General features: G+C 64.3%; 68 protein-coding genes and 1 riboswitch (1 of these 69 only partly in view). Of the genes, 41 read left to right on the top strand and 27 right to left on the bottom strand.

The features are described 5' to 3' along the window. The 4 genes in view from ASD76_RS17715 to crtY are tightly spaced (at most 4 nt apart) and all read right to left on the bottom strand, a layout consistent with a single transcriptional unit that may run on beyond the window. Positions 1 to 1040 carry the 5' portion of a phytoene/squalene synthase family protein gene (locus ASD76_RS17715; RefSeq protein ID WP_055926476.1) on the bottom strand. 43 nt of this gene lie to the left of the window's left edge, so only the first 1040 of its 1083 coding nucleotides appear in the window; the start codon lies at positions 1038 to 1040; its stop codon lies off the left edge, out of view. A gap of 4 nt (positions 1041 to 1044) precedes the next feature. After that, the gene (locus ASD76_RS17710; protein WP_055926473.1) at positions 1045 to 1626 is read right to left on the bottom strand and encodes a TIGR00730 family Rossman fold protein; all 582 of its coding nucleotides are present in this window, start codon (positions 1624 to 1626) and stop codon (positions 1045 to 1047) included. Beyond that, the gene (locus ASD76_RS17705; RefSeq protein ID WP_055926470.1) at positions 1623 to 3119 is read right to left on the bottom strand and encodes a phytoene desaturase; all 1497 of its coding nucleotides are present in this window, start codon (positions 3117 to 3119) and stop codon (positions 1623 to 1625) included. Before ASD76_RS17705 ends, ASD76_RS17710 begins: the two co-directional genes overlap by 4 nt. After that, positions 3116 to 4276, bottom strand: coding sequence for a lycopene beta-cyclase CrtY (gene crtY, locus ASD76_RS17700; RefSeq protein WP_055926467.1), 1161 nt, complete (start codon positions 4274 to 4276; stop codon positions 3116 to 3118). The genes ASD76_RS17705 and crtY overlap by 4 nt, the downstream gene beginning before the upstream one ends. 106 nt (positions 4277 to 4382) lie before the next feature. Between crtY and ASD76_RS17695 the strand changes: the two genes are divergently transcribed. Beyond that, positions 4383 to 4943: a hypothetical protein gene (locus tag ASD76_RS17695; RefSeq protein WP_055926464.1), complete on the top strand. Its 561-nt coding sequence runs from the start codon at positions 4383 to 4385 to the stop codon at positions 4941 to 4943. Between the two features lie 42 nt (positions 4944 to 4985). Next, positions 4986 to 5570 (top strand): DUF2585 family protein, encoded by a 585-nt coding sequence (locus ASD76_RS17690; protein ID WP_055926461.1) that lies wholly within the window; start codon positions 4986 to 4988, stop codon positions 5568 to 5570. A gap of 35 nt (positions 5571 to 5605) precedes the next feature. On the opposite strand, the gene ASD76_RS17685 is transcribed toward ASD76_RS17690, so the two are convergent. Together ASD76_RS17685 and ASD76_RS17680 are read right to left on the bottom strand one after the other, a co-directional pair. Further along, on the bottom strand, positions 5606 to 6625 hold the full coding sequence (locus tag ASD76_RS17685) for a tetratricopeptide repeat protein (protein WP_055926458.1): 1020 nt from the start codon (positions 6623 to 6625) through the stop codon (positions 5606 to 5608). Positions 6626 to 6718: 93 nt separating this feature from the next. Next, the gene (locus ASD76_RS17680; protein ID WP_055926514.1) at positions 6719 to 7111 is read right to left on the bottom strand and encodes a DUF6152 family protein; all 393 of its coding nucleotides are present in this window, start codon (positions 7109 to 7111) and stop codon (positions 6719 to 6721) included. Between the two features lie 149 nt (positions 7112 to 7260). Here ASD76_RS17680 and ASD76_RS17670 point away from each other — a divergent pair, with 149 nt between their 5' ends. From ASD76_RS17670 to ASD76_RS17655, 4 genes are all read left to right on the top strand, one after another. Continuing rightward, positions 7261 to 8379 (top strand): glycoside hydrolase family 5 protein, encoded by a 1119-nt coding sequence (locus tag ASD76_RS17670; RefSeq protein ID WP_235506900.1) that lies wholly within the window; start codon positions 7261 to 7263, stop codon positions 8377 to 8379. Positions 8380 to 8451: 72 nt separating this feature from the next. Continuing rightward, positions 8452 to 8859, top strand: a complete 408-nt coding sequence (locus ASD76_RS17665) for a hypothetical protein (RefSeq protein WP_055926449.1) — start codon at positions 8452 to 8454, stop codon at positions 8857 to 8859. 42 nt (positions 8860 to 8901) lie between these two features. Next, positions 8902 to 9156, top strand: a complete 255-nt coding sequence (locus ASD76_RS17660; RefSeq protein ID WP_055926446.1) for a type II toxin-antitoxin system Phd/YefM family antitoxin — start codon at positions 8902 to 8904, stop codon at positions 9154 to 9156. Beyond that, complete coding sequence (locus ASD76_RS17655) at positions 9153 to 9419, top strand: Txe/YoeB family addiction module toxin (protein WP_055926443.1); 267 nt, start codon at positions 9153 to 9155, stop codon at positions 9417 to 9419. Before ASD76_RS17660 ends, ASD76_RS17655 begins: the two co-directional genes overlap by 4 nt. Here ASD76_RS17655 and ASD76_RS17650 read toward each other — a convergent pair. After that, positions 9416 to 9997 (bottom strand): SOS response-associated peptidase family protein, encoded by a 582-nt coding sequence (locus ASD76_RS17650; protein ID WP_055926440.1) that lies wholly within the window; start codon positions 9995 to 9997, stop codon positions 9416 to 9418. The genes ASD76_RS17655 and ASD76_RS17650 overlap by 4 nt on opposite strands. Positions 9998 to 10058: 61 nt before the next feature. Continuing rightward, a riboswitch (TPP riboswitch) is annotated at positions 10059 to 10167 on the top strand. A gap of 33 nt (positions 10168 to 10200) precedes the next feature. Between ASD76_RS17650 and thiC the strand changes: the two genes are divergently transcribed. From thiC to ASD76_RS17640, 4 genes are all read left to right on the top strand, one after another. Further along, the gene (thiC, locus tag ASD76_RS17645; RefSeq protein WP_055926437.1) at positions 10201 to 12060 is read left to right on the top strand and encodes a phosphomethylpyrimidine synthase ThiC; all 1860 of its coding nucleotides are present in this window, start codon (positions 10201 to 10203) and stop codon (positions 12058 to 12060) included. Next, positions 12060 to 12215, top strand: a complete 156-nt coding sequence (locus tag ASD76_RS18570; RefSeq protein ID WP_200943142.1) for a hypothetical protein — start codon at positions 12060 to 12062, stop codon at positions 12213 to 12215. The genes thiC and ASD76_RS18570 overlap by 1 nt, the downstream gene beginning before the upstream one ends. Before the next feature lie 189 nt (positions 12216 to 12404). Then, positions 12405 to 13064, top strand: a complete 660-nt coding sequence (locus ASD76_RS18435; protein ID WP_156457810.1) for a DUF5343 domain-containing protein — start codon at positions 12405 to 12407, stop codon at positions 13062 to 13064. Then, positions 13051 to 13635 (top strand): Swt1 family HEPN domain-containing protein, encoded by a 585-nt coding sequence (locus ASD76_RS17640; RefSeq protein ID WP_055926434.1) that lies wholly within the window; start codon positions 13051 to 13053, stop codon positions 13633 to 13635. Before ASD76_RS18435 ends, ASD76_RS17640 begins: the two co-directional genes overlap by 14 nt. Before the next feature lie 149 nt (positions 13636 to 13784). Here the strand turns inward: ASD76_RS17640 and ASD76_RS17635 are convergent, their stop codons facing one another. Then, entirely contained in the window at positions 13785 to 14093 is a 309-nt protein-coding gene (locus ASD76_RS17635) for an alkylphosphonate utilization protein (RefSeq protein WP_055926431.1), read from the bottom strand. Between the two features lie 94 nt (positions 14094 to 14187). Here ASD76_RS17635 and ASD76_RS17630 point away from each other — a divergent pair, with 94 nt between their 5' ends. The 3 genes from ASD76_RS17630 (at position 14188) to ASD76_RS17620 (ending at position 15932) form a co-directional block, all read left to right on the top strand. Further along, positions 14188 to 14697: a nuclear transport factor 2 family protein gene (locus ASD76_RS17630; protein WP_162249698.1), complete on the top strand. Its 510-nt coding sequence runs from the start codon at positions 14188 to 14190 to the stop codon at positions 14695 to 14697. A gap of 8 nt (positions 14698 to 14705) precedes the next feature. Further along, positions 14706 to 14999 carry a YciI-like protein gene (locus ASD76_RS17625; protein WP_055926425.1) on the top strand — a complete coding sequence of 98 codons (294 nt, stop codon included), beginning with the start codon at positions 14706 to 14708 and terminating at the stop codon, positions 14997 to 14999. Between the two features lie 87 nt (positions 15000 to 15086). Beyond that, positions 15087 to 15932 carry an alpha/beta hydrolase gene (locus ASD76_RS17620; protein WP_055926422.1) on the top strand — a complete coding sequence of 282 codons (846 nt, stop codon included), beginning with the start codon at positions 15087 to 15089 and terminating at the stop codon, positions 15930 to 15932. A gap of 10 nt (positions 15933 to 15942) precedes the next feature. On the opposite strand, the gene ASD76_RS17615 is transcribed toward ASD76_RS17620, so the two are convergent. The 3 genes from ASD76_RS17615 to ASD76_RS17605 form a co-directional block, all read right to left on the bottom strand. Beyond that, entirely contained in the window at positions 15943 to 16368 is a 426-nt protein-coding gene (locus ASD76_RS17615) for an ion channel (RefSeq protein WP_055926419.1), read from the bottom strand. A 45-nt stretch (positions 16369 to 16413) separates the two neighbouring features. Next, positions 16414 to 17121 carry a hypothetical protein gene (locus tag ASD76_RS17610; protein WP_055926415.1) on the bottom strand — a complete coding sequence of 236 codons (708 nt, stop codon included), beginning with the start codon at positions 17119 to 17121 and terminating at the stop codon, positions 16414 to 16416. A gap of 75 nt (positions 17122 to 17196) precedes the next feature. Then, positions 17197 to 17646 carry a hypothetical protein gene (locus tag ASD76_RS17605; protein ID WP_156457809.1) on the bottom strand — a complete coding sequence of 150 codons (450 nt, stop codon included), beginning with the start codon at positions 17644 to 17646 and terminating at the stop codon, positions 17197 to 17199. 119 nt (positions 17647 to 17765) lie between these two features. Here ASD76_RS17605 and ASD76_RS17600 point away from each other — a divergent pair, with 119 nt between their 5' ends. From ASD76_RS17600 to ASD76_RS17590, 3 genes are read left to right on the top strand one after another with little or no spacing between them, the layout of a single operon-like run. Then, complete coding sequence (locus ASD76_RS17600; RefSeq protein ID WP_055926408.1) at positions 17766 to 19319, top strand: hypothetical protein; 1554 nt, start codon at positions 17766 to 17768, stop codon at positions 19317 to 19319. 47 nt (positions 19320 to 19366) lie between these two features. Then, the gene (locus ASD76_RS17595; RefSeq protein ID WP_235506899.1) at positions 19367 to 19822 is read left to right on the top strand and encodes a COG3650 family protein; all 456 of its coding nucleotides are present in this window, start codon (positions 19367 to 19369) and stop codon (positions 19820 to 19822) included. Between the two features lie 37 nt (positions 19823 to 19859). Continuing rightward, complete coding sequence (locus ASD76_RS17590) at positions 19860 to 20651, top strand: DODA-type extradiol aromatic ring-opening family dioxygenase (RefSeq protein WP_055926401.1); 792 nt, start codon at positions 19860 to 19862, stop codon at positions 20649 to 20651. 5 nt (positions 20652 to 20656) lie between these two features. On the opposite strand, the gene ASD76_RS17585 is transcribed toward ASD76_RS17590, so the two are convergent. Further along, on the bottom strand, positions 20657 to 21172 hold the full coding sequence (locus ASD76_RS17585) for a cupin domain-containing protein (RefSeq protein WP_082553950.1): 516 nt from the start codon (positions 21170 to 21172) through the stop codon (positions 20657 to 20659). A gap of 72 nt (positions 21173 to 21244) precedes the next feature. Further along, positions 21245 to 22687 (bottom strand): S41 family peptidase, encoded by a 1443-nt coding sequence (locus ASD76_RS17580; RefSeq protein WP_235506898.1) that lies wholly within the window; start codon positions 22685 to 22687, stop codon positions 21245 to 21247. A 236-nt stretch (positions 22688 to 22923) separates the two neighbouring features. Between ASD76_RS17580 and ASD76_RS17575 the strand changes: the two genes are divergently transcribed. The 3 genes from ASD76_RS17575 to ASD76_RS17565 all read left to right on the top strand — a co-directional run bounded on the left by ASD76_RS17575 (position 22924) and on the right by ASD76_RS17565 (position 25214). Continuing rightward, positions 22924 to 23523, top strand: a complete 600-nt coding sequence (locus ASD76_RS17575) for a YbhB/YbcL family Raf kinase inhibitor-like protein (RefSeq protein WP_055926396.1) — start codon at positions 22924 to 22926, stop codon at positions 23521 to 23523. A gap of 35 nt (positions 23524 to 23558) precedes the next feature. Continuing rightward, a complete protein-coding gene (locus tag ASD76_RS17570) occupies positions 23559 to 23810 on the top strand; it encodes an SWIB/MDM2 domain-containing protein (RefSeq protein WP_055926393.1) in 252 nt (83 codons plus the stop codon). A gap of 144 nt (positions 23811 to 23954) precedes the next feature. Continuing rightward, positions 23955 to 25214, top strand: coding sequence for a gallate dioxygenase (locus tag ASD76_RS17565; RefSeq protein WP_055926390.1), 1260 nt, complete (start codon positions 23955 to 23957; stop codon positions 25212 to 25214). A 160-nt stretch (positions 25215 to 25374) separates the two neighbouring features. Here ASD76_RS17565 and ASD76_RS17560 read toward each other — a convergent pair whose 3' ends face one another. Further along, positions 25375 to 25788, bottom strand: coding sequence for a response regulator (locus ASD76_RS17560; RefSeq protein WP_055926388.1), 414 nt, complete (start codon positions 25786 to 25788; stop codon positions 25375 to 25377). 225 nt (positions 25789 to 26013) lie between these two features. Here ASD76_RS17560 and ASD76_RS17555 point away from each other — a divergent pair, with 225 nt between their 5' ends. Then, a complete protein-coding gene (locus tag ASD76_RS17555) occupies positions 26014 to 26454 on the top strand; it encodes a universal stress protein (protein WP_055926385.1) in 441 nt (146 codons plus the stop codon). Between the two features lie 9 nt (positions 26455 to 26463). On the opposite strand, the gene ASD76_RS17550 is transcribed toward ASD76_RS17555, so the two are convergent. Further along, on the bottom strand, positions 26464 to 26901 hold the full coding sequence (locus ASD76_RS17550) for a cupin domain-containing protein (RefSeq protein WP_055926383.1): 438 nt from the start codon (positions 26899 to 26901) through the stop codon (positions 26464 to 26466). Then, complete coding sequence (locus ASD76_RS17545; RefSeq protein WP_055926380.1) at positions 26898 to 27188, bottom strand: DUF427 domain-containing protein; 291 nt, start codon at positions 27186 to 27188, stop codon at positions 26898 to 26900. Before ASD76_RS17545 ends, ASD76_RS17550 begins: the two co-directional genes overlap by 4 nt. An 81-nt stretch (positions 27189 to 27269) precedes the next feature. Here ASD76_RS17545 and ASD76_RS17540 point away from each other — a divergent pair, with 81 nt between their 5' ends. Beyond that, positions 27270 to 28064 (top strand): DUF72 domain-containing protein, encoded by a 795-nt coding sequence (locus ASD76_RS17540; protein ID WP_055926376.1) that lies wholly within the window; start codon positions 27270 to 27272, stop codon positions 28062 to 28064. Positions 28065 to 28114: 50 nt separating this feature from the next. Next, complete coding sequence (locus tag ASD76_RS17535; protein ID WP_055926373.1) at positions 28115 to 29275, top strand: cupin domain-containing protein; 1161 nt, start codon at positions 28115 to 28117, stop codon at positions 29273 to 29275. On the opposite strand, the gene ASD76_RS17530 is transcribed toward ASD76_RS17535, so the two are convergent. Continuing rightward, positions 29272 to 29823 carry an rRNA large subunit pseudouridine synthase E gene (locus ASD76_RS17530; RefSeq protein WP_055926509.1) on the bottom strand — a complete coding sequence of 184 codons (552 nt, stop codon included), beginning with the start codon at positions 29821 to 29823 and terminating at the stop codon, positions 29272 to 29274. The genes ASD76_RS17535 and ASD76_RS17530 overlap by 4 nt on opposite strands. A gap of 240 nt (positions 29824 to 30063) precedes the next feature. Between ASD76_RS17530 and ASD76_RS17525 the strand changes: the two genes are divergently transcribed. Then, positions 30064 to 31170, top strand: coding sequence for a glycoside hydrolase family 105 protein (locus ASD76_RS17525; protein WP_156457808.1), 1107 nt, complete (start codon positions 30064 to 30066; stop codon positions 31168 to 31170). A 24-nt stretch (positions 31171 to 31194) separates the two neighbouring features. Here ASD76_RS17525 and ASD76_RS17520 read toward each other — a convergent pair whose 3' ends face one another. Then, on the bottom strand, positions 31195 to 31704 hold the full coding sequence (locus tag ASD76_RS17520; protein ID WP_055926366.1) for a hypothetical protein: 510 nt from the start codon (positions 31702 to 31704) through the stop codon (positions 31195 to 31197). Between the two features lie 17 nt (positions 31705 to 31721). Further along, positions 31722 to 32909, bottom strand: coding sequence for a hypothetical protein (locus tag ASD76_RS17515; protein ID WP_055926363.1), 1188 nt, complete (start codon positions 32907 to 32909; stop codon positions 31722 to 31724). Between the two features lie 244 nt (positions 32910 to 33153). Here ASD76_RS17515 and ASD76_RS17510 point away from each other — a divergent pair, with 244 nt between their 5' ends. Then, positions 33154 to 33717, top strand: a complete 564-nt coding sequence (locus ASD76_RS17510; RefSeq protein WP_055926360.1) for a PilZ domain-containing protein — start codon at positions 33154 to 33156, stop codon at positions 33715 to 33717. Between the two features lie 19 nt (positions 33718 to 33736). On the opposite strand, the gene ASD76_RS17505 is transcribed toward ASD76_RS17510, so the two are convergent. Then, positions 33737 to 33976 carry a hypothetical protein gene (locus ASD76_RS17505; protein WP_055926357.1) on the bottom strand — a complete coding sequence of 80 codons (240 nt, stop codon included), beginning with the start codon at positions 33974 to 33976 and terminating at the stop codon, positions 33737 to 33739. A 128-nt stretch (positions 33977 to 34104) separates the two neighbouring features. Further along, positions 34105 to 34944 carry a 2,3,4,5-tetrahydropyridine-2,6-dicarboxylate N-succinyltransferase gene (gene dapD / locus ASD76_RS17500; RefSeq protein WP_055926354.1) on the bottom strand — a complete coding sequence of 280 codons (840 nt, stop codon included), beginning with the start codon at positions 34942 to 34944 and terminating at the stop codon, positions 34105 to 34107. 387 nt (positions 34945 to 35331) lie between these two features. Between dapD and ASD76_RS17495 the strand changes: the two genes are divergently transcribed. Next, complete coding sequence (locus tag ASD76_RS17495) at positions 35332 to 37482, top strand: S8 family peptidase (protein ID WP_055926351.1); 2151 nt, start codon at positions 35332 to 35334, stop codon at positions 37480 to 37482. A 686-nt stretch (positions 37483 to 38168) separates the two neighbouring features. On the opposite strand, the gene gmk is transcribed toward ASD76_RS17495, so the two are convergent. The 3 genes from gmk to ASD76_RS17480 are packed head-to-tail and all read right to left on the bottom strand — an operon-like array spanning position 38169 to position 39808. After that, the gene (gmk, locus tag ASD76_RS17490) at positions 38169 to 38816 is read right to left on the bottom strand and encodes a guanylate kinase (protein WP_055926349.1); all 648 of its coding nucleotides are present in this window, start codon (positions 38814 to 38816) and stop codon (positions 38169 to 38171) included. Between the two features lie 43 nt (positions 38817 to 38859). After that, a complete protein-coding gene (locus ASD76_RS17485; protein ID WP_055926346.1) occupies positions 38860 to 39264 on the bottom strand; it encodes a hypothetical protein in 405 nt (134 codons plus the stop codon). 40 nt (positions 39265 to 39304) lie between these two features. Then, entirely contained in the window at positions 39305 to 39808 is a 504-nt protein-coding gene (locus tag ASD76_RS17480; RefSeq protein ID WP_055926342.1) for an SspB family protein, read from the bottom strand. Positions 39809 to 39890: 82 nt separating this feature from the next. Here ASD76_RS17480 and hisB point away from each other — a divergent pair, with 82 nt between their 5' ends. From hisB to pal, 15 genes are all read left to right on the top strand, one after another. Further along, positions 39891 to 40484, top strand: a complete 594-nt coding sequence (hisB, locus tag ASD76_RS17475) for an imidazoleglycerol-phosphate dehydratase HisB (RefSeq protein ID WP_055926340.1) — start codon at positions 39891 to 39893, stop codon at positions 40482 to 40484. An 11-nt stretch (positions 40485 to 40495) separates the two neighbouring features. Continuing rightward, positions 40496 to 41125 carry an imidazole glycerol phosphate synthase subunit HisH gene (hisH, locus tag ASD76_RS17470; RefSeq protein WP_055926337.1) on the top strand — a complete coding sequence of 210 codons (630 nt, stop codon included), beginning with the start codon at positions 40496 to 40498 and terminating at the stop codon, positions 41123 to 41125. A gap of 49 nt (positions 41126 to 41174) precedes the next feature. Beyond that, positions 41175 to 42338, top strand: coding sequence for a glycosidase (locus ASD76_RS17465; protein ID WP_055926333.1), 1164 nt, complete (start codon positions 41175 to 41177; stop codon positions 42336 to 42338). A gap of 50 nt (positions 42339 to 42388) precedes the next feature. Next, a complete protein-coding gene (gene hisA, locus ASD76_RS17460; protein ID WP_055926330.1) occupies positions 42389 to 43120 on the top strand; it encodes a 1-(5-phosphoribosyl)-5-[(5-phosphoribosylamino)methylideneamino]imidazole-4-carboxamide isomerase in 732 nt (243 codons plus the stop codon). Beyond that, complete coding sequence (locus ASD76_RS17455; protein WP_055926327.1) at positions 43117 to 43329, top strand: hypothetical protein; 213 nt, start codon at positions 43117 to 43119, stop codon at positions 43327 to 43329. The genes hisA and ASD76_RS17455 overlap by 4 nt, the downstream gene beginning before the upstream one ends. Next, entirely contained in the window at positions 43326 to 44084 is a 759-nt protein-coding gene (gene hisF, locus ASD76_RS17450; RefSeq protein ID WP_055926324.1) for an imidazole glycerol phosphate synthase subunit HisF, read from the top strand. Before ASD76_RS17455 ends, hisF begins: the two co-directional genes overlap by 4 nt. An 83-nt stretch (positions 44085 to 44167) precedes the next feature. Continuing rightward, positions 44168 to 44338 carry a hypothetical protein gene (locus ASD76_RS18430; protein ID WP_156457806.1) on the top strand — a complete coding sequence of 57 codons (171 nt, stop codon included), beginning with the start codon at positions 44168 to 44170 and terminating at the stop codon, positions 44336 to 44338. A gap of 51 nt (positions 44339 to 44389) precedes the next feature. Beyond that, entirely contained in the window at positions 44390 to 44704 is a 315-nt protein-coding gene (locus ASD76_RS17445) for a phosphoribosyl-ATP diphosphatase (RefSeq protein WP_055926321.1), read from the top strand. Beyond that, positions 44704 to 45081, top strand: coding sequence for a histidine triad nucleotide-binding protein (locus ASD76_RS17440; protein WP_055926318.1), 378 nt, complete (start codon positions 44704 to 44706; stop codon positions 45079 to 45081). The genes ASD76_RS17445 and ASD76_RS17440 overlap by 1 nt, the downstream gene beginning before the upstream one ends. A gap of 93 nt (positions 45082 to 45174) precedes the next feature. Further along, entirely contained in the window at positions 45175 to 45636 is a 462-nt protein-coding gene (locus tag ASD76_RS17435) for a YbgC/FadM family acyl-CoA thioesterase (protein WP_055926315.1), read from the top strand. Beyond that, on the top strand, positions 45636 to 46340 hold the full coding sequence (gene tolQ, locus ASD76_RS17430; protein WP_055926506.1) for a protein TolQ: 705 nt from the start codon (positions 45636 to 45638) through the stop codon (positions 46338 to 46340). The genes ASD76_RS17435 and tolQ overlap by 1 nt, the downstream gene beginning before the upstream one ends. Next, positions 46340 to 46786, top strand: coding sequence for an ExbD/TolR family protein (locus ASD76_RS17425; RefSeq protein WP_055926312.1), 447 nt, complete (start codon positions 46340 to 46342; stop codon positions 46784 to 46786). Before tolQ ends, ASD76_RS17425 begins: the two co-directional genes overlap by 1 nt. An 11-nt stretch (positions 46787 to 46797) precedes the next feature. Next, positions 46798 to 47673 (top strand): hypothetical protein, encoded by an 876-nt coding sequence (locus ASD76_RS17420; RefSeq protein ID WP_055926309.1) that lies wholly within the window; start codon positions 46798 to 46800, stop codon positions 47671 to 47673. Continuing rightward, a complete protein-coding gene (gene tolB / locus ASD76_RS17415; protein WP_055926306.1) occupies positions 47670 to 49064 on the top strand; it encodes a Tol-Pal system beta propeller repeat protein TolB in 1395 nt (464 codons plus the stop codon). The genes ASD76_RS17420 and tolB overlap by 4 nt, the downstream gene beginning before the upstream one ends. 66 nt (positions 49065 to 49130) lie before the next feature. Next, a complete protein-coding gene (gene pal / locus ASD76_RS17410) occupies positions 49131 to 49640 on the top strand; it encodes a peptidoglycan-associated lipoprotein Pal (protein ID WP_055926303.1) in 510 nt (169 codons plus the stop codon). A 98-nt stretch (positions 49641 to 49738) separates the two neighbouring features. On the opposite strand, the gene ASD76_RS18425 is transcribed toward pal, so the two are convergent. Next, entirely contained in the window at positions 49739 to 49906 is a 168-nt protein-coding gene (locus ASD76_RS18425; RefSeq protein WP_156457804.1) for a hypothetical protein, read from the bottom strand. Positions 49907 to 50068: 162 nt separating this feature from the next. Between ASD76_RS18425 and ASD76_RS17405 the strand changes: the two genes are divergently transcribed. After that, positions 50069 to 50602, top strand: a complete 534-nt coding sequence (locus ASD76_RS17405) for a J domain-containing protein (RefSeq protein WP_055926300.1) — start codon at positions 50069 to 50071, stop codon at positions 50600 to 50602. A gap of 14 nt (positions 50603 to 50616) precedes the next feature. On the opposite strand, the gene ASD76_RS17400 is transcribed toward ASD76_RS17405, so the two are convergent. Together ASD76_RS17400 and ASD76_RS18505 are read right to left on the bottom strand one after the other, a co-directional pair. Further along, entirely contained in the window at positions 50617 to 50871 is a 255-nt protein-coding gene (locus ASD76_RS17400; protein ID WP_156457803.1) for a hypothetical protein, read from the bottom strand. A 152-nt stretch (positions 50872 to 51023) separates the two neighbouring features. Further along, on the bottom strand, positions 51024 to 52803 hold a 1780-nt coding region (locus tag ASD76_RS18505), incomplete at its 5' end, for a hypothetical protein (RefSeq protein WP_055926294.1).

Genomic DNA, 52803 nt, shown 5'->3' with positions numbered 1-52803 from the left:
ATCGGACCTTCCATTCGCACTGCAACGAGGATCTCGCCGCGAGTCCAGCGCGGCCATTCGTCAGGTTCGCGCGGCCGGCTGAACGCCTGCGAAAGTGCCCGGAACACCGCGCCGAGCTTCTCCAGCAAGGATACCGTCACCCGGTGATCCCAGGCCTTTACGCCACGGGCGCGGACCTTGCGCGCGATGGCGAGGTAGATGTTCGCCGCCGACAGCACCGCCCAGCGCTGGCGGAACGGCAGCTGCGCGGCGCCGAACCGTGCGGCGGTTTCGTGCTGTTCGGCCAGGTCGACAAGGCGGCTGACCAGCACGACGAGCTCTTCGCGATGTTTCGGCTTCATGTGCTCGCCGGGCGGGATGTCGGCCTCGACCAGCCACTCGACCGGTAGGTAACAGCGGCCTGCCGCATCGTCCTCCGACATGTCGCGCGCGATGTTGGCGAGCTGGAACGCCAGGCCGAGGTCGCACGCCCGGTCGAGCATGCTCTCGTCATCGTCGGGCACGCCCATGACGTTGGCCATCATCACTCCGACAGCCCCCGCCACGTGATAGCAGTAACGCATCAGGTCGCCCTCGGTGCGCGGACGCCAGCCTTCGGCGTCGAGTTCGAAGCCGGCGATCACGTCATTGGCCATCTGCTCAGTCAGTCGGGCCTCGAGCGCAACCTGGCCGAAGGCATCGAACGCGGGGTCTGCGGTGGGCTGTCCATCGAGCGCGCGGCGAGTGAGGATGCGCAGCGCCTGGATGTAGTGTTCGGCGAGTTCCTCGTCGTTTGTCCGCCAGCCGAACTCCTGTCCGTCGGCAATGTCGTCGCAGCGGCGGCACCAGGCATAGAGCAGCCAGGCCTTTTCGCGCGTCGGACGATCGAACAGGCGGCTGGCGAGGGCGAAGCTCTTGCTGCCCTTGGCAATAGACGCGCGCGCTTCATCGACCAACTCCTCGCGCTCGCGCCCTCCGCCGACTTGCCGCACCGGGGGGCGGAGGATGCGCGACGGCGCGAGAAGGCGCGGGCGGCGGTCCTTGAAACTGCGGATCACCATGGCGCTAGAGCTCCTCCGCGGTCATCCGGAAGATAGGCCGGTGCGGCACATAGCTCTCCATGCTCGCCAGCAGCGGATCGAGCTCGGTGTTCTGGATCAGCACGCTGCGGTGCTCGGCCCGGATGAAGCCGCTTTCGCCCATGCGGTGGTAGAATTCGATCAGGCCGTCGTAGAAGCCATAGGCGTTGAGCAGCCCGACCGGCTTCGCGTGGTAGCCAAGCTGGGCCCAGCTAAGAGCCTCCCACAGCTCGTCCATCGTACCGACGCCGCCCGGCAGGGTAAGGAACCCGTCGGAGAGGTCGGTGAAGGCTTCCTTGCGTTCGTGCATGGTCGAAACGACGTGCAGCTCTGTGCAGGCTTTGTTGGCCACCTCGGCTTTGACCAGCGCATCGGGGATGACGCCCACGACCTCGCCACCTTCAAGCAAGGCCCCGGCCGCGACCGCACCCATCAAGCCCAATTTGCCACCGCCATAGACCACGCCGATGCCGCGCAGGGCGAGCGCCTTGCCGACATCCATCGCCAGTTCCTCGTAGCGAGGATCGGCTGGCGAGGCAGAGCCGCAATAGACCGCAAGGCGTTTCATCGCGCCAGGTCCTCCAGCATCAGTCCCGCGGTCGCCTTGGCGCTGCCGACGACGCCGGGGATGCCCGCACCCGGGTGCGTGCCGGCGCCGACGAGGTAGAAGTTGTGCAGCACGTCATCGCGGTTGTGGCCGCGGAAATAGGCGCTCTGCGTCAAGATCGGCTCCAGGCTGAAGGCGCTGCCGACATGGGCGTTGAGGTCGAGCGCGAAGTCGCGCGGGGCGTAGTGGAACTTGGTCAGGATGCGGTCGTGGATGTCGGGGATCAGCCGCCGGCCGACTTCGTCGAGAATGCGCTTTTCGAGCAGCGGGCCGTACTGTTCCCAGTCGATCGCCAGCTTGCCCATGTGGGCGACGGGCACCAGGGCATAGAACGTGCTCATCCCCTCGGGCGCCATCGTCGGGTCGGTCACCGAGGGGTGATGGAGGTAGATCGAGAAGTCAGCCGGCAGCACGCCGTTGACGTAGATATCGTCGAGCAAGCCTTCGTAACGCGGTCCGAACAGGATCATATGATGGGGAATGCCCGGCCAGTGCCCTTCGATCCCGAAATGCACCACGAACAGCGAAGGGCTGAAGCGCTTCTTCGCCAGCCGCTTGCCCATGACTTGCCCTCGCTGGCTGCTGCCGAGCAGGTCGCGGTAGGAATGCACGATGTCGGCGTTGCTGGCGACGGCATGGAACCGGCCTTGCCAGCCGCTTTGCGTTTCGACCTGCTCCACGCGGTTGCCGGTGCTGTCGATCCGGACCACTGGATCATGCAGGCGGACCTCGCCGCCGAGCCGCTCGAAATGGCGCAGCATCCCTGCAACCAGGCGGTTGGTACCGCCACGCGCCCACCAGACGCCGCCGTCCTTCTCGAGCTTGTGGATCAGCGCGTAAATGCTGCTGGTGGTGAAAGGATTGCCGCCGACCAACAGGGTGTGGAAGCTCAGCGCCTGGCGCAGCTTTTCGCTCCGCACATGCTTGCTGACCACATTGTAGACCGACCGCCAGGCCTGGTGTTTCGCCAGGGCGGGCGCGGCTTTGATCATGCTCTGAAAGTCGAGGAACGGCACTGCGCCGAGCTTGACGTAGCCTTCCTCGTAGACCGCCGCCGAGTACTGGAGAAAGGCGTCGTATCCGGCGATGTCGCCCGGATCGATCCGGGCGATCTCACGGCGCAGTTCGTTCTCGTCGTTCGAGTAGTCGAACACCGTCCCATCGGGCCAGCTCAGGCGGTAAAACGGCATGACCGGGAGCAGCTCGACATCGGCAGCCATGTCATGGCCGGTGAGCGCCCAGAGCTCGCGCAGGCAATCGGGGTCGGTAATCACAGTAGGCCCGGCGTCGAAGGTGAACCCGTCGCGCTGCCAATAGTAGGCGCGGCCACCAGGCTTGTCGCGCGCCTCGATCAGCGTGGTCGCCACACCCGCAGCTTGCAGCCGGATGGCGAGCGCGAGCCCGCCGAAGCCGGCGCCGATCACACAGGCGCGTCTGCCTGCGACGCTGCTCACGCGGCCTCCAGCATGGCTCGCACCGCGCGGTGTACCGGTACTGGCGGACGGCCGCAGAGGATGCGGGCCTTGTCGGCTCGGGTCGAACGGGCGGCGTAGAAGCGTTCGATCAGACTGCGGTGCAGGCGATAGAACCGGGCGAAGATCTGCCAGCGGTCTTCGGGTCGGGCGGCGCGGAACAGCATGGCGCCGAGTTTGCGGTAGAACCTCGTCGAACGCCAGTGGCGGCTGGCGCGTTGTTCGAGCAGCGTTGCGATTTCTTCGCCCGAGACGGTGTTCGCCCCAGCGATCGCAAGCGCCGTCTCCACCGCGAAGGGCAGGGTGTAACTCGTCAAAGGATGCGCGTACCCGCCGCGCGCGCCGGCCACGCCGACGCCCTCGATCCGTTGCGCTTGCTGGAAGGCCGCGAAGCTGCCGCCGGTGATTACCGGCAGGACTCCCGTTTCGGTTCCCAAGATCTCGCCAGTCCAGCCGTTGTCCCGGCAATAACCGTCGATCCGCGCCGAGAGCTCCTCTCGGTCGAGCACGGGTTCGTCCAGGTAGTAGGTATCCTCGACGAAGATCTCGTTCGGCCCGAGCGGAAGGACATAGACGAAGCGGTAGCCGCCGATCTGCTCGACGTCCGCGTCCATGATCACCGGGTGCTCGATCCCGTGCGGGGCAGTGGTTCGCAAGTGCCGGCCCATGAAGACCTGCCAGCCACCGTTGAGCGGCGACGGCAGTTCGAAGCCGCGGCAGTCGATGACTGCTTTGGCCGAGACCCGCTCTCCTCCGGCCAGCGTTACCCCGTCCCGGTCGAGTGACTGCACATCGGTGGCGCAGCGGATGGTCCCGTTGGGAAGGAGGCGCTCCAACCCGTCGGCAAAGTCAGTTGAAGTGAGCGAGCGGTAGCGGGTGCCAAGATGGCGCGAGAAGCCGGGGAAGCATACGTCGTAGCCCCGGTCCCAGCGTGTGATCCGGAAGCTGTCGAGCAGCTCGGCGCCCTCAGGCGTCAGGTCGCTCTCAAACCAGCTCCAGCGGTGATTGCCGCCCAGGCGGTCGCCGGCTTCAAGCAACGCGACCGTGAGGTCCGGCCTGTGCCGCGCCAGGGCAAGCGCGATCAGACCGCCGGACAATCCGCCGCCGACGAGGGCGATATCGCAGTCCCGATCAGCCATGCCCAACCACTTAGCCGATGAAACAGGCGGTGCAACGCCTGCCCCTGCGTTGACCACGGCCGCATCTGTGATAGCTTCCTCTCCCGGACCTTTTGGGAGAGAGGTCATGAAACTGATCTTGCTTACTGCCGGCTGCACAATCGCAGCGGCTTCTGTACCCGCCTCAGCGCAAGAAGGCGCGGGATCGTCCTGTTACATCCAGGTGCCCAAACTCGTGGCCGCTCCGCCGGGCGGGATCGATGAACTCGGCAGCGCAATCCGTAAGCTCGACGAGGCACTGCGCCCACAAGTCGAGGAAGTGAACCGCCTCAAGGCCGCGCTCGACCGCCTGCAAGCCACGAACCGGCCGCAGCAGCAAGAGGTGGACGAAAACGGCGCGCCGGTCGAACGCAACGAAACGGGACCCTCGGAAGAGGAACAGCACTTGCGGTCGCAACTCAGTGCCAAGCAGGACCAGCTCAAATCCGACTACGCCGCTCGCCAGGCTGAACTCGTGGGTCCGGTCCAGGCTCGCATCAGCCAAGGGGCACAAACTTACGGCAACGGGCGCGGCTGCAGCCAGATCAAGATGGCCCGGTCTACGGACCTTCCCGGGTTGCAAAGCGCCGGCGCGCAGGACATCACTGCCGAATTCGTCACCTGGTACGGGCAGAACGGGGCAACCTAGGCTCTAGCGCCAGCGGCGGGGTTCGTTTCCGGGGGGCAATCGATGACTTTGAAGCCGCACCGCGCCGCCTGGCTGGCGACGCTGGCCCTATTCCTGCTGACGATCGCGATTCTGTTCGCGATGGACCGGCCGCCGATCTGCACCTGCGGCGAGATCAAGCTGTGGCACGGCGTGGTCGAATCCAACGGCAACAGCCAGCACATTACCGACTGGTATTCGCCCAGCCACTTCACCCACGGCCTGATCATGTACTTCTTCGCCTGGCTGCTGTGGATCAAGTTCGGGCTGTTTGGTGGCAAGCCGGCGCGCTGGGCGCTGCCGATCGCCGTCTTCGTTGAGGCGGCATGGGAGATCTCCGAGAACACGCCGATGGTGATCGACCGCTACCGCTCGGTCACTGTCAGTTTCGGCTACAGCGGCGATTCCATCATCAATTCTGCGGCCGATATCGGCTGGATGATCGTCGGCTTCATGGTCGCCTCGCGCCTGCCGACATGGGCGAGCGTGGCTCTGGCGCTGTTCCTTGAGCTGCTGACGCTATGGGTGATCCGCGACAACCTGACGCTCAATGTCATCATGCTGTTCTGGCCGATCGAGGCGATCCGGCAGTGGCAGGCGGCGGGGTAAGCTAGCCCTCTCCCAGGGAGAGGGGTCCGGTGGGATTACCGCCGCTTGACGCCCCACGCTTCGTACTTCTCCGCGATCTTCGGATCGAGCGCGAGGGCTTTCTTGAAATCCGCTTCGGCCTCGTCGTCGCGGTCGAGCCTTTGCAGCGCGATCGCATGGCCAAAATAGGCTGACGCCGTCGCAGCGTCGAGCGTGCGCGCGGTCTCGTAGTCCTCCACCGCCGCTTCCCACTCCTTCTGCTTGAGATGGACCAGGCCGCGGCTGTCGTGGGCGTCGGGGTTGTTGCCGTCGAGGCTCAGCGACTTTTCGCAATCGTCGAGCGCCCTATCCAGATTGCGCCCCTGCGCCGCGCGGGCCCAACAGCGCGCGTTCCAGGTGTGGGCGTCCTGAGGAGCTAGTTCGACGGCTTCCGAATATTCCTCGACCGCGTCGCGGTACTTCCGCTGGTCGACGAAGACATCGCCCCGGCTGAGCGACAGCGACGCGTCGGGTCCGCCCTTCGCAAGCGACCGGTCGTAGTCCTGCAGGGCACCCTTGAAGTCGCCGAGACGGGCGCGCGCCATTCCGCGGTTCTGGAACCACCCGGCAGCATCCGGTGAATCGGGCTGGAGGTTGAGCGCCTTCGAATAGTCGTCGACCGCCTGCTCGTTCTCACCCTGCTCAAGGTAGACATCGCCGCGCCAGCCATAGCCATCGGCCACTTCCGGCTGCAGGCGGATCTTCTCGGAGAACTTCTCGAGCGCCTCGTCGTATTGCCGGAGCTCGTGGTGCGTGTACCCGAGCATGGCGATTACGTAAGGCCGATCCTCGGCGGCGAGGGTGCGGGATCGGAGCAGGCCGTTGCAGCCGGCGATCCGCTGGGCGGGTGAGAATTGCTCGCCCGCATCCCAGCACCACGTTTCGTCCTCTTTGGCTCTCTGTGCTGCTGCGTTTGCCGCCCGCTGCGCCGCGGTGGTCCGCTGTGCTGAAGTGCTTCTTTGGGCGTCCGCTGGGCTGGGGATCGAACCCAACGTGGCAATGACCAGAGCCGCGCCGGCAAGCGACAGGCACCGCATGAGTCGAAATCCTCTGTCCAAGACAGCCGGCGGTATGCGGTCGGGCCTGCCACCCGACAAGGGGAGTGCGCGCCAGACCGGGCTAGGCATGCGTCAGGCGGTCGGCCGCAACGATTTTTCGCGCTGCGGATAGACGTCGTAGGTCTTGCCGCCGACGGTGATGGTCTCGCCCTTGAAGGCGAGCAGGTCCCGATCGCGCGCTCGATGTCCCGTCAGCACGACCTTGTCGCCGGCCTTCGCTGCGCCAGGCCCGAAGCCCGAACCCTGCGCCACGATCGGCGGCGAGAGGTCGACTTCCCACACCCCGCCCTGCTCGGTGCGGACCTGCAAGTGCATGTGCGGATTGCCGTAGCTGATCGACACGATCGTGCCGGTGAGGCGGGTTTCCTGGTCTTCGGTCCAGGCCCACCCATGATGCGCGGCGGCGCTGGCTGACAGGCCGAGCACAACGACGAGGCCAAATACGTATCTTGAGGCAGTCTTCATGGCGACACTCCTCTCGGGCGGCCGCCGGCGCACGCCGTCGCGGCTGCACATCCCTGGGCGGCCGAGCATATCACACGGGCTGGCGATTGACACCGTATGCGGGGTCGCGGCATGGTAGCGCTAACAAGAATAAGGGGGAGGCCTGGATCATGCGTGCGCGCTCAGCTCGTTGGAAGAAGGCTTGCGCAATCGGCGCGGTGCTGACGTGTGGCGTCGTGGCACTATCGTCCTGCGGTGGCGGCTCGGGTCCCTCGGCCGGGGCAGGAGCGCCCACTCCCACACCCACGGTCACGCCTTCTCCCTCGCCAACGCCGACATCATCCGCGACGCCGGTGCTGACCAACGCCAACACCCGCATCGGGCCCTGCGTGAACATGGGCAACCACCTCGAAGCTCCAAACGAGGGCGACTGGGGCAGGGCAATCGTCGACAGCGACTTTGCCGAGATCAAGGCGCAAGGGTTCGAGACGGTGCGCTTGCCGGTGCGGTTCTCCAACCACGCCGCCACGACCGCGCCCTACACGATCGATGCGGCCTTCATGAACCGGGTCGAGCACGTGGTCGACACCGCGCGGGCGGCGGGGCTGCGGGTGATCCTAGACCTGCATCACTACGAGGATCCGCAGGGGAACCTATTCGCCAATCCGGCCGCGCAAACGCCGCGCTTTGCCGGGCTGTGGAAGCAGATCGCGGAACGCTTCCGCAACAAGGACGGCATGGTGTGGTTCGAGCTGCTCAACGAGCCGCACGACCAGATCACCCATGCGAACTTGCGCTCGGTACTGGAGCCCGCCTTGCGCGAGGTTCGCGCGACCAATCCCACGCGTCCGGTGGTGATCGGGGGCGAGTTCTGGAGCGGGATCAATTCGCTCTCGACCTTGCCGCTACCCAACGACGCCTATCTGGTCGCGACCTTCCACTACTACGATCCGTTCAACTTCACTCACCAGGGCGCCTCGTGGGTGACGCCGACGCCTCCATTCGGAGTGGCTTTCCCAATCGGCACCGACACCGCCGATCTTGCGGCCAATGTGCAGAAGGCGAAGGACTTCATTGCCCGCACCAACCGCCCGCTGTTCATGGGTGAGTACGGCGCGATCGAGACCATCCCGCTGGCTCAGCGGGCGACTTGGTACGGCACCGTCCACGATGCCTTCGCCGCTGGGGAGGTCGACGGTTGCGTCTGGGCCTACACCAACACCATGCCGGTGCGCGATCCGGCGACGGGCGCCTGGATTACCCAGTTGCTCGATGCGATCGGGCTCTAGCAATTAAGTAGCCGCCACAGTGGACCTGCGGCCCGCGAAGGCCTAACCTCTCGCCCGAGAGGAGACCGGCATATGGCCGCAAATACAGACGTTTCCGCCTGGATACTGCTGTTCATCGGGTTCTATGCGCTGGCTGCCGCGGTGGGCGAGCTGCGCGCGCCGAACACCTGGTGGGCGATGCTCAAGGACTTCGAGCGCAGCCCGGCCCTTCGTTTCCTCACCGGCCTGGTCACGCTGGCGCTCGGCGCGGCGATCTATCTCGTGAACCCCTGGCGGCCGGGCGACTGGCTCTCGATCACGGTCAGCGTGATCGGCGGCATCGCGGTCGCAGAGGGCGCGCTGATCCTCGCCTCGGGCGACCGCTTCCTCCACTTTGCTAGGGCGCTGGTAGGCCGCGCGGGGAGGGCATGGGCGAGCTTCAGCGCGCTTTTCGGGGTGGCGGCGGTGCTGGCAGCGCTTGCGCGGTTGCAGATGTTCTGAGCTCGCCTTGCAATTGGACAATACGTTGTACATATCGAGGGCATGCAGGCCATTAGCTATTCTGAGGCGCGCGAGAACCTGAAGTCGGTGATCGACAGGGTCGTCGCCGATCACACACCTATCGCAATCACTCGCCAGCGCGGCGAGGGTGCGGTGCTAGTGTCCGAAAGCGATTGGGCATCGATCGAAGAGACGATGTACTTGCTGCGCTCCCCTGCGAACGCGCGTGAATTGCTGGCGAGCATTGCGGAACTCGATGCGGGCAAGAGTGTCGAGCGCGAGCTGATCGATCCGTGAAGCTGGTCTTCTCGGATCGCGCTTGGGGGCATTATCTTTACTGGCAGACCGAAGATCCGAAGGTGCTCAAACGCTTGAACGGACTTCTCAAGGAATGTCTGCGTGAGCCGTTCCGAGGCACCGGCAAGCCGGAACCCCTCGGTGGCAGTCTGGCAGGCTGGTGGTCGCGGAGGATCAACCAGGAGCATCGCTTGGTCTATCGAGTCAGTGGGAAGGAAGAGGCGCAAGCGCTCGAAGTGGCGCAGTGCCGTTACCATTACTAAGCCCGCGCGACCATTAGGGATCCACTCGGCAGAGGCTGGATAAAGGCCCCCTCAGCCTCTGCCGCATCGAGCCAGCCAAAGCAGGCCGCCGGGCTAAGCAGCACGACCTGCCGGTTGTGATAGGGCTCGATATCAGGTCCCGGCTCGCAGGTGAGCAGCGTGAACGCCTCGCCCACCTTGGGATCGTGGCGCACGATACCCGCGATCCCAAACCAGTCGTGCTCCGGCCAGGTGAACAGCCAGCGGTCCTTGCGCTTGGCCTTGGGGTCTTCCGGCGTGGTGAATTCGTAGAAGCCGTCAGTCAGGACCACGCAGCGTTCGGCTGGTGCGAAGCGGCGGCCTTCGCCGCGGAAGTTGAAGACCGGCTTTCCTGTCGGCGCCGGCCAACTCCAGCGGCGTTCGACCAGTTCCAGCGCTCCCGAAGCCGCGGTCCGCACGATCGGCGCGCGCTCGGTGATCCGTACATCGCGCGGCTCGAAGTTGGGCACGCCCTCGGGGAACGCGATCTCGCGCCCCAGCTCGCGGGCGAGGCCGACGATCGCGTCGGGGGCCTTCTCCATGCGGTAGAGATTGCACATCGCCCCCTTCTAGCGGCTCGAATTGAACTCTTTAAGTCCTGCGCCAACACGCCTAGGGTCACCGGCATCCCCGGGGGACCGCTCAGCGCGGTTGAGAGGGAGCGAGCACGCTCCGACCCGCCGAACCTGATCCGGCTCACACCGGCGTAGGGAGGGAGACGCGGTCATCGCCGCCCTCCTTCCGATTTATTTGGAGAGCATCGATGGCCGACATCAATTCCCACCTCGAAATAGGCGTGACCACGGGCCCGATCCGCGGCAGCCGCAAGGTCCACGTCGGGCCGCTCAAGGTGGCGATGCGCGAGATCGATCTCGAACCCTCGAGCGGCGAGCCCCCGGTGCGCGTCTACGACACCTCCGGTCCCTACAGCGATCCCTCGGTCACCATCGACATCGCCTCTGGCCTCGCGCAGCTCCGCCGCGAATGGCAACTCGCCCGCGGTGACGTCGAGGAATACACCGCCCGCGACGTGCGCCCCGAGGACAATGGCCAGCTCGGCCCCGACCGGTCGGGCGGCGTTCCGGCGTTCCCCAATGTCGCCAAGACCGTGCTCAAGGCGAAGCCCGGCGCCAACCTCAGCCAGATGCACTACGCCCGCCGCGGCATCATCACGCCCGAGATGGAATATGTCGCCATCCGCGAGAACCTCGGCCGCGCGCAGCTGCGCGAATATATCCGCGACGGTCAGGACTGGGGCGCCGAGATCCCCGACTATGTGACTCCCGAGTTCGTGCGCGACGAAGTGGCGCGCGGGCGGGCGATCATCCCGTCCAACGTCAACCACCCCGAAGCCGAGCCGATGGCGATCGGGCGCAACTTCCTGGTCAAGATCAACGCCAACATCGGCAACTCCGCCGTTGCCAGCGACGTGGCGAGCGAAGTTGACAAGATGGTCTGGTCGATCCGCTGGGGCGCCGACACCGTGATGGACCTCTCGACGGGCCGCAACATCCACGACACCCGCGAATGGATCATCCGCAACAGCCCCGTGCCGATCGGCACCGTGCCGATCTACCAGGCGCTGGAAAAGGTCGGCGGCGTGGCCGAGGACCTCACCTGGGAGATCTTCCGCGACACGCTGATCGAGCAGGCCGAACAGGGCGTCGACTACTTCACCATCCACGCCGGCGTGCGCCTGCCCTACATCCCGATGACCGCCAAGCGCGTCACCGGCATCGTCAGCCGCGGTGGTTCGATCATGGCCAAGTGGTGCCTGGCGCATCACAAGGAATCGTTCCTCTACGAACGCTTCGACGAGATCACCGAGATCATGAAGGCCTACGACATTGCCTATTCGCTCGGCGACGGGTTGCGCCCCGGCTCGATCGCCGACGCCAATGACGAAGCGCAGTTCGCCGAACTCTACACCCTGGGCGAACTGACCAAGCGCGCCTGGGCGCAGGACGTGCAGGTCATGATCGAAGGCCCCGGCCACGTGCCGATGCACAAGATCAAGGAGAACATGGACAAGCAGCTCGCCAGCTGCGGCGAGGCTCCGTTCTACACCCTCGGGCCCTTGGTCACCGACATTGCGCCGGGCTACGACCACATCACCAGCGGCATCGGCGCGGCGATGATTGGTTGGTACGGCACGGCGATGCTTTGCTACGTCACCCCCAAGGAACACCTTGGCCTGCCCGACCGTGACGACGTGAAGGTCGGCGTGGTCACCTACAAGCTCGCCGCCCACGCCGCCGACCTCGCCAAGGGCCACCCGGCGGCCAAGGTCCGCGACGACGCGCTGTCCAAAGCCCGCTTCGAGTTCCGCTGGCGCGACCAGTTCAACCTCAGCCTCGATCCCGAGACGGCCGAGCAATACCACGACCAGACCTTGCCCGCAGAAGGCGCCAAGACGGCGCACTTCTGCTCGATGTGCGGGCCCAAGTTCTGCTCGATGAAGATCACCCAGGAAGTGCGCGACTTCGCCGCCAAGCAGAACCAGGAAAGCACCGCCTTCATCGCGGCGGAAGAAGCCGAAGCCGGGATGAAGGAAATGAGCGAGGTGTTCCGCGAAACCGGCAGCGAGCTCTACATGGGCTCGGGCGGAAGGGAGCACGACTGATGGCCGACCTTTACGACAAGGCGCTCCAATCGGAGCGCAAGGCCCTGTGGGCGACTTGCCGGCTCAAGGGGCTGGCGAAGGATACGCCCGAGCGTCAGCGGATTGTGGAGCTGGATCGGCTGATTGCGGAGCATAAGGCGAAGAAGGCCGGGTGAGCTTGGGGTGGGTTGACGCCGGCGTGGGCAAATGATCAAGAATCGCGTCGTCTTGGGTCGATGCCAAGTCTACGGAGTCGCAAATATGAGTGAGCACGATCCATGCTCATGCCTCCCAAAGCATCCTGAACGAGAAATTTGCCTTTTGGGCCTGGGACATTAGATTGGATTCCCTAAGAGGGGGATTCAATGGCCAACCTTCCATATGTCACGGCAACAGGGAATGTAACAAAAGCCCTGAATAATATTGCAGCTGCCGCTACGCCAGATGCTGTTACTCAGAATTTTGTGAAGACGATTCTCAAGATTTCTGGAGGATCCGGAAATCAGATGGCTTCCTTTTTGAAGAAGGTCGGATTTGTCAATCCAGATGGTACGCCGACGGAGATCTATAGAAAATTTCGCAACAGCGCCACTCGGGGCGCCGCAGCAGCCGAAAGTATCAAATTTGGATACGCGCCTCTATACAAAAGAAATGAGTATTTGCACGAGTTGTCCGACAAGGAAATAAAGGGTCTCATTTTAGAGGAAACAGGTGCGGCTGCTGATTCTAGTTCTCCAAATCTAATATTATCTTGCATAAAGGCGCTCAAGCAATTCGCCGATTTTAGTGCGTCAAGTGATCAAGACGGGCAAATCGAGCTACAGCCCTTAACTGTACCGAAATTTGAAGCCGAAGGGCATCGATCGGGAAAAGGTTCGAACGAGGCACCCCGGGGAGGCGTCGGCCTTAACGTTGGCTATAATATTAATCTAAATCTCCCTGCGACAAGTGATATCGCGGTATTCAACGCCATTTTTAAAAGCTTGAAAGAAAATCTCTTGGTGAACGACGATGGCCAGAGTTGATGACCATCTTCGATCGTTCGGCATGTCTGGCCATCTTCTGACGGAAGAAATCCGTCAAATAGAAAGGCGCTTCAGCATCGATCTCGGGCACGTTCATTCGGATTCGGCAGACTCGTCTGGATATTATCCTCAGTTTGATCAAGCTATAAGGGTCCAGGCTGCTGAAATGGCGGCACATTACGAACTGTTCTACTGCCTCGAGCAGTCGATTAGAGATCTAATTGGTTCGGTTCTGCTTGAGAAATCTGGAGCATCCTGGTGGTCGTCGGGCTCGGTGCCCGACAAGATTGTCTCCGAGGTGTCCGAAAGAATCCAACGAGAAAAAGATAGTGGTTTTAGTCAGCGCTCAGAGAAAGAACTAGATTACACCAACTTTGGTGAACTATCTGTGATTATCACATTTAACTGGGACGTATTTGGAGCAGTATTTTCAAGCAAAAGGGCCGTTGAGAGAATTATGAATGGCTTGAATTTGCTGCGAGGCCCCATTGCTCATTGTAGCCCGTTGGCCGCGGATGAGGTGGATAGGCTCAACCTAACAGTCAAAGACTGGTTTAGGGCGATGAGTTAGTGCGGTGAAATGGCGTATCTAAATCCGAGGATCGCATCCAACTTTCATTGACTCAATCCAAGTTCGGTCAACGTACGGGCTGCTCCAGTGAACACGCGCGGCCCTACTGTCAGGATACTCCGTCGCAGGAAAGGTAGCTCGCCACTCCCTCACCGTTTCCGCACAAACTCCGCCCTTAACACCAACCCCTTGATCCGCTCGAACCGGCAGTCGATCTCCTGCGCGTCGCCGGTCAGGCGGATCGACTTGATCAGCGTCCCCTGCTTGAGCGTGCGGCCCGCGCCTTTGACTTCGAGGTCCTTGATCAGCGTCACCTGGTCGCCGTCGGCCAGCAGGTTGCCCACCGCGTCGCGCACTTCCACCGTGCCCTCAGCCGCGCGCTTGGCGGCGAGTTCGGAGGCGGGGAGCCATTCGCCGGTGTCTTCGTCGTATACGTAGTCTTCGTCTTCGCCGGCCATGGTTGGGGACTCCTTCGTGGGAGGCCTTGGCACTCTTGGGGCGGTTTGGCGAGGTTGGGGTGGGTTTGCGGGAATGCGGCTTGGCGTCAGGGAAATGCCTGAGATCGTCGCTGGCGCAATCTGGTATGATCGCCGCACCTCGAACAGGAGCAAGCCGATGAGCGACGACTTGTCTAACGCTGCCCGCGTGGCGGCTGCCTATCGCCAGTGGGAGGAAAGCCTGGGTGCCGATCCCGAGCCGTTCATGGCGTTGGCCGCCGAGAACGTCGAAATGGCCTCGGTGCTCGATCCGCCCGACCTCGATGAGCTTGCCACCGATCACCATGGCCTCAGCCGCATGCGTGAATACTTCGCGGCGATCGAGCAGGATTGGGAGATGATCGACTATCCGAACGAGCGGGTGGTGGAGCAGGGCGACACGGTCGTGTGGATCGGCCGCTGCTGCTGGCGCAACCGGCATACCGGCCTCGTCATCAACTCGCCCAAGGTCGACATCTGGACTTTCCGCAACGGCAAGGCTGTGCGGTTCCTTGAGCTGTTCGACACGCTCGGCTTCGCCCGGGCCGCGGGACTGCTGCCGCAACTCGCGGCGAGATTTGCTTGAGGGATGAGATGAAGCACTTCCTGCTGACTTACACGCTGGCGGCGGACTACCTCGAGCGCCGACCGGCCTATCGGGTGGAGCACCTGACGCTGGCGAAGGAGGCCGTGGCGCGCGGCGAGCTGGTGCTCGGCGGGCCGCTCGACCCGCCGGAGGAAGCAATGCTGCTGTTCGCCGGCGAAGACGCGTCCACGGCCGAGGCCTTTGCGCGGGCCGATCCTTACGTGATCAACGGCATCGTCAGCGAATGGCGGGTGCGGGAGTGGACCACGGTAGTGGGTGCGGGAGCTATGTCTCCGGTTTGACATACCTTTCCGCTCTGTTTGTGCTTCGCGGATGCAGCAAACGCTATATCCTCACGGCCGGTCGCGCCTGATTCGAGGAGGTTCCCGATGACGCTTGCAGGTACCAGTACTCCCGAGGAACAGTGGCTCGAAAGCAAGGGCGGGCTGAAGATCTTCACCCGCCACTGGCGGCCGGAAGGCGAGCCGAAGGCGGCGCTGGTCATCTGCCACGGGGTCAATTCGCACGGTGGGCAATATATGCGAGCCGGCGAGGAATTCGCCGCCGCCGGCTACGCGGTGACGGCGCTGGACCTGCGCGGCCGGGGGCGGTCGGAGGGCGAGCGCTTCCATGTCGAGACGATCGACGATTACGTCGCTGACGTGGCGGTCACGGTCGATCTGGCCAAGTCGCTCGATCCGGGGCGCAAGTGCTTCCTGCTCGGCCATAGCGCGGGCGGGGTGACCTCGGTCACCTATGCGCTCGACCACCAGGACCAGATCGACGGGCTGATCTGCGAGAGCTTCGCCTTCCGCGTGTTCGCGCCCGACTTCGCGCTGACCTTGCTCAAGGGTGCGAGCCACGTGGTGCCGGACTTGCCGGCGCTCAAGCTCAAGATGGAAGACTTCTCCCGCGATCCGGCCTGGGTCGAGCAACTGCTGGCCGATCCCTATACCCTCGACGAAAAGCAGCCTGTCGAAACCGTCGCCGCCTTCGCTCGGGCCGGGGACCGGTTCGAGAAGGAGTTCGGCAAGATCACCCTGCCGGTGCTGATCATGCACGGCACCGCCGACAAGGCCACCCGGCCCGACGGCAGCCAGGAATTCTTCGACCACGCCAGCAGCACGGACAAGCAGTTGATCCTCTATCAGGACTACTACCACGATCTGCTCAACGACCTCGGTCGCGAGAAGGTCATGGGCGACATCATCGGCTGGCTCGACGCGCGGGCGTAACCCGCTGCGGTTAGTGGCGAGCGAAGCGGCTACCGACGGAGACGAAGAAGGCGGTCGACCAGCCGAGCAGGATGATGCCGTTGATCCCCTCGATCGCGGCGATCAGTTCCCACGACCGTTCGATGCCTTCATCGTCGTAGCCGACCGTGCCGTAAGTGATGGTCGAGAAGTACACGGCCTCGTGCATGTCGGGCAGCGCACCCAGCAGCCGGTAGAGCCCGGCGTAGAGCCAGATCTCGACCCCGTGGAGGATGAAGACGCCAAGCACCACGGTCACGGTCACGGCAATGCCGCGCACGGTCACATGGGATTGCAGATCGAGATGCGAATGGGTGAGTTCGAGCCCGACCACGCGCCGAAGGCCCAACAGGCCGAGGGCATGGATCACGATCGTCAGCAAAATCATGCCCGTCGCAATGGCGAGTTGATCGATCATCGCCGGGTTGTGTGGACCTGATTTGGAACCGTCAATCGGGGAAAGTCAGGTGTCGTAGCGCTCGAACCACGAGCAAGTGATGTCGGGACGAAGCGCCTTGAGCTCATCGAACCGCTGCTTGGGTGCGAACCGGGCGCAATCCAGGTAGCTGAGGTTGGGGCAGGCGGCGAGCGGGGTCAGGTCGTTGTCGGCCAGGCGCACCGAAGTCATGAACAATGCTTCGAAGTTGAAGCCGGAAAGGGGGTTGAGCCCAGGTACCTTTTGCGAGGCCCATAGGCTTCCCTCAATCCCCAGCGAGGTGAGCTGGTTCGTCAATGGCGAGAGCCAATCGAGCGAATTCATGTGCTTGGCGTTCTCGACGAACAGGTGCGTGAGGGCTGGGAGCCGGGCGATCGGCCCGAAGTCGGTCACGTTCCGCGGGCTGTCCAACTTGAGGTAAGTGAGGCGTTCCAGCCGCTCAAGTCCTGAAAAATCCGCTGCGGTCACCGGCCAGCCCAGCCACAGATATTCGAGAGCCTCCAGTTCGCAAATCTCGTCGAGGTAGGCCTGGTCCACCGTCGCGGCGAACAGCGTGGTGATCGACTTTCGACGCCCGATCCCCTCGTGCGACTTCTTGGTGCGGCTCAGGCCGACCAAGGTTGTCCCGTCGGCGATGTTATCGGCGGACGCGACGTAGGCACCGCGGACTATCGCCCAGTCGGGCAATCGCCGCAGTTCAGCATTGCGCTTGTCGATGAAGCCGTGGTCAGCCATCGCTCACCTCCCTCGTGCGAGCCTTGGCTAGCGGCAACAGGTGAAGATGGCCTTTCCGGCCGCCAATCCCTGAACTCAGTAGAGCCCTTCGGCGAGATCGGTTTTGCGCACGGTTTCCGACTGTTGAGCGGCGGCCGCGGCCTCCTTGGCTGCGGCTTCGGCCTCGTCTGCGGCCGCCCAAGCGCCGCCAGCCTCCGGTGCGCCTGTGTCTTCCTGCGCAAACGTGGGTTCCGGCTCCCAAGGCTCGTAGGCCGGCGCCGGGTATTGCCAGATAGCGCCGTCATACGCGTCCGACGGGACGTACGTGCCTGAGTAGGCAACGGTAGCATCCTCCGGGCCTGGTTCGATCCAGATCCGCGGTTCTCCGGACGCCGAGATTGCCGCTCGCCCCGAAAGCTGAGCGGGTTCCGCGGCGGGGATCTTGGGCACGGGCGCGAAAAGCGGGGTCATCACGACTCCGAGCACGATCCCGCACGCCGCCAGCGCGGCGATAGTCCAGGCGTCCCTTAGGTTCGCGGGCTTCATCTGCCGTTCCACTTCTCGCTGAAGGATAAACGCCATCGCTGCGGTGAGGTTTCCGAGTCTTTGTTTCGCGCGGCATTTCGACTAATTCGTCTCTGGGGATTGGAGACCGGGGGGAAAGCATGAGGATACTGCTCGCGCTTTGCGCGCTGGCGTTGCTGCCGTCAGCGGCGCATGCCGAATGGCTCGAAGCGTCGAGCGCCCATTTCGTGGTCTACGCCGACGACACCGAGCGGGACGTTCGCAAGTTCTCCGAACAGCTCGAGCGCTATCACGCGGCCATGGAGATCGTCACCGGGCTGGAAAGCCAGATTCCCAGCCCATCGAACCGGGTCACGGTCTTCGTCGTGAAGAACCCGCGACAGGTTCAGCGGCTCGCCGGCACGAACAACCGCGACGTCTATGGGTTTTACGTTCCGCGGGCGGGGGGCTCGGTGGCCTTCGTGCCCCGAGTGGAGGTGAAGAGCGGCCAACCCGACTTTTCGATGATCGCCCTGCTGCACGAATACGCCCACCACTTCCTTCTCTCGAACAGCCGCTTCCCGAGCCCGCGCTGGTTTGGGGAAGGTGGGGCGGAGTTCTTCGCATCGGCCGAATTCACCGCGGCCGGAGGCGTCAGCGTCGGCATGCCGGCCAACCACCGCGGCTGGGAGCTGGCCCTCGCGCGCAATATCAAAGTGGCCGAACTGGTCGATCCCGAAGCCTATGAGAAAAAGTCCCGCGGCAGCTATGACGCGTTCTACGGCAAGAGCTGGCTGCTCTATCACTACCTGACCTTTACGCCGGAGCGATCGGGCCAACTTCGTCGCTACGTCGGGGCGATGGCGAACGGCAAGACCTCGCGACAGGCCGCGGAAGAGGTCTTCGGCGACCTCGATCAATTGGAGCGCGAACTGCAGCGCTACCTCGATCAGAGGACCATGCTGTCGCTTCGTTTCGCCCCTGAGCAACTCGTGATCCAGCCCGTTACCGTGCGCCGCATCAGCAAGGGCGAGGAAGAGATGATGCCGGTGCGGGTGCGCTCGCGGCGCGGGGTCACGTCGGAGCAGGCGGCGGAAATCGTCCTTGATGCCAGAAAGGTCGCTGCCCGATATCCGGCCGACGCCCCGGTGCTCGCGGCCCTGGCCGAGGCCGAATTCGACGCCGGCAACGATGCCGAGGCCATTGCCGCGGCCGATGCGGCGCTGGCGCTCGATCCGGGGCAGGTAAACGCATACGTCCAGAAGGGCTTCGCTCTGTTCCGCGGAGCAGCCGAGGCAGAGGATCTCCCGGCTGCCTACCGAAAGGCCGTGGCTCCCTTCCTGGCGCTCAACAAGCTCGAGAACGACCACCCGCTGCCGCTGATCTTCTATTTCCGCAGCTTCGTGGAAAGCGGTCGGAAGCCGCCCGAAGCCGCGGTGCACGGACTGGAACGCGCGGCCGATCTGGCGCCTTACGATTTGGGCCTGCAGATGATGGTCGCCAACCACCTGATTTCGGAAAGCAACTACGCTGAGGCCCGCTACCATCTAGTCCCCATCGCTTATTCGCCGCACCCCGGCTCCCTTTCCGGGCCGGCCCGCATGGTCATCGAAAGGATCGATGCCGGCTCGGTGGAAAGCCCGGAAGAGCTGGTGCAGCTATTCAGTGCTGCAGGGGCCAAAGATGCGCCGGCAACGGAAGGATCGGAGGAGTGACAAGCGTGCTCGGGAACTCTTGGACAGGGCGTAGGATTGATGCCGGCATGACAGGTAAGATGATCTTGGCGGCGGGAGCCGCATTTTTGCTGCTCGCCGGATGCCAGGCGAAGGACGGGTCTGGTCAGACGGACGCGAATGTCCCGGACCCGAACTCGACCGAGCCCTATGCCGGAATCGCGGAGAACGAAGTCTTGCGGTTCTCCGGGACCGAGCCCTTCTGGGGAGGCCAGGTCAGGGGCTCTGCGCTGACCTACACCACGCCCGACAACCCCGATGGCACGACGATCACGGTCAATCGTTTCGCGGGTCGCGGTGGGCTGTCGTTCAGCGGGGTTCTCGATCACGCCGATCTTGAGATGACGGTCACTCCAATGAACTGCAGCGATGGCATGTCCGACCGGGTCTATCCGTTCGCGGTGATGCTCAAGATCGGCGATGAAACCCGCAATGGGTGCGCCTGGTCCGACAAGCATCCATTCGAAGGTCCGGAGCGGCCGTAGCTCTGGCTCCTGGCTTGGGCATGCCTATATCGGCTGAATGACTATCCAACCGAGCCTCTTCATCCCGCATGGCGGCGGACCGTGTTTCTTCATGCCTGACCCGCAAGGCAACTGGACGAAGATGGGCGACTATCTGCGGACCTTGCCCGGCAGCCTGCCTGAGACTCCCAAAGCGATCCTGGTGATCTCCGGTCACTGGGAGGAACGGGCCTTTTCATTTACCGGCAGTGCCGGGCATCCGGGACTGATTTTCGACTACTACGGCTTCCCGCCCGAGACCTACCGCTTGAGTTGGCCTGCGCCCGGCGCGCCGTGGTTGGCCGAACGGGGCGCAGAGCTATTGCGCGAGGCCGGCCTTCCGGTGGCGATCGACCCGGAACGGGGCTTCGACCACGGGGTATTTGTCCCGCTCAAGGTCGCCTTCCCGGATGCCGAGGTGCCTGTAGTGCAGATGTCGCTTCACGCCTCGCTCGATCCTGCCCTGCACCTCGCGGCCGGACGGGCGCTGGCGCCGTTGCGCGACGAGGGCGTTCTCGTGCTCGGATCCGGCATGAGCTTTCACAATCTGCGAGCGATGGGTGACCCGCGCGTTGCCGAGCCTTCGGCTGAGTTCGACCGGTGGTTGGCGGCGGCGGCGGAAGCCTCTCCTGAAGAGCGCGCCGAACGGCTCGCCCGCTGGGATACGGCGCCGTGGGCCCGACTATGCCATCCGCGGGAAGAGCATCTGATCCCGTTGATGGTAGCAGCCGGAGCGTCCCAGGAAGCGGGCAGTCAGGATTACCGCGAGTTCGTGCTCGGCGGCGCGGTTTCCGCTTTCCGCTTCGCCTGAGGCGCTCACTCCATCAGCTGCAGCGGCTGCGGTAGCTTGGACAGGAGCTCGTCCGAGAATTCGCCGGCGATGTGGAAGAACGCCATCCGGGCGATCTTGTCGCCGCGGTTCTCCCACGCGTGGTCAGTGCCGCGTTGCACGGCCACTTCGCCGGGCTTGAGCACGACTTCGCTGTCGTCGAGGACCAGCACGATCTCCCCCTCGATCACCACCGCGTAATCGAGCGTGCGGGTGCGGTGCATCACCGTGCGCGCACCGCCCATGTGCGGAGGGTAGATGTCGATGATCCGGATCAGGTGACCGCTCGGCGGCATGATCTTGAAAGGCCGTGCAGTCGGCTCCCCGTCGGGCAGCGAGGTAAGCGTCGGCACGGGTTCGGACGAGTTCCAGATCTCGTTGAAGTCCGCGCCGATCTCCGCGCCGCGCATCGAGTGATCTAGGGGCGGGAGACCGTCCGAGATCACAACCGACTTGCCGTTCGCATCGTGGCCGGTGACCACGCGCCTCACATTCCCCGCCATGCTTGCTCCTATGGGATTTGGGCAGAGGTTAGGCGGGGTTGGTGACGCTTGAAATACTCAACTTCGCGTTCGTCAGTGCACGCCGGGCAATTCGAGATCGGTCGCCCGTCGTGGCTGCGCGGGTGTCAGCAAATTCTTCTGCGGTGCAGGCGTGCCGACCTTGCCGGAGATAGAGGCGGTCGCGGTGGCCGAGGCAGAAGCGATGGCCGTGCAACTGCGCCCGGCCAGGAAGTCGAGCGCCGTGCGCACCATCGCCTCGTTCGGATCGCCGAGCTGGTGGCCGATGTCGTCGCCGGCCCGGCACGTGTTCGGCACGGTGCTGGCAAGGCCGGTGTAGTACTCGCCCTGATGGTTGGCGTTCTCGATCTTTAGCGCAATTGCCCGCAAGCGGTCGTCGCAATCGGGACGGTCGAGCGCGATTTGCCCGACCGGCTTGCCGTAAGTGTTGGAGCCGATCAGCGCCATGTTGGTGCCCAGGTAGGGCTGCATGCCGTTGATCACCATTTCGCTGGCCGAGGCTGTGCCGCTGGTGCCGATGAACGCGACCCTGGTCGGCGTGATCGATTCTGGTTGCGGATCGAACCCGATCGTCTCGTTTTCGGCGGACTTGGAATCGCGGAACGTGATGTAGCCAAAATCCTGGCCGCGACGTCCGGCTGCCATGAGATCGCCCATGAACGCGGCGATCGCGATCAGTCCGCCGCCATTGTAGCGGAAGTCGATGATCAGTTCGGTGACGCCCTGGGCCTTGAAGTCGGCAAAGGCCGCGCGCAGGTCGGGTTCGGCGGTGCCGATGAACGTCCTCAGGTTGAGGTAGCCGACCTTGCGTCCCCCATCGTCGATGACCTTCGCGCCGAAGCGATCGGAGACCGGATCGAGAGCGAACACGGCCTTCGATAGACTGACGGTTCGCGTCGTCCCGGACAACTCGCGAATGACGAGCTCCCGGGTGAGGCCCACGGTGTCGGCCCCCAGGGCGTTGATCACAGAGTACGGACCACCGGCTGCCATCAGAGTGGAGACGGCCTGACCGCCGATCTGGACGATCTCCACACCGCGGTCGATGCCGGCGGCGAGGGCCGGGGCGCCTTCGAACGCTTCAATCACGAACACGCGGTTCGAGGATGAATCGTAGCCGAGGCGAAAGCCGAAACTCGCGTCGACCTGGCCCTGTTGGTAGTACGCGTTCTCCTCGGCGATCGAGGTCAGGTAGGTGAAGTACCGGTCACGGTTCTGCGCCCTGGCCGGGGCAACCAGCGCGTCGATGTAGTCTTCCAGGCTGCTGTTTGCAGTCTGGCTCGCGCTCAGATCGAGCAAGCTGGGGAACAGGTACCATTCGTTAAGCTGGTTTTTGACCCAATCCTTGCGGGCGCTGAGCGAACACCCTGCCGTCGTGGGCGTCGGAGTGGGGCTGGGCGCTGGCGTGACCCCACCCGTTGCCGGGCCAGAACCCGACGAACTGCCTCCCCCGCCACAAGCCGCAAGCATCGCCGCACAGCCGGCAGCGAGGGCCAAGCCCTTGCTGCGCCGCAAGAAAACTGAAGTTCCCACAGTCGTTTAGCCTCCCGTCCCGATCGCAAGCTATGGCGCGGATTGGGCGGCTGCAAGCGGCTGGCTGGCGTCGTGGCGTCATTATCTATCGAAACCTGTGGGAAATTCTTCGACAGATACGAGGTGAGTGGCCCTTGCCATCGGGCGGACGAAGGGGCAGAGCGCGCAAAATTCGATCGCCTCAAGCAAGAGAAGGCTGAATGCCCGCACAAATCCCCGCATGGCTCGGCGAGGCGTTGCCCGACGCCCGGGCAGGCCATGCCAGGTTGATCGCCGCCCAACTGGGAGAAGAAGGGCTGCTCAACCGCGGTGGCCTCCAGCTACGCTCCGCGGCATTTGAGGATGGCGAAGAACTCGATCCAAGCTTCACGGCCAGCGAAGAAGACGCTGTCGCCCCGCCGCTCGAATGGACCGCGCCGCCTGCTGGGGCGCAGGAGCTCGTGTTGGTGGTCGAAGATCCCGATGCGCCAGGGGCGGAGCCGTTCTGCCATTGGCTCGTCTGGGGCCTTGCCCCGCAGAAGGGGCAGCTGCTCGAGGGCGAGACACCCCCGCGCGTTGGCAAGAACGCCTTCGGGAATTCCGAGTGGCTGTTGCCCGATCCGCCGACAGGGCAGGATCCGCATGACTACGTATTTCAGCTCTTCGCGCTTGACGAAGCGCTCGCGCTAATGCCCGGGGCAACGCGCGCCGACCTCGTCGCAGCGATGAAAGGGCGCGTTATCGCCGTCGCGGTCTTGACCGCGACCTATCAGCGCAGCGATGAAGACGAACATGACTGGGATGAGGACGACGGGGGCTGATCTCGGCGTCAGGTGAGCAAGGAAAGGACAATCTTATGGCCGCCAAGAACAATGCACTTAGCAAACCGGTGAATCTTTCGCCTGAACTGGAGGCCGTCGTCGGCAAGGGTCCGCTCAGCCGCGCCCAGGTGACGTCGAAGGTGTGGGAACACATCAAGGCGAATGGCCTGCAGGATTCCAAGGACAAGCGCATGATCAACCCGGACGCCAAGCTTAGCGCGGTGATCGGCAAGGATCAGATCTCGATGTTCAAGATGACGTCGGCGGTCAACAAGCACCTCAGCTGATTTCGGCCGAAGCGGGGCCTGCACCCGCTTCGCGCAGATGATGCGAAAATGGCTGGCTCGCGTGCCTCGCTGATGGCATGCGGGCCAGCTGTATTTTGAGAGGCGTCAAGGAAATTGCCGCCCGAGAGGATTAGAGAAGCAGTCATGGCCAAGATCGTCGGCGGCATCGCCACCTCGCACACTCCCACCATTGCCTTCGCGAAAGACGCGAAGAAATTCGACGATCCGGTCTGGAAGCCGATCTTCGAAGGCTACGAGCCGGTGCAGCAGTGGTTTCGCGAGAAGAAGCCCGACGTGCTGATCTACATCTACAACGATCACATGACCTCGTTCTTCGACCACTACAGCCACTTCGCGCTGGGCGTGGGTGAGAAGTTCGAACCGGCCGACGAGGGCGGTGGCCCGCGCGACATTCCGGCGATCATGGGCGACCCGAAGTTTGCCGAACATGTCGCCAAGGTCATGGTCGCGAACGAGTTCGACCTCAGCTATTTTCAGGGCAAGGGCCTGGACCACGGCGCTTTCTCGCCGCTGTCGGTCATGGTCGATCATGACGAGAACGGCTGGGCGGTGAAGCTGCTGCCGGTGGTGTGCGGCGTGCTGACCGTGCCGCTGCCTTCGGCCCGCCGGTTCTACAAGTTCGGCAAGTCGTTGCGCCAGGCGATCCTGTCATACCCCGAAGACATCAAGGTCGCGATCGCCGGCACCGGTGGCCTCAGCCACCAGGTCCACGGCGAAGGCTGCGGCTTCAACAATCCCGAATGGGACATGAAGTTCATGGACATGCTCGAGAAGGACCCAGAGGCCCTGCTCGACTATCCGATCGCCAAGCTGGCCGAACTGGGCGGCTGGGAAGGCGCCGAGGTGGTCATGTGGCTGATGATGCGCGGCGCGCTCTCGGCCGAGGTCGAATGCACCCACAAGACCTACTTCCTGCCTTCGATGTGCCCGATCGCCACGATGATCATGGAAGAGCGTTCGAACGACGCCCCGGTCGAAGATCCGGCCGCAACGCTTGAGCGCATCAATTGGGACTATGCCGGTTCGGAAAAGATGGAGGGCACTTATCCCTTCACCATCGAACGCTCGGTCCGCGGTTTCCGCCTCAACCATTTCCTGCACTCGCTGACCGACCCCAAGGTCCGCAAGCTGTTCCGCGAAGACCAGGACGCGGCGATGGCCCAGGCCGGCCTCACCGCCGAAGAGCAGCGCCTCGTTCGCGAACGCGACTGGATCGGCATGATCCACTACGGCGTGATCTTCTTCATGCTCGAAAAGCTCGGCGCGGTGACCGGCGTCGGCAATATCGACATCTATGCCGCGATGAAGGGCCTGTCGGTCCCCGACTTCCAGAAGACCCGCAACGCCCAGATCAACTACGGCGTGGCCGGCAAGGAAAAATGAGCCTCAATCCTCTCCGAGCTTGCTCGGGGAGGGGGACCGTCCGCGAAGCGGATGGTGGAGGGGCTGTGGCGTTTGGCCGCCTACCCCTCCGTCACGCGCCTTTGGCGCGCGCCACCTCCCCGAGACGGGCTCGGGAAGGAGCTATGCCTTCAAAGTAAGCTCAGGAAAGCGCCGAGGGACCGAGGCTGGATTCGGCTTGCGCGGTCTCGGGCGGGAGCAGCCGCGCGATCGCGGCGAGGAATGGCCGGATCGAAATCGGTTTGGCCAGGAAGTCACTGGCGCCGGCCCGGCGTATGCGGGCTTCCTCGCCCTTACCAACATAGGCCGTCACCGCCAGGATGGGGATCTGCTGCAGTTTCGGATCGGCCTGCAGTCGCTGGATCAATTCCAACCCCGAGATGCTGGGCAGGTTGATGTCCATCGTGATCAGGTCCGGCACGAACTCCTTGGTCTTCTTCAGCACATGCCTGCCGTCCGTTACGGACTGCACCATGAAGCCCGAGTTCTCCAGGACGGTGCACAGCAGCATCCGGTTGAGAAGATCGTCTTCGACTACGAGGATGCGCTTCGACACCGCGACCTAACGCACCCGCACGCGAAAAGTGCCCGTGGGCCGGTCCTGGCACGGCAACAGATTCACCTTCGACTTCTTCCTCGTCCACCGGCGCTCTGGTCGCGCAACTATCAGTAATACCCTCTATTGGCCGGCGGCGACCCGTCAAAGATAATGCGTCGAACAGCCTCTTGCGCCCGATCTTCCGGGAATTTCACTGCGAGGCTCGAGATTGGGAGGGCGCATATGTACCGGCATATTCTCATCGCGACCGACGGTTCGGAGGTAGCGCAAAAGGGCGTTGATCATGGCCTCGCGGTGGCCAAGGCGGTTGGCGCCAAAGTCACCATCGTGGCGATAGCGGAGAGTCAGTTGCCCCATCTTGCGGCGGTCGCTGATGTCAGCGTTTTTGAGTCTCAAGAACACTCGGCCGTTGAGAAGGCGCTTACCGAGGAGACTCTGGCGGCCGCGAGCGAGAAGGCTCGCAGCGAGGGGATCGAAGTGGACACCGTTTGCCTCGAAAACGTCTCGCCTGCTGAAGCGATTGTCGAAACCGCCGGGGCCCATGGCTGCGATCTCATCATCATGTCCTCGCACGGCCGACGAGGCCTTCCCCGACTGATCCTTGGCAGCGTTACCTCGGAGGTCTTGGTCCTGAGTTCAGTCCCGGTGCTAGTAGTGCGGTGAGTTCGGTCGTTATCGACCCGGACGCCAACCCGGCTCAGCCAAGGTGAACCCGGCGAATTCGAACCCCGGCGTCACGATGCAGGACACGAGCGTGTAGCCGACCTGGCCAGGCAACGGCGCGGCGGCCTGCCATTCGCCGGGAGCGACCACGTATTGCGGGATATCCTCGGCCAGCACGTCGGGACCCAGACGTACCTCCCGCACCGGACCCTCGACACCCGCAGACAGGCTTAGCAGCAGCGGATCGCCCGCGTGCCACAGCCACACTTCGGCAGCGTCCACTTTGTGCCAGTGCGAGCGCTGGTGTGCTTCGAGCAGGAACAGGATCGCGGTGGCGCCGGCCCGCTGCCCTTCGGGCGCTTCGGCCCGCCAAGTCTCGCGATACCAACCACCTTCCGGGTGGGGGACCAGTCGCAGGTCCTCAATGATCGCTTTGACGGGGCTCACACTTCGATCACTTCCACTCCGTTCCAGAAGGCGATGTGGTCACGGATCTTCTCAGCCTTCGGCTTGGGATCGGGATAGTACCAGGCGGCGTCCGCATTGCGTTCGCCGTCGAGGTCGAGCGTATAGTAATGCGCCGTACCCTTCCACGGGCATTTGGTCGTGGTCGAACTCTTCTCCAGCACCGAGGGGTCAACATCCTCACGCGGAAAATAGTGGTTGCCCTCGACGACCACTGTGCGGTCACTATGAGCAATGACCTGGTCGTTCCAGATAGCCTCAACCGCCATGGGGAAATCCCTTCGACGCATCCTTCCCCGAGGAAATCGCGGATCGCACAGTTCGGTTCCATTTTCATGGAGGGCTAGCGAATGATTCGGACCGGCATCGGCGGCTGGGTCTATCCGGAGTGGCGCAAGGGTGCCTTCTATCCCGAAGGCCTGCCGCAGAAGCGAGAGCTCGAGTGGGCCTCACGCCAACTTGGGGCGATCGAGATCAACGGCACCTACCACAGCCTGCAGAAGCCGGAGAGCTTCCGCAAATGGCGCGAGGCGACGCCCGAAGGCTTTGTCTTCGCGGTGAAGGGATCGTCCTACGTCACCAACCGCAAGGTGCTGGCCGCCACGGGAGAGGGGATGGCGAAGTTCTTCGGCCAAGGCCTGGAGGAGCTTGGCGACCGGCTCGGTCCGATCTTGTGGCAACTGATGGGCACCAAGCGGTTCGATGCAGAGGACATCGCCGCCTTCTTCGACTTGTTGCCGCGAGACCTGAACGGTGTGCCGCTGCGTCACGCGATCGAGACCGGGCATGAGAGCTTCGCCTGCCCCGAGTTCGTCGAGCTGGCGCGCGGCGCAGGCGTGGCGATCGTGTGGTGCGAGCAGGAAAGCCGCACCCCCATCGCCGACCGCACCGCGAACTTCGCCTACCTGCGGTGCAAGAACCTCCAGCCCGAGCAGCCGACCGGCTACGCGCCCGCGGACGTCGAGCGGATCGCCGGCTTGTGCCGGGCCTGGGAGGCTGGTGAGGCGATCGAGGCACTGCCTCACGCCGGTGATCCAGCGCAGAGCGGCGGCAAGGGAGGGGACGTGTTCGCGTTCATGATCAATGGAGCCAAGCATCGCGCCCCAGCGGCGGCCATGGCGCTGGCGGAGCGGGTAAACGCATAGAGACGTAGCTTTGCCTTGCGCCCGGCGGAGATACGACTAGCCCCGCGCCAATGGACATGATTGCATTCGATCACGAACAATTCCTGCGCGAATTCTGGCAGAAGAAGCCGCTGCTGATCCGGAATCCGTGGAAGGCGTGGACCAATCCGCTTGAGCCGGATGAGCTTGCGGGGTTGGCTTGTGAGGACGAGGTCGAGAGCCGCCTGGTCAAGCAAGCCGCCGACAACTGGGAGCTGGAGCACGGGCCCCTGGCCGAGAACCGTTTCGGGCGACTGGGCAAGGCGCCGTGGACGCTGTTGGTCCAGGCCGTGGACCACCACGTCCCTTCGGTGGCCACGTTGCTCGAGCCGTTTCGCTTCATCCCGAACTGGCGGGTCGATGACGTGATGGTCAGCTATGCCGTCGATGGCGGCGGGGTCGGCCCGCATTTCGATCAGTACGACGTGTTTCTGGTGCAAGGTCTCGGCAAGCGCCTGTGGCAAGTGGGCGCGCCGTGCGGCCCTGACGCAGAGCTGCTGCGACATGACGACCTGCGCCTTCTGGCCAACTTTGAAGCAACCGAAGAATGGCTGCTCGAACCCGGCGATATTCTCTATGTTCCGCCACGGGTCCCGCACAATGGCGTGGCTGTTGGTGACGACTGCATGACCTACTCGATCGGGTTTCGCGCGCCTTCGCGGAGCGAGTTGATCGAGGATCTGGCCGAGGCCGTGACCGCCGACCTCGAGGATGACGATCGTTATGCCGATCCAAACCTGCAGGCGCAGGAAAATCCCGGTGAGATATCGCGTGAGGCCATCGACCAATTGCTCGGCATGGTCGCCGAACGAATGCTCGATCGCGATGCGTTTGCCCGGTGGTTCGCCGGCTACAGCACTACGCCAAAGCGGCCCGAAATCAGCTGGCAGCCGGAAGAGCCGTTCGAGGTCGACGAAGTGCGCCGCATGCTGGCCGAGCCAACCGAACTGCTCCGCAATCCGGCCAGCCGCTTTGCCTTCGTTCGTGGAAAGCCGGGTTCGGTATTATTGTCAGTCGATGGTCGTTGCTTCGATTGCGCCGGAGAGACGGTCGTGTTTGCGGAGCAACTCGCTGGGCAAGACCAGGTTACGGTCGGTCCTAATGTCGCCGCATCGGAACCCACGGTGGACCTGATCACGACCTTGCTTAACCAGGGAAGCGTGGCGTTCGACCAGGAGGCTGAGGGCGCCTAGGCGACCGCGATCTCGCGCCATTCGCCGGGTGCCAGGCCCTCGATCGTCCAGTCGCCGATCGACCATCGCACCAGCCTCAGCGTCGGCAGGCCAACAGCCGCTGTCATCCTGCGCACCTGGCGGTTGCGGCCTTCGCTTATCGTCAGCTTGAGCCAGCTGTCGGGTATCGTCTTGCGAACCCGTATCGGAGGATCGCGCGGCCACAGGTCCGGAGCGGGAATACGTTCGGCCACTGCAGGCCGGGTCAGCCCGTCCTTCAACCGGACCCCTTTTCTCAGCGGCTCGAGACTTGCTTCGTCCGGCTCCCCTTCGACTTGCACCAGGTAGGTCTTCGGCGTCTTGAAGCGGGGATCGGCGATCCGTGCCTGTAGCCGCCCGTCGTCGCACAGCAGGAGCAGGCCCTCGCTGTCGAGATCGAGCCGACCGGCCGGATAGACGCCCGGCAAGTCGATGAATTGCGACAGCGTGCTGCGGCTAGGGTCAAGGCTGCGGTCGGTGAATTGCGACAGCACGCCATAGGGTTTGTTGAAGAGGATCAGCCGGGCCACGTCAGGAGGGTCCTTGATCTGCAAGCTGGCGCCACCCTGGACCACGCGCGGGCTTGTGGGGAGCATTTTCGCCTACGGCTCAAGGCCATGCTGCGCAAGGCAGGAGAGCGAAGAGTGGGCGGCCCTTGGGGTCTCCACTCTAACTAGGGGGTATGACCTATCGTGCGGCTTCATCCAGCCCCTAGAGTGTGCTCGAAGCACCTGAGAGGGAGACGGCCTATACCTTGCCTCGGTCTGTTCGTGATTAGCACGCCACGCCACCTCGTGTGGAGAAGGACGGCGATCCGCTGCCTGCTCACGGGTCTAGCGTTGCAGCTATCCTGCCTCGGTCTCGCCGCGAGGGCGCAAGGCGTTGAACCCTCTGCGGCTCATATCGGCGCGCTGGCGGCGGAGGCCTATCTCGATCGGCCCGACTTCATGATGTACTCGGTCGGAGAGGTGAACGCGGTTCACTATGCCGACGTGGCTTCCGCCTATGGCGCACTGCGCCTGGCCGAAGCGACCGGGGACGAGGCGCTGTTCGAACGTGTCGCCGCCCGCCATCGCAAGCTGCTCGCGGACGGGGTTCCGAACACGGCCAACCATGTCGATGCCAACGTCTATGGCGTCTGGCCGCTGGAGCTGTTTCGGCGCACCGGCGCGCGGCAGGATCTCATGCGCGGCCTGGCGATGGCGGACGGTCAATGGTCGGTGGCCACGCCCGACGGGCTGACCTCCCAGGCGCGCTATTGGATCGACGATATCTGGATGATCGGCGCCTTGCAGGTCGAGGCGTGGAGAGCGACGAAGGATCCCAAATACCTCGACCGCGCGGCCCTGACGGCGCGCCGCTATGTCGAGAGGCTGCAACAGCCGAACGGGCTGTTCCATCACGGCCCCGACGCGCCGTTCTTCTGGGGGCGCGGCAACGGCTGGGTGGCGGCGGGATTGGCGGAGATCCTGTCCGAGCTGCCTCCGTCGCATCCGGACTATCCGGCCGTTTCGCAAGGATACCGGCGAATGATGGCCGCGCTCCTCGAAAACCAGGCCGACGATGGCCTGTGGCGCCAGCTTATCGACCATCCCGGTTCGTGGAGCGAGACCAGTGGCACGGCGATGTTCGGCTATGCGATGGCCGTGGGTGTGCGGCGCGGCATCCTGACCGATCCGACCTATGCTGAGGCGGTGCGCCGGGCCTGGACGGGCCTTGCCCGGTATGTCCTGCCTGACGGTCAGCTAGCGCAAGTTTGCGTCGGGACCGGTCAATCGCACGATGCCGCCTATTACCTCGGCCGCCCGACGGTAATCGGCGACCTCCACGGCCAGGCGGCCTTGCTGTGGTTCGCAGCGGAGCTTGCGGCGACCTGAAACGGGGATTGGTGTCACGAACCCTCAGGCCGAGTTGGCAGGCTGCGGCGACGCCGATCCACTGCGGATGATCCAATCGTCGAGCTTGCGCGCGATCGGTTCGACCGGCGCCTTCTCCGAGCCGCCATTGGCGATGCTGACGGCAACGTTTCCGCGCGCGAAGATCAGTCCGACGGCCGCGGCATAGGAGAACGCCACGTCCCCCGGCGCATCATCGAGCCGATGCACTTCCGGCGTTTGCATGTTGCCGAGCAGTTCGAGGAGCACTTCGTGCGCGGCCTCGCGCGAGGGGCACTCGCGGATGTCGAGCAGCAGCAGCGCGTCGGGTCTGTCCGGAGCGGTCCAGGATGCTCGCAGCAGCCGTGTGCCATCGCCCGGGTCGATCAGCCGCACTCGTGCCGCATCGAGGCCGGGGATCAGATCCTTGGGCAGAGCGACATCGCGCAGTTCCAGATCCTGCTCCAGCCGGTTGGTGCCCTTCCAGTCGTCGAACCCGAACCGCTCCCGGAGAGCTTCATATTGCTGCGTGACCATATGCGCTCCTCCGATAGTCAGAACACGCTGCGCCGGACACGCGTCGACGGTTGCGGATCACAATTGCCCGAGGGCGAAAGCTTATCACGATAATCGCCGCTGCCCGGTGTCCCGAACACCATGTTGGCCGGCAGGAGCCCGGTGTGCGGGGCGCTGGTGGGATCGGCGTCGTTATCGACTTGCAGGCAGGCGTCGTAGACCCGATCCGGGGCTCCGCAGGCGTCCTTCCAAGGGATCTCGTGATAGCTGAAGCCGGACCAGCCGCAGGCGGTCTGCCAGGTCGACGAGCCGATCGCGAGCAGGGGGTTGAGCTGGAATCCCCAGCCCATGCGCGACTGCCATAGATCGCAGCCGACCGCGTTGGCGAAAGTGGAGACGAACGTCGCGCAGTCGGTGCAGTTCACATATTGCCCGCGGCCCGGTCCGCCGGCGATCCGTTCGAGGAAGGCCGTGCAGTCGAAGTCCGGGTAGGCATAGCGGGTGCTTCCGCCGCCAGGGCAGTCGTATTCGATGACCGAATGGCCAAGGTCGTAGACCATCTGTGTGATCTGCTTGGCGGCGGTATCCCTGTCGACCGCGCCGAACGCCCAGCCACAGGCTTTGTCGAGCACTTCGGTCCAGGGTAGCTGGGTGTTGGAAGAGTTGTAGGGAGCCTGCTGCCACGGCGCCGTCGGGGTTTCGAGCAACACGTAGATCCGGTGGCTCGAGGTGTCGAAATCCTTCCAGTGGCCGCGCCTGCGCCGGTACTGCCAGCGCCACGAGGTGATGTGGATACCGACACCTACCTTGTGCAACTTGGTCTTGCGCAGCTCGAAAGTCTCCCAGGCGCTCAGTCCCGGGCCGTTGAAGTCGACGTGCCGCGCCTTCACCTTTCCCAGGACGTTGCCGAACAGCGCCCGGAACAGCCGGAGCAACCAGCCCAGGCAACCAGAGGGTCCGTGCCCGCGGATAGTAGCGTCGATCGCTCGGATGCGAACGCGATCGGGTTTCGATGTCCAGCGGAAGCGTGCCTGGATCGTCAGAGTGTGACCGGCGGTCTCTTTTTTGACGTAGGCCGCAGGCGAGTCTTCGGCATTGACGCTTACGCCGGCCCGCCATTCAGGGACCGTGACGAAAGTCGAGCCGTTTCGCCGGATATTAATCGCGTTGTTATGAACGGTATTGGGATCGTGGTTGAACTTGATCGCATCGAGCCTCAGGGGCATTTTGCATCTCCCCGATCACAGCGTTCTATTCAGTCTATACTGGCATATTCGGCGATTTTTCACAACGATTGCCGGACCGGTATTTGAAACAGTTCGTCCCGCACGAAGGACTTGGAATATTGGCCGGGAATGGAGCCTGCGCACGGTTAAGCAACGCGCCCGGCGGCTACGGGACAATACTTATATCACTGAGAAGCTGACGCTTACCATAATCACCTACGCGAGTGACGGGAGGCCGTTGAACGTGGACGTTGACGCAGAACAGGAAGGTAACCGCGCTCATCCGCGAACCAGCATGTTCGTGCTCGCCACCATGGCCGCCACTTCGGCTTCCGGCCCGATCAAGATCAGGAACATGTCAGCAGGGGGCGCGCTCATCGAAGGTGAGTCGCTACCCAACATCGGAGAGCCGCTAAAGCTCGTGCGCTCCGGCCTGAGCGTGTCGGGCAAAGTCGTCTGGCGCCAGCCCAGGAAGGCCGGCTTGCGCTTCGATAGCGAAGTCCAGGTGTCCGATTGGCTCCCTGCCGGAAGTGGCACCAATCAGCAGGACGTGGACCGGTTCGTCCACGAGCTGAAAGAGAGCAGGGGCGTTACCAACACTCAACCGCGGACGAACCTCGAACCCACTCCGATTACCAGCGGAGACTTGGTGAGCGCTGCTGCGGCGCTCGAGGCGCTGGCCGACGCACTCGCCGAAGATGATGGTGTCGTGAGCAAGTATGCCGCGCAATTGCAGGTGCTGGATATCGCGTCGCAGCTGTTGCGTAAGGTCGCCGTGCCGAAGTCGGCCGCCACTACGAACGTCTAGGCGCTCGCGATTTTCCTGGTCAGTTGCCGGTAGTGGGTGTCGGCGAAGGAGCGGCCGTAGCGCTGCCAGGGGCGGCCTCTGAGTATTCGACGTTCTGTGGGCCGGGGCCGCGGGTGGCGGCGCCGGTGATCCAGATCAGCGAGAGCAGTACTATCGCCGCGAAAAGGCTCAGAATCAGGATCCAGCGGACGATGTGCGGGGTCGACCCTGCCCTTGCGGCATCTGTCTCGGCGTGGATTTCGTCTTGCTCGTTAGCCATTCACGGCCTCCCGTTATCCGCCCGTACGCGGGCGAGACCACCGGGAAACTACGGTTCGCGTCGGAGAATGTTCCGTTGGGCGCGGCTGGGGAAGTCCACGACCTTGCCCCAGCCAGCCGGGTATTCGCCTAGTCGCGCAGCAGTTCGTTAATGCCGGTCTTGGAACGCGTCTGGGCGTCGACGGTCTTCACGATCACCGCGCAGTAGAGCGACGGGCCCGGCGTGCCGTCGGGCAGGGGCTTGCCCGGCAGGCTGCCTGGCACCACCACTGCATAGGGCGGCACCACGCCGCGATGAACTTCGCCGGTCGCCCGGTCGACAATCTTGGTCGAAGCGCCGAGATAGACACCCATCGAAAGCACCGCGCCTTCGCCCACGCGAACGCCTTCGGCCACTTCGGCACGTGCGCCGATGAAGGCGCCGTCGCCGATGATCACCGGCCCGGCCTGTAGCGGCTCGAGCACGCCGCCGATGCCGGCGCCGCCCGAGATGTGGACGTTCTTGCCGATCTGCGCGCAGCTGCCGACGGTCGCCCAGGTGTCGACCATCGTGCCTTCATCGACATAGGCGCCGATGTTCACGAAGCTCGGCATCAGCACCACGCCCTTGGCGATGTAGCTGCCGCGGCGGGCCACGGCGCCCGGCACCACGCGGAAGCCCGCATCGCGGAAGCGGTTTTCGCCCCAGCCTTCGAACTTGCTCGGCACCTTGTCGAATGCGGGGGCCCCGGCGGCACCGCCTTCGACCAGGTTGTTGTCGTTGAGGCGAAAGGACAGCAGCACAGCCTGCTTTAGCCACTGATTGACGCGCCAGCCGCCTTCGCCGTCCGGTTCGGCCACGCGGGCCTTGCCGCTATCGAGGAGCTCGAGAGCGGCCTCGACCGGCTCGCGCACCTGGCTGCTGGCCGGCGTGACATTGGCACGGTCTTCCCAAGCCTGGGCGATAGCTTTCTCGAGATCGGCGGACATGGTATCTCCTGTGTGGGCCATGGGTCGGGCCCCTTGCGCTTGCGCCGCTAGCTTCGAGAGGGGGGAGGGGCAAGGCGCGATAACAAATTCTGTCGGCCCGATAGCGGCTTCTACTTGGGGTCCCACTAACCCCGAGTGGATCACTAGGCGGGTAAGACATTGGTTATGAATGAGTTTTCTCGCATAACTCCCCGGGTCTTGGTCTTCGCATCAATCGGCCTTCTCGCAGGCTGTGGCGGAGGAGGATCGGGCGGTCCAATCAGCTCACCGCCGCCGATAGGGTCGCCCGCTCCCACTCCAGCGCCGACACCCACTCCAGCGCCGACGCCCGTCCCTACGCCGACACCGACACCGACACCGAATTCCGGCTTGCCGCCCGCGCAGCCTGTGCCGACGGCTTTCGATACGGCAGAGTTCAGGCGCTCGGATGCGCCGGTCGCGCATAACGCAGCCACGGCCTGGGGCGCCGGGAGTACCGGCCGGGGCGTCACGATTGCTTTCGTCGATACCGGCGTGGACGTGAACAACCCCGAATTTGCCGGGCGAATCTCGCCGCTCTCCAAGGACGTGCTCAACGCCGGCCGCGATATCTCGGGCTCGGACAATCACGGTACGAGAGTGGCCACTTTCGCCAGCGCGGCCCGCAACAACAGCGGCGTCGTGGGCATCGCGTTTGACTCGACGATCATGGCCTTGCGGACCGACGATGTTGGGTCCTGCGTACCCGGAGGTTCAGGCACGGCATCGGGTTGCGTCTTTTCGGACAGCTCGATCGCCGCTGCGGTCACTTATGCAGCCGACAACGGGGCGAAGGTCATCAACATCTCGCTCGGCGGTGACGGCGCGACGGCGCAAGTCCGCAATGCGGTCGCCGCGGCGGCCAATCGCGGAGTGCTGATCGTGCTTGCGGCCGGGAACGAGGGACTGGACGAGCCGGAATCCTTCGCCACCCTGCTCGATACGGCCGCTGCCGGCGGGGTAATCATCGTGGGTTCGGTGGATGCCGACGGCGCCATCTCCAGCTTCTCGAATAAGGCGGGCACGCAGAACAGCCATTACATGGCCGCCCTCGGAAACGACGTTTGCTGCGTCATTGAGAGCGGAACGGCCTATCTCCTTTCCGGAACCAGTTTTTCGACGCCCCAGGTTTCGGCTGCGGCCGCATTGCTGGCGCAGGCCTTTCCGAACCTCACCGGCCGCGAGATTGCCGATATCCTGCTGAGATCGGCGTACGACGTGGGTGCGCCCGGGGCGGACGTGGTCTTTGGTCGCGGCATCCTTGATATCGCGCGGGCGTTCCAGCCACTTGGCACCTTGTCGCTGGCGGGCAGCGGCGCGCCGATCGCGCTGAACGGGGTGACGGGGTCCGGGGCTCCAGCGATGGGCGACGCTTTCGCTGCCTCCGCGCTTCCGGCCATCGTGCTCGACGAATATCGGCGTGCTTTCCAAACCGACTTGGCCGGGACCTTGCGCGGTGCGCAGCCGATCGAACGCCTTCGCAACGCTGTCGGCGTGCAGCAGCGCCAAATTTCGCTGGGTTCGGCGAATACCTCGGTGGCCTTTTCGATCGACGCCTCGGACCCGCATCTCGGCTTACGCCAGGGCAATTTGCGGCTCGGCATGGAAGACGCCGAAACGGCCCGCGTCCTCGCCGCACGCGTCGCCTCGCGCCTGTCCCCTGACCTAGCGATCGGCTTTGCCTATGCAGAGGGCGCGAATGGGCTCGTCGCGCAACTGCAGGGTCAGGATCGGCCCGCCTTCATGATCGCGCAGGAGGCTGCCGGCGACACTGGCTCAATGAACCGCAGCGATGTCGCGTTCGCGCTGCGCAAGCAGGTCGACGGCTGGGGTCTGACGTTTTCCGCCGAGCGTGGCGCGGTTCTGAGCGGAGCTGATATTCTTCGAGCCTACGAGTTCGGTGGCCGGCAGGCTGAGGACGGCGCTTCGACCTATTCGGTAGCCTTCGACCGGCGCTTCGGCGACCTCGATGCCTCACTGGCGCTTTCCTTGCTGGAGGAGGAACGGACACTTCTGGGCGGCCGGTTCCACGATGCGTTCGGGCTGACGGGATCGGATACGATCTTCCTCGATGCCCAGTTCGGCTGGGAGCTGGCGGCCGGCTGGCGGTTGGGCGCGGCGCTGCGTCACGGGCAGACCAGGGCTCATTCGGGCGGACTGGTCGCCCCCGGTTCGCGCCTTTCGAGCACGGCCTGGTCGTTCGATCTCGAACGGCTTGCGGTGCTGACGGTGGATGATGCGCTGGGCTTCCGGGTGTCGCAGCCGTTGCGGGTGGAGAGCGGCTCGCTCAACCTGATCCTTCCCAGCAGCTACAGCTACGAGACCCTGCAACCAGGCTACGACGTGCGGGCTTTGGGCCTTTCGCCGACGGGCCGGGAACTGCTGGCCGAGCTGGCCTGGCGCGGGCCGTTGCTGGACGGCAGCGCCGCCGTCAGCCTGTTCTATCGCGTCGATCCGGGTCACTACGCCGCGCTGCCCGACGACGCGGGCGCCGCAGTACGGTGGTCGCGGCAGTTCTGAGTCGGACGCAGGCGGGGCGCGGTTGCGGATCGAGGAGCGGTGGAGGTCCGAGATCCTCCCCGAGCTTGTCTCGGGGAGGTGGCAGCCCGAAGGGCTGACGGAGGGGTAGGCGGAACAACGCAAGCCCCTCCACCATTCGCTTCGCGAACGGTCCCCCTCCCCGAGCAAGCTCGGGGAGGATCTGATCTTCGGACATGCAAGATCACCCGCTGGCGAGCGCGGGCCTAACGCCGGGAGAAATCGCGGACGGGCAAAGGCCGGCGCGTCCTGGGCGTCACAGGATTGCCTTGCGCGAGCATGGAATGCGAACGGCGGCGAGGGCTGCGACCAAAACTCGCTGCTCGGCAAAGGCCGGCGCGTCCTGGGCGTCACAGGATTGCCTTGCGCGAGCATGGAATGCGAACGGCGGCGAGGGCTGCGACCAAAACTCGCTGCTCGGCCCTGTCGGGTAGGAGGCACTGGCGGTTAGGGCTCGCAGGTCCCGCCAGTGGTTGTCATCCTCGTATCCTACGGACACCCTCTGACGATGTCGGAAGGGCGCCGGCCTTAGTTGCGGGAGTGAGAGCGAAGCGCTACACGCTCCCGCACCCGTCGCTTGTCAGGTGTCAACTGACGGCGGGTCATCTAACCGATATGGTTCGCAATGTCAAGAAGTTTCGCCAAAAGAACCGCGTTTCGAACGCGCTTTAGCGCGTCAGTTCGCGGACGAAGTCGACCAGCCCGGTCTGCCGCGCGCGGCGCAGGCGCTCGGCCTCGAGGATCGTACGGACGCGCTTGAAGCAGGCGTCGATGTCGTGATTGACCACGACGTAATCGTAGCCGTCCCAATGGCTGATCTCTGCCCGCGCGCGATCCATCCGGCCGGCGATGACCTCGTCGCTGTCGGTGCCGCGAGAGCGCAAGCGCGCTTCCAGCTCGGCAATGCTCGGTGGTAGCAGGAACACCGAGACGACATCGGCGCCGGCCCGCTGGGACAGCTGCTGCGCGCCCTGCCAATCGACGTCGAACAGGAAGTCATGCCCGCTCTCCAGCCCTTCACGGATCTGGGCGCGGGGCGTGCCGTAGCAGTTGCCGAAGACCTCCGCCCATTCGAGGAACGCGTCGGCATCGACCATCTCGCGGAAGCCCGGCAAGTCGGTGAAGTGATAATCGTGCCCGTCGACTTCGCCCGGCCGCATCGGCCGGGTGGTGACCGAAACCGACATGCGCAGGTTGGCGTCCTCGGCCAGGAGCTTGCGCGCGATCGTGGTCTTCCCCGCGCCTGAGGGCGAGGACAGGATGAGCATCAGCCCGCGACGGGGATGAGAGGGAGGGTGAGGAGTCGAATCCGCCATGTGCGCTGTTGGCGCAGCGGAGCAGGGGAAATCAAGTGCGGCGTTATTCTTCGGCGTTGGCAGCTTGGTCCGACAGCGTCTTTTCGCCGCGTTGCCGCGACTCCCGGCGTTTGTAGCCGCGATCGAATGCGGTCTTGGCCAAGAGCGCCCCGGTCACCGCCAGGAATCCCGGAAGCGACTTCGACGCGACCCGCGCGGCACCGGTTGCGGTCATCGACTTCACCATCGTGCGGCCCTTGACGATGGCGGAGGCCTTTTCCGGTTCGTAGCGCATCCGGAGCATGGCCTTCTCGATCTGGCGGCCGACGATCATGACGACGCCGCGAGTGGCGATATCCCAGATAAGGATGTTGGTGGCCGGATTGGAGCTGGGCCCGGGAACCTTGGCGATCGTGCCCTTGACCGTCTTGGCGGCCCGCTTGATCCCCTTCGGTGCCTTCACGCTCATGCGCCAGCTCCTTGGCCGCGCGGACTTGAACCGGCGCGCGTTATTTCTTGCGGCCGAAATCGACCGTTACGACGTTCGAACCGTCGTCAGGGGTAGCGGCATCGGGCTTGCCATCCGCCTCGGGCGTATCGTTTTCCGCATCTTCGTGCGTCGCGGGCTCGATGTCGGTGACGGCGGCCTGGAACTGCAGCCCGAAGTCGACCGCCGGATCGACGAAGGCGGTGATCGCGGCAAAAGGAATGATCAGCTTGGCCGGAATCTGGTTGAAGCTGAGGCCCACGGTGAATTCGTGTTCGTCGACCGCGAGGTCCCAGAACTTGTTCTGCATGACGATGGTCATTTCGTCAGGGAACCGTTCCTTGAGGTGCTGGGGAATGTTCACCCCAGGGGCACCGGTCTTGAACGTGATGTAGAAATGATGGTTGCCGGGAAGCATGCCGCCCCCGCGCTCCACCGAGCCGAGCACCCGCCCAACCACGGCGCGCAGGGCCTCCTGCACGATCTCGTCGTAGGGTATCAGGCTGTCAGGCGTGTCTTCACTCATGCGCTTTCAAGTGGCGAGCACTCGCCGCGGGGTCAAGCGCGAATGCTTGCACACGTCCGTTCGTCGCGTATAGCGCAGCCCCATGCGCACCGGCAGTGTAGCCCGAAAGACGGCTGAGACCGACATTTCCGTAGAGGTAAACCTCGACGGGACTGGGACCTATGACGTGTCGACGGGGATCGGCTTTCTCGACCACATGGTCGAACAGTTCAGCCGCCATTCCCTGATCGACGTAACGCTCAAGGTCGCCGGCGACCTGCATATCGACCAGCACCATACGACGGAAGACAGCGCCATTGCCCTCGGGCAGGCGCTTTCGGATGCGCTCGGCAACAAGGCCGGGATTGGCCGCTATGGCATGGCCTATTCGCCGATGGACGAAACCCTGGCACGCGTGTCGCTCGATATCTCGGGCCGGCCGTACCTGGTGTGGAAGGCGCGTTTCACTCAGGAGAAGCTGGGTGAATGGGACACCGAGCTGATCGAACACTGGTTTCATTCGGTGGCGCAGGCGGCCGGGATCACGCTGCATGTCCAGCTGCTCTACGGCCAGAACAACCACCATGTGTGCGAGGCGATCTACAAGGGCTTTGCCCGCGCCATGCGCCAGGCGGTCGAGCTCGATCCGCGCAAGGGCGGGGCGATCCCGTCGACCAAGGGGCAGCTCGGGGGCTGAGGCGCGTTCTTATGGCTGAAGCCATTGCTCTCATCGATTACGGCGCCGGCAATCTCCACTCGGTCCACAACGCTCTAAAGGCGGCGGGGGCAGGGCACGTTGCGGTGACCGCGGATCCGAACCTGGTGCGCGGCGCCCGGCGTATCGTGCTGCCCGGTGTTGGGTCGTTCAAGGCCTGCGCCGATGGGCTCAGGTCCATTCCCGGCCTGGTCGAGGCGCTTGAGGAGCGGGTGCTGCAGGACGGCGTTCCGTTCCTCGGTATCTGCGTTGGCATGCAACTGCTCGCCTCGAGCGGTTTCGAGCACGGCGTGCACCCCGGCCTTGGCTGGATTCCCGGCGAAGTGCGGTTGATCGAGCGCACCGATCGGGCGATCAAGGTGCCGCATATGGGCTGGAACGACGTCTCGCCGATGCCGCATCCCAACGGCGCGGCGCTGATCGAGCCGGGCGAGGCCTATTTCCTCCATTCCTATCACTTCCGGCCCGAGAACGGCCGCGACGTGGCGGCGATGACCGACCATGGCGGCGGCCTCGTGGCGGCGGTTGCGCGCGACAATATCGTGGGCGTGCAGTTCCACCCGGAAAAGAGCCAGGCCTATGGCCTCGAGCTGCTGTCCCGCTTCCTCGAATGGGAACCCTGAGAGGGAACCTCAACTGATCCGAGGCGTCTCCGCTGGACTGGAGGCACCTATGAAAGAAGCGGATCGGAACCTGCGCCGAACGCCGTTTGCCGTGGACAGGTTGGTCATCACTCCCAACGACATCGACCTGTCGCGAGGGCCGCTGGCCGGTCATCTCGACAGCGAAACCTACGTCCTCGGCGCGTTCAATCCGGGCATGACCCGGCTGACCAACGGCAACCTGCTGCTGATGGTCCGCGTGGCCGAGGCGCTGCGCAAGCCGGTGTTCGACGATGCCGTCCACGCGATCCGCTGGGACGAGGGGCGCTATGTGCTGGACGCGTGGCCGCTGGAGCTGTGCGACACCTCGGACCCGCGCAAGTTCATGCTCCATGGGCAGGGTTGGCCGATCATGGCGCTGACCTCGCTATCCTGGCTGCTGCCGGTCGAGATGAGCGCGGATGGACTGGAAGTGGTCCGGTTCCACTACGACAAGGCGATCGCCCCGCAAGGCAGCTGGCAATGCTACGGGATCGAGGACGCGCGGATCAGCAAAGTGGGGGACCGCTGGTTGATGACCACCTGTTCGGTCAGCCCGGAGCGGCATTCGACCACGCTCTATTCCTCGCGCAACGCGCTCGACTGGGAGTTCGAAGGCATCGTCCTCGACCACCAGAACAAGGACATGCTGATCTTCGAAGGCAAAGTGAGCGGGAAGTACTGGGCGCAGACCCGGCCGCTCGGGCAGCTGTTCTTCGCCTACCCGCCGGGCAGCCCCTATCACGCGGGGCCCTCGATCAATCTCGCCACCAGTCCCGACGCGCTTCACTGGATGCCATGCCTTGAGCCGCATATCCGCCCTCACTCCGGCACCGCCGCGACGGCGCGCATCGGTGGGGGAACGCCGCCGATCCTGACCAAGGTCGCCGGCAAGCGGGGCTGGCTATCGTTGTGGCACGGGGTGGAGCCGCAGCAGATCGTCGGCATCTATCGCACATACTGGTCGCTGCTCGATCCCGACGAGCCGTGGAAAGTCATCGCCACCAACCATACCCCGCTGATCGAACCGAACGCGGAACTGACCGAGCCGATCAAGGACCTGATGTATCTTGGCGACCTGGTGTTCTCGACCGGGATCGTCGAGGCGGAGGATCACTTCATCGTGGCGAGCGGTGAGGCGGACCTGGCTTGTCGGATCACGCACGTGCCGAAAGCCGAATTCGCGCTCTCATAGTGTGTCGGAGCCAGTAGCGCGCGCGACGAAGCGCTGCTAGGCGCGCGGCGATGATCGTATTCCCTGCCATTGACCTCAAGCAGGGCCAGGTCGTGCGCCTGGCCGAAGGCGACATGGATCGCGCCACCGTCTACGGCGACGACCCTGCCGCGCAAGCGATGCTCTTTGCCGAGGCGGGGGCGCAGCATCTGCACGTCGTCGACCTCGACGGCTCCTTCGCCGGAAGGGCCGAGAACCGCTCGGCGGTCGAAGCGATCGTGGCGGCGTTTCCGGGCTATGTGCAGCTGGGCGGCGGCATCCGCACGCGCGAGGCGGTCGAGGGCTGGTTCGACCTTGGCGTGGCGCGCGTGGTCATGGGCACCGCGGCGCTCAAGGACCCACAGTTCGTCAAGGACATGGCGGCCGAGTTCCCCGGCGGCATCGTCGTCGCGGTGGACGCACGCGACGGGATGGTCGCGACCGAGGGCTGGGCCGAAGTCTCCGACGTTCCGGTCGTGGACATGGCCCGCCGGTTCGAAGACGCCGGGGTTGCCAGCCTGCTGTTCACCGACATCGGCCGCGATGGCCTGCTTACCGGCTGCAATATCGACGCGACGGTGGACCTCGCCCGGCGCACCGACTTGCCGGTCATCGCCAGCGGCGGGGTGAAGGGGCTCGACGATATCCGCATGCTGGCGCTCCATGCCGACGAGGGCATCGAAGGCGTGATCACCGGGCGCGCGCTCTATGACGGGCGGCTGGACCTGGCGGCGGCGATCGCGATGGCGAGCGCAGGGCGATGATCTTTGTGATCGTCGGGATCGTGGCGGCTGTCCTGATCGCTCTCGACGCGCGCAAGAATATCCGCCTCGGCTCCGCGACGACGCTGTTCGGCACCTACTCCAGGGAGGAGCGCCCGACGGCTTTTCGGATCATCTGCGGCGTGAAGCTGTTGATGAGCGTAACTCTGCTTATCTTGGCCGCAATGCTGGTCGCCAGGAATCCGACATGACTGTCCGCGTTCGCGTGATCCCCTGCCTCGATGTGGCCGATGGCCGCGTGGTGAAGGGCGTCAATTTCGTCGACCTGAAGGACGCCGGCGATCCTGTCGAGCAGGCCAAGGCCTATGACGAGGCCGGTGCGGACGAGCTCTGCTTCCTCGACATCTCCGCCAGCCACGAAGGCCGCGGCACGCTGCTCGACATCGTCCGCCGCACCGCCGAGGTCTGCTTCATGCCGCTGACCGTCGGCGGCGGGGTGCGTGCGGTCGAGGATGCGCGAGCGCTGCTGCTGGCTGGTGCGGACAAGGTTGCCGTGAACAGCGCTGCCGTCGCCCGGCCCGAGGTCGTCTCCGACATTGCGGCGCGATTCGGCAGCCAGTGCATCGTCGCTTCGGTCGATGCCCGCTGGAGCCACGACCACTGGGAAATTTTCACCCACGGCGGCCGCCGCGCGACTGGGATCGATGCGGTCGAGCATGCAGTGCGGCTGGCAAACCTCGGGGCGGGCGAGCTGCTCGTGACCTCGATGGACGGCGATGGAACCCAGCGCGGCTACGACCTCAAGCTCACCCGTGCGATCGCGGACTCCGTCTCGGTGCCGGTCGTCGCTAGCGGCGGCGTCGGCAACCTGCAGCACCTGGTCGAAGGGGTGACCGAGGGCCACGCCAGCGCCGTGCTAGCGGCCTCGATTTTCCACTTCGGAACCTACACCATCGCCGAGGCCCATGCGGCGCTGCGGGCAGCGGGATTACCGGCCCGGGGTTAACCGGAATTCGGCAGACGGTCCCGGCGCGGGACATCTATCTTCAGCGCGGTTGCAAAGGCCTGCCGGGGGTTCATGGCCGGGGCATGGTCTCACGTTCCCTCCTCGCCCTAGCGTTTCTCACTTCGGCCACTCCCGCCTTGGCCCAGGACGTCTCCGTGGTCTCTGGCGGGTCGCACTTCACGCTGTTCGCGCTCGGCGTAATCGGCCTCATCATCGGCCGCCGCGCGGCCATGCGCGATACCGATCAGGACTAAGCCGTCGGCGCCTGACTTGACGCAAGCGGCCGGCTTGCGCATGCCGCGCAGATGGACACTCTGGCCCGCCTCGAACGTACGATCGCACAACGCCGTTCGGCTGCGGACGAAAGCAGCTACGTCGCCACCCTGAAAGCGCGAGGCCTTCCCGTGATGGCCCGCAAGCTGGGTGAAGAAGGCGTGGAGACGGTTATCGCCGCCCTCTCCGGCACTCGCGAGGAACTTGTGGGCGAGTCCGCCGACCTGCTGTTCCACCTGCTGGTCCTGCTCGCCGAAAAGGACGTTCCGTTCGGCGAGGTCCTGGCGGAGCTGGAGCGTCGCGAAGGGACGTCAGGCCTGGCGGAGAAAGCCGCGCGAGGCGCCTGATGCCGATCGACGCTACCCTGGCCTATGACGACCAGAACGTCTTCGCGAAGATACTGCGCGGCGAGATCCCGTGCAGCAAGGTCTACGAGGACGAATGGGCCCTCGCCTTCCACGACATCGCGCCCCAGGCGCCGATGCACGTGCTGGTCGTGCCGAAGGGCGCTTATGTGAGCTGGGACGATTTCGCCGCCAAGGCTCCGGCGGAAGAGATTGCCGGGTTCGTGCGCGCGGTCGGCCATATCGCCCGAGAGAATGGCTTGGTCGAACCGGGCTATCGCCTGTTGGTCAATGTCGGTGCTCATGGCGGGCAGGAAGTGCCGCATCTCCACGTCCACCTTTTCGGTGGTCGCCCGCTCGGACCGATGATCGCGCGCTAAGCACAGTCCGCCACCCGGCATTGGAGAATTACCGGGAATAGTCCCCTGAAGGTTGCAACCCGAGTCACGGGTTGGCTAAGGCCGTTCGGGACGATGGTTAAGACGCTGCCCCAGCCTCCTTCGGGCCTGTTCAACGGCCCGCTGCACCTGTTCCCGGTGCGTGTCTATTACGAGGACACGGACCTTTCAGGGATCGTCTATCACGCCAACTATCTGCGCTGGTTCGAACGGGCGCGTTCGGACATGCTCCGGCTGCTCGAGGTCGATCAGCGCGCTGCTGTCGAAGCGGGTGAGGGCGCCTATGCCGTTGCCGACCTCGCGATCCGCTATGTCGCCCCGGCCCGGCTCGACGATGCCGTGATCATCGAAACCACCGCGGCCGAGATCGGTGCGGCCAGTGTGCGCCTGCTTCAGCGGGCGATGCGCGAGAAAGACTTGCTCGCGGAAATGTCTGTTCGGGTTGGATTCATCTCGCCTGATGGACGACCGCGCCGTCAGCCCGCTCCGTGGCGGGCCGCCTTCGAAACCGTACTTACCCCGAAAGACGCTGCATGATCCTGCTTTCGACCTTGTCCTCCACGGCCGCCACCGCGCCGACCCGGCTCGATCCGGTGCAACTGTTCCTCGATGCCGACATCGTGGTGCAGATCGTCATCGTCGGGCTGGTGCTGGCGAGTATCTGGGTGTGGATGATCATCGTCTCGTTCTCGCTGCGGATCTCCAAGGTCCGCCGCCAGAGCCGGCGTTTCGAGGAAGAGTTCTGGGACGCCGATCAGCCGGACGCGCTCGTTTCGCGCAAGCTGAAGCAGGGCAATCCCTCGGTCCGCGTGGCCGCAGCAGGCCTCGAGGAACTGCGCACCTCGACCAAGGATGGCTTGCGCAACCGCGACGGCGCCAAGGCCCGCATCGCGCTGGTCATGGAAGGCCAGGTCGCGACCGAGGCGGATGCGCTGGCGGACCGGCTCAACTTCCTCGCCACGACTGGTTCGGTTGCGCCGTTCGTCGGGCTGTTCGGCACCGTGTGGGGGATCATGAACAGCTTCTTCCAGATCGGCATGCAGCAGAATTCTTCTCTCGCCGTGGTGGCTCCGGGCATTTCCGAGGCGTTGTTCGCCACCGCCATTGGCCTGTTCGCGGCCATTCCGGCGGTGATCGCCTACAACCGCTTCAGCCACCGCGTGAACGGCTACGAGGCACAGTTGCAGCGCTTTGCCGACCAGGTCCACGCCCAGATCGGCCGCGAGTTGGAGCGCACCTGATGGCGATGGGCCTCCACGCATCCTCGCGCCGCCGCGGCCGTTCGGGCCGCCGGGCGCCGGTGGCGGAGATCAACGTCACCCCGCTGGTCGACGTCATGCTGGTGCTGCTGATCATCTTCATGGTCACCGCGCCGATGCTGGCGAGCGGCGTCCCGGTGGAACTGCCGGACAGCCGCGCCAACGCGCTCGATCAGGAACCGGACCAGGTGACCATCTCGATCGACCGCCAGGGCTTCATCTTCGTGGATGACTCCCCGGTCGAGGAAGGTCGCTTTGCCGAGGCGATGGAGCGGGTGAACTGCAGCCGTCCCGACGCGCCGCTGATCACGCTGCGCGCCGACAAGGCGCTCGACTACGGCCGGGTCATGGCGGTGATGGGCGAACTCAACCGCGCCGGATGCAATAGCATCTCGCTGGTCACCCAAGGTTCAGTTGAGGCTCCATAGCCCGGTACGTCATGGGGCCCGTTACACATCTATCACGCGAAGAGCGGATCGGCCTTGGCCTTGCAGCCGTGGCCCACGTCGCGCTGGTCGCGGGGCTGTACTACAACGTGCAGGACGACCCCACGCCGCTGCCGATCCCGGAGCGGATGACGGTCAGCCTGGCCGACCAGGTGAGCCTGGAATCGACCGCGCCGGATGCTGTTTCTGAAGTCCAGGCCGCTGTGGCACCTGTGCTAGCGCCGGAGCCGGCGCCGGTGATCGAACCTATGCCGGAACCGGTAGTGGCACCTCAGCCCAAGCCGACCGCGCGGCCAACGCCGACACCGCGTCCGACAGCAAGCCCGCGCCCTACGCCGAGGGCCACAGCCAAGCCGACACCAACACCGACTGCACGTCCTTCGCCCAGGCCCACTAGCTCTGCCCGGCCAACGCCGACCCCTTCCGCCCGCCCCACAACGGCTCCGACGCTGACCAATCGTGGCGGCGGCAGCCGGCTCGGCTCTGATTTCCTTGCGGGCGCTGGAGCGAGCCAAAGCGGAGCGACCCGCGGAACCCAGGCGGCCACTTTCGGCGCTGCGGAGCAGGCGTCGCTGCAGCAGGCGATCAACCGTCAACTCGGACCTAACTGGAGCGCGCCGCAGGGTCTCGATGCGGAGAAACTCGTCACGGTCCTCGTCTGGGAACTCAACGAGGATGGCAGCCTGAGGGGCAGGCCCCAGTTGGTTAGACAGACGGGAATCACCGACTCAAATCGGCCACAGGCACCGCTGCACGCAGAGCGCGCCATCAAGGCGGTGCAGCTAGCCGCGCCGTTCGACTTGCCCAAGGAATTTTACAGCAAATGGAAGCGCCTGACATGGACGTTCGACAGAAGGCTTGGACCATGAACATCCGCACTCTCTTCCTTAGCGTGGGGCTCTGTGTCCTCGCCGCACCGGCGCTGGCCCAGAATGCCGGTCAGGCTCCTGCGGGCGCTCAACCCATCGAGGTACCCAACCTCGAAGAGGAAGGTTTGGTAGGCACCGTCACCGACGAAAGCGCTTGGCAGGACCTCGGCATCGCCATCCCGGCCTTCGCCACCAACAGCAACCAGCCGACGCCCGCCAATTCGCAGGGCACGGGCGCGCTCGGCCAGGAGCTTGGTCGGGTCGTCTACAACGACTTGCGCAACAACGGCCTGTTCCGCCCGGTCGGTCCGGACGCGCTGCCGCGCCCGGCCTATCCGGAGATCACCGCCCCGACCTGGGGCACCTGGCAGGGCCGTTCCGCCGAGATGCTCGTGCAGGGCTATGTACGTGCTAATGCGGATGGCGGGCTGACGGTCGGCTGTTACCTTTATGACGTGCAGCTTCAGCAGGAACTTGTCCGCGAAGGCTGGGTGGTTACCGCGGCCGATTGGCGCCGCGCGGCGCACAAGTGCGCTGACCTCGTCTATTCGCGCCTCTCGGGCGAGAGCCCGTTCTTCGACAGCAAGATCGCCTACATCGCCGAGACCGGGCCCAAGGGTAACCGCGTCAAGCGCCTGGCGATCATGGATTCAGACGGGGCCAACCACCGCTTCATCACCAACGGCCAGGCGACGGCGCTGACGCCACGCTATTCGCCCGACTATTCGAAGATCGTCTACCTCAGCTACCTCAACGGCTACCCGCGCATCTTCGTCTACGACATCGGCACCGGCCGCCAGACACTGGTGACGCAGAGCCAGAACCCGACGATGGCCCCGCGCTGGTCGCCGGACGGCAAGTGGATCCTCTATTCGATGGCCACGGGCGGTAACACCGACATCTATCGCGTCTCGGCCGCTGGCGGCGGCACCAGCCAACGCCTGACCGACACGCCGGGCATCGACATCGGCGGTTCCTATTCGCCTGATGGATCGAAGATCGTGTTTGAAAGCGACCGGTCGGGCAGCCAGCAGATCTACGTGATGGACGCCGATGGCGGAAACCAACGGCGGATCAGCTTCTTCGGCGGCCGCGCGGCGACGCCCGAATGGAGCCCGCGTGGCGACCAGATCGCTTTCACCCACATTGCTGGCGACCTCCGGGTCGCCGTCATGAGCCCGTCCGGCGGCGGCATGCGATACCTGACCAACAACTGGCAGGACGAGGCGCCGACCTGGGCTCCTAACGGGCGCATCGTGCAGTTCTTCCGCACGGCGCCGAACAGCGGCGAAGCCTCGATCTGGCAGGTCGACCTGACCGGTCGGAACGAGCGCCGCCTCAATACCCCGGTGGGAGCATCTGACCCTGCCTGGGGACCTGTCCTGCCATAAATACCAAAGTCAGGTTTCGTATCGGGTCGCACCGAAAAGAGAAGTTATCCAAGGAGGAGAATAGACATGAACAAGACCGCAATCGCCGTTACCTTAGCGAGTGCGCTTGCCTTGTCGGCCTGTTCGAAGAAGGCACCGGAGGTCCTGCCGCCACCGCCGCAGACGTCGACGCCGACCCCCAGCGGTCCGCCGCCTCAGGCTGGACTCGTTCCCGGCTCGCAAGCGCACTTCGCGCAGGCGATGCAGGGCCGCGACACGATCTACTTCGACACCGATCAGTACAACGTTGACTCGGAAGACCAGGCGGCGCTGCGCCAGCAGGCTCAGTACATGCAGCAGTACGCTGACATTCGCGCCACGATCGAAGGTCACGCCGACGAGCGCGGCACGCGTGAGTACAACCTCGCACTGGGTGAACGCCGGGCCAATGCGGCTCGCAATTACCTCGTCAGCCTGGGTATCTCGCCCGACCGCCTGAACACGGTCAGCTATGGCAAGGAACGCCCGGTTGCACTGGGCTCGAACGAAGCTTCGTGGGCCCGTAACCGCCGTGCGGTGACGGTGATCCTGAACTGAGGTCAGTCTGACTGGCTCTCCCCCTTCCGTGCGGGAGGGGGAGGGTTCTCAAATGTCGGGATGGCTGCTGGACCGTTCGGTCCGCTGCAGCGACAAAGTCAGTTAAAAAGCGGCAGTGCAGCCGAGAACGAGGGCGCAGCGAGTTCGATCGTGGCGCCCTTTTCGTTGCCCAAGCGCTCTGTGCCGGCCTGGGCCGGGCCGAACAGGGCCAGCGCCGAAAGGGCGAACACGGAAAAGGCCGAAGCCACGGAAAGCTGCTTGGACATAATCAATCTCTATTCGGAAACTGGCGCTCTATGTAGCGTATATCCGTCTATATTGCAACGCAGCATATCCAGACCGCAGTCAATGAAACTTGCACGGCAACGCCTATGCGGCGTGGCCGGGAGCGCCTATAGTGAGAAGATGCTGTCGGTAGAGTTAATATCGTGAGCCGTTCCACCCGCTCCCTCGACTGGGGCTTTCCGCGCTGGCGTAGCTACGGCACATCGCGCGAAACGGCCAAAGTGCGCCTGTGTGACAGGCATGGCTGTGACGAGCCTGGGAACTGTCCCGCGCCGAAGGCGCCGAACAGCCCGGAGCGCTGGTATTTCTGCCAACGCCATGCCGCCGAATACAATTCGAAGTGGGATTACTTCGAAGGCCTGGAGAAGGCCGAGGCCGAAGAGCGGGCAGGCGCCGAAGAGCGCACCAATTCCGGCTACGCTTCAGCCGCGTACTACGGCTGGTCCGGCTCCGGCGACGGCAGCCGCAGCGCCGACGAGATGCGCGCGCTCGAAGTCCTGGGGCTCGATGCCGATGCCGACTTCGAAACCGTCAAGAAGGCCTGGCGCGCGCGGGCCAAGGAAGTTCACCCTGACGTGAAGCCCGGCGATTCCGAAGCGGCCAAGCACTTCCAGGCCTGCCAGCTCGCCTATGAAGTGCTGCGGCAGGCCGAAGAACGGCGCGAGTGGCGGGGCTAGCGACGCCCCGGAGTTCAGGGACTGACGGGGGCGCCGTCGTTGCCGGTGCTTACCAGGACGGCGAGGAGCACTGCGAAGATCGCAATCAAGGGGAGGACGAACCCACCTTCGCTCAAGATACCGTTACCGCCAAGGCCTTCTGCCTTGTCAATCCCGGCGCCGGTGCGAGCGACCACGCCCGATGAACCTTCGACGGCCTGTGCCAGCACAGGTGAACTGGTCAGCGAGACCGCGGAAAACGCCACCAGAACATATTTACCCAATCTCACGGACTTGCCTCCACTAGTCAGGAGACCCCTTTATGATCTTCCTGCGCGATTGACGAGTGGTCGTTTCCAAACGTTGTGAGGGCAATTCGCAGCGGGGTCCTCAGGCGGTCGAGATGCGCGGAAAGGCGTGAATCGTCCCGAGCCCCGGCGCGTCACTCGCGCCGGGAATCTCGTTCATTCAGCGGGGCCGAACTCACCTGAATCTGCCTGCTGACGTCGAGGCGTGCGCCCGCATCCAAAGCGCCACCGGGGCCGGCGCCAACCGTGCTCACGCCGGCGCCGGGGGTGCCTACAGAGACATTCAGTCCGGCAGTATTGTCGACCACGAGCTTGACCCACAGCGTGCCGTTCTCGCTGAAATAGGAGGTCTCACCGGCGTCGCGCAGCGCTGCCAGGCTGGGCTTCTGCGCGCCCCCGGCGGCGGTGCTGAAGCCGGGAAGCTCGAAGATCACCCACGAGCGATCGTCCATTTCCCTCAGGGTCAGGGACAGGGAGTCCCTGCTGGTCTCCACCCTCACCTCGGCTCCGCTGCGGATCGTGGTCTGTCCGGTGTATTCCCACCGCCTGCCGTTGCGGCTGAGCATGACCGGATCGGGGATGGGGGCGTTGCCGAAGCCGAAGTTGCCGCCAAGGCCGAAGTGACCGAAATCGCCCCGACACACGGCAGCACCCCATTCGGGCTTGATTTCACAGGCGGCTTCGTCGGACGCGATGCCGTTGTCGAGGACGATGTAGGAATTGGGGACGCCGCCGACCGAGCCGTCCCGGTCATGGATCGTCGCGCCCCTCCAGGCATTCTGCCTGCCAAAATCGGAAGCCCATTTACGCACGACCGGGGGGAAACTGACCCGCTTGGCGTTGACGAATTTCGCGCCCTCGACCGCGTTCTCGGTGCTCATCCCGAAGCTGGTGTACATCAGGTATGAGAGCGCGCCGGCATCGCGGGTTTCGTTAGGCACGAAATTCACGAAGGTGACGTTCTCCACGTCGTGACGGAGATCGTAGTACTCGTACCCGCGGATCGGGAAATCCGTGAGTTCGTTCGGCATGCTGCGGCCGTAGGCGATTTCCTGCGGAGTCGTGGGGTTACCGATATTGTCGCTTTCGCCCACGAACACGGAGTCGACGACCCGCGACGTGTAGGCGGCGCGACCGACCGCGGAAGCCGCATGGGTGAAGCCGACCGCGTTGTCGGCCACCCTCAGGTTCTTGAACAAGTGCAGCTCACCGCGGCCCCAGACGGCGCCATGGCGGTTCTTGTAGCCGGTGAAATTGTCGAAGACCGATTCCGCCGGCTGGCTGTTCGTGTCGGCCGGATTGGCAAAGGCGAAATGGTAGTTGCTGCCGCCGACACTGAACGTGCCGTCAGGCTTGGGGCCACGGTCGAACATGAAGCCGTCAAAGTTCGAATGGGCGGTGTTGCCGCTGAATTCCCGCACCGGGGTTCGGCGAGGCCAGGTATTGGCACTGACCTCCTTGCCTTCGAACTGGCCGGTCGGATGCTCGGGCAAGGCGAACCAGAAGCCGGTCTGGTCGGACCCTGCAGCCACGTTGTCGCGGTAGATGTTGTCCGGATTGGTGATCCAGAACGTCGACGCCGTGTTGTCAGAGGGGATCAGGACATCCTTGGAAGCCTGGCCGGCAGCGGACGATCCCGGTCCGCCCCCCAAACCGGCGGGGCCGAGGTTCGTGGGGATACACGGCAGGGTCGGATGACACTTGGTCATGATGCCGAGGTTGTGGACGAACTGGTTGCCGGTCTCGACCGCGTCTTCGAGGAAGAAGCAGTGCCCCACGGTGTTGAAGGTGACGTTGTTCTCCACCTGCACGTTGTTGGTGCCGTGGACGGTGACGCAACGGCTGTAGGTGTCGTGGATGGCCGAGTTCTTGATGTACTGCCCCTGGCCTTCGCCGATCAGGTGCCAGTGCATC

It is taken from the genome of Altererythrobacter sp. Root672, assembly GCF_001427865.1.
In the GTDB taxonomy this organism is placed as follows: domain Bacteria; phylum Pseudomonadota; class Alphaproteobacteria; order Sphingomonadales; family Sphingomonadaceae; genus Croceibacterium_A.
Note: the sequence above shows the minus strand (reverse complement) of the source record. Positions and strands in the feature narration are given on the sequence as shown.

Excerpts from the sequence above, each read along its gene's own strand:
- ASD76_RS17540 (WP_055926376.1), top strand. The coding sequence starts at position 27,270 with ATGATTCGGACCGGCATCGGCGGCTGGGTCTATCCGGAGTGGCGCAAG.
- ASD76_RS17420 (WP_055926309.1), top strand. The coding sequence starts at position 46,798 with ATGGGGCCCGTTACACATCTATCACGCGAAGAGCGGATCGGCCTTGGC.
- ASD76_RS17520 (WP_055926366.1), bottom strand. The coding sequence starts at position 31,704 with ATGGTCACGCAGCAATATGAAGCTCTCCGGGAGCGGTTCGGGTTCGAC.
- ASD76_RS17575 (WP_055926396.1), top strand. The coding sequence starts at position 22,924 with ATGCCCGCACAAATCCCCGCATGGCTCGGCGAGGCGTTGCCCGACGCC.
- ASD76_RS17465 (WP_055926333.1), top strand. The coding sequence starts at position 41,175 with ATGAAAGAAGCGGATCGGAACCTGCGCCGAACGCCGTTTGCCGTGGAC.
- ASD76_RS18430 (WP_156457806.1), top strand. The coding sequence starts at position 44,168 with ATGGTCTCACGTTCCCTCCTCGCCCTAGCGTTTCTCACTTCGGCCACT.
- ASD76_RS17585 (WP_082553950.1), bottom strand. The coding sequence starts at position 21,172 with ATGGCGGGGAATGTGAGGCGCGTGGTCACCGGCCACGATGCGAACGGC.
- hisF (WP_055926324.1), top strand. The coding sequence starts at position 43,326 with ATGACTGTCCGCGTTCGCGTGATCCCCTGCCTCGATGTGGCCGATGGC.
- dapD (WP_055926354.1), bottom strand. The coding sequence starts at position 34,944 with ATGTCCGCCGATCTCGAGAAAGCTATCGCCCAGGCTTGGGAAGACCGT.
- ASD76_RS17435 (WP_055926315.1), top strand. The coding sequence starts at position 45,175 with ATGGTTAAGACGCTGCCCCAGCCTCCTTCGGGCCTGTTCAACGGCCCG.
- ASD76_RS17670 (WP_235506900.1), top strand. The coding sequence starts at position 7,261 with ATGCGTGCGCGCTCAGCTCGTTGGAAGAAGGCTTGCGCAATCGGCGCG.
- ASD76_RS18435 (WP_156457810.1), top strand. The coding sequence starts at position 12,405 with ATGGCCAACCTTCCATATGTCACGGCAACAGGGAATGTAACAAAAGCC.
- ASD76_RS17630 (WP_162249698.1), top strand. The coding sequence starts at position 14,188 with ATGCCTGAGATCGTCGCTGGCGCAATCTGGTATGATCGCCGCACCTCG.
- ASD76_RS17610 (WP_055926415.1), bottom strand. The coding sequence starts at position 17,121 with ATGGCTGACCACGGCTTCATCGACAAGCGCAATGCTGAACTGCGGCGA.
- ASD76_RS17615 (WP_055926419.1), bottom strand. The coding sequence starts at position 16,368 with ATGATCGATCAACTCGCCATTGCGACGGGCATGATTTTGCTGACGATC.
- hisA (WP_055926330.1), top strand. The coding sequence starts at position 42,389 with ATGATCGTATTCCCTGCCATTGACCTCAAGCAGGGCCAGGTCGTGCGC.
- hisB (WP_055926340.1), top strand. The coding sequence starts at position 39,891 with ATGCGCACCGGCAGTGTAGCCCGAAAGACGGCTGAGACCGACATTTCC.
- ASD76_RS17570 (WP_055926393.1), top strand. The coding sequence starts at position 23,559 with ATGGCCGCCAAGAACAATGCACTTAGCAAACCGGTGAATCTTTCGCCT.
- ASD76_RS17440 (WP_055926318.1), top strand. The coding sequence starts at position 44,704 with ATGCCGATCGACGCTACCCTGGCCTATGACGACCAGAACGTCTTCGCG.
- ASD76_RS17565 (WP_055926390.1), top strand. The coding sequence starts at position 23,955 with ATGGCCAAGATCGTCGGCGGCATCGCCACCTCGCACACTCCCACCATT.
- thiC (WP_055926437.1), top strand. The coding sequence starts at position 10,201 with ATGGCCGACATCAATTCCCACCTCGAAATAGGCGTGACCACGGGCCCG.
- ASD76_RS17535 (WP_055926373.1), top strand. The coding sequence starts at position 28,115 with ATGGACATGATTGCATTCGATCACGAACAATTCCTGCGCGAATTCTGG.
- ASD76_RS17445 (WP_055926321.1), top strand. The coding sequence starts at position 44,390 with ATGGACACTCTGGCCCGCCTCGAACGTACGATCGCACAACGCCGTTCG.
- ASD76_RS17620 (WP_055926422.1), top strand. The coding sequence starts at position 15,087 with ATGACGCTTGCAGGTACCAGTACTCCCGAGGAACAGTGGCTCGAAAGC.
- ASD76_RS17640 (WP_055926434.1), top strand. The coding sequence starts at position 13,051 with ATGGCCAGAGTTGATGACCATCTTCGATCGTTCGGCATGTCTGGCCAT.
- ASD76_RS17660 (WP_055926446.1), top strand. The coding sequence starts at position 8,902 with ATGCAGGCCATTAGCTATTCTGAGGCGCGCGAGAACCTGAAGTCGGTG.
- ASD76_RS17480 (WP_055926342.1), bottom strand. The coding sequence starts at position 39,808 with ATGAGTGAAGACACGCCTGACAGCCTGATACCCTACGACGAGATCGTG.
- ASD76_RS17590 (WP_055926401.1), top strand. The coding sequence starts at position 19,860 with ATGACTATCCAACCGAGCCTCTTCATCCCGCATGGCGGCGGACCGTGT.
- ASD76_RS17680 (WP_055926514.1), bottom strand. The coding sequence starts at position 7,111 with ATGAAGACTGCCTCAAGATACGTATTTGGCCTCGTCGTTGTGCTCGGC.
- crtY (WP_055926467.1), bottom strand. The coding sequence starts at position 4,276 with ATGGCTGATCGGGACTGCGATATCGCCCTCGTCGGCGGCGGATTGTCC.
- ASD76_RS17595 (WP_235506899.1), top strand. The coding sequence starts at position 19,367 with ATGACAGGTAAGATGATCTTGGCGGCGGGAGCCGCATTTTTGCTGCTC.
- ASD76_RS17505 (WP_055926357.1), bottom strand. The coding sequence starts at position 33,976 with ATGGCTAACGAGCAAGACGAAATCCACGCCGAGACAGATGCCGCAAGG.
- ASD76_RS17685 (WP_055926458.1), bottom strand. The coding sequence starts at position 6,625 with ATGCGGTGCCTGTCGCTTGCCGGCGCGGCTCTGGTCATTGCCACGTTG.
- ASD76_RS17690 (WP_055926461.1), top strand. The coding sequence starts at position 4,986 with ATGACTTTGAAGCCGCACCGCGCCGCCTGGCTGGCGACGCTGGCCCTA.
- ASD76_RS17625 (WP_055926425.1), top strand. The coding sequence starts at position 14,706 with ATGAAGCACTTCCTGCTGACTTACACGCTGGCGGCGGACTACCTCGAG.
- pal (WP_055926303.1), top strand. The coding sequence starts at position 49,131 with ATGAACAAGACCGCAATCGCCGTTACCTTAGCGAGTGCGCTTGCCTTG.
- ASD76_RS17665 (WP_055926449.1), top strand. The coding sequence starts at position 8,452 with ATGGCCGCAAATACAGACGTTTCCGCCTGGATACTGCTGTTCATCGGG.
- ASD76_RS17545 (WP_055926380.1), bottom strand. The coding sequence starts at position 27,188 with ATGGCGGTTGAGGCTATCTGGAACGACCAGGTCATTGCTCATAGTGAC.
- gmk (WP_055926349.1), bottom strand. The coding sequence starts at position 38,816 with ATGGCGGATTCGACTCCTCACCCTCCCTCTCATCCCCGTCGCGGGCTG.
- ASD76_RS17425 (WP_055926312.1), top strand. The coding sequence starts at position 46,340 with ATGGCGATGGGCCTCCACGCATCCTCGCGCCGCCGCGGCCGTTCGGGC.
- ASD76_RS17515 (WP_055926363.1), bottom strand. The coding sequence starts at position 32,909 with ATGCCCCTGAGGCTCGATGCGATCAAGTTCAACCACGATCCCAATACC.
- ASD76_RS17635 (WP_055926431.1), bottom strand. The coding sequence starts at position 14,093 with ATGGCCGGCGAAGACGAAGACTACGTATACGACGAAGACACCGGCGAA.
- ASD76_RS17710 (WP_055926473.1), bottom strand. The coding sequence starts at position 1,626 with ATGAAACGCCTTGCGGTCTATTGCGGCTCTGCCTCGCCAGCCGATCCT.
- ASD76_RS18425 (WP_156457804.1), bottom strand. The coding sequence starts at position 49,906 with ATGTCCAAGCAGCTTTCCGTGGCTTCGGCCTTTTCCGTGTTCGCCCTT.
- tolB (WP_055926306.1), top strand. The coding sequence starts at position 47,670 with ATGAACATCCGCACTCTCTTCCTTAGCGTGGGGCTCTGTGTCCTCGCC.
- ASD76_RS17455 (WP_055926327.1), top strand. The coding sequence starts at position 43,117 with ATGATCTTTGTGATCGTCGGGATCGTGGCGGCTGTCCTGATCGCTCTC.
- ASD76_RS17485 (WP_055926346.1), bottom strand. The coding sequence starts at position 39,264 with ATGAGCGTGAAGGCACCGAAGGGGATCAAGCGGGCCGCCAAGACGGTC.
- ASD76_RS18570 (WP_200943142.1), top strand. The coding sequence starts at position 12,060 with ATGGCCGACCTTTACGACAAGGCGCTCCAATCGGAGCGCAAGGCCCTG.
- ASD76_RS17555 (WP_055926385.1), top strand. The coding sequence starts at position 26,014 with ATGTACCGGCATATTCTCATCGCGACCGACGGTTCGGAGGTAGCGCAA.
- ASD76_RS17650 (WP_055926440.1), bottom strand. The coding sequence starts at position 9,997 with ATGTGCAATCTCTACCGCATGGAGAAGGCCCCCGACGCGATCGTCGGC.
- hisH (WP_055926337.1), top strand. The coding sequence starts at position 40,496 with ATGGCTGAAGCCATTGCTCTCATCGATTACGGCGCCGGCAATCTCCAC.
- ASD76_RS17605 (WP_156457809.1), bottom strand. The coding sequence starts at position 17,646 with ATGAAGCCCGCGAACCTAAGGGACGCCTGGACTATCGCCGCGCTGGCG.
- ASD76_RS17695 (WP_055926464.1), top strand. The coding sequence starts at position 4,383 with ATGAAACTGATCTTGCTTACTGCCGGCTGCACAATCGCAGCGGCTTCT.
- ASD76_RS17600 (WP_055926408.1), top strand. The coding sequence starts at position 17,766 with ATGAGGATACTGCTCGCGCTTTGCGCGCTGGCGTTGCTGCCGTCAGCG.